General features: G+C 70.8%; 49 protein-coding genes and 1 tRNA gene (2 of these 50 running past the window's edge). 35 read left to right on the plus strand and 15 right to left on the minus strand.

The window, feature by feature from the left end:
* The 3 genes from ACFQUV_RS19640 to ACFQUV_RS19650 form a co-directional block, all read left to right on the plus strand.
* Positions 1–758 carry the 3' portion of a hypothetical protein gene (locus ACFQUV_RS19640; RefSeq protein ID WP_129610792.1) on the plus strand. Its footprint begins 370 nt before the window's first position, so the window shows 758 of its 1,128 coding nt (coding positions 371–1,128); its start codon lies beyond the left edge, outside the window; it ends in the stop codon at positions 756–758.
* A 4-nt stretch (positions 759–762) separates the two neighbouring features.
* On the plus strand, positions 763–1,194 hold the full coding sequence (locus tag ACFQUV_RS19645; RefSeq protein ID WP_111388046.1) for a DUF1489 family protein: 432 nt from the start codon (positions 763–765) through the stop codon (positions 1,192–1,194).
* Between the two features lie 349 nt (positions 1,195–1,543).
* Complete coding sequence (locus tag ACFQUV_RS19650; RefSeq protein ID WP_129610791.1) at positions 1,544–2,257, plus strand: PilZ domain-containing protein; 714 nt, start codon at positions 1,544–1,546, stop codon at positions 2,255–2,257.
* Positions 2,258–2,320: 63 nt separating this feature from the next.
* On the opposite strand, the gene panC is transcribed toward ACFQUV_RS19650, so the two are convergent.
* Positions 2,321–3,190 (minus strand): pantoate--beta-alanine ligase, encoded by an 870-nt coding sequence (gene panC / locus ACFQUV_RS19655; protein ID WP_129610790.1) that lies wholly within the window; start codon positions 3,188–3,190, stop codon positions 2,321–2,323.
* 172 nt (positions 3,191–3,362) lie between these two features.
* Here panC and ACFQUV_RS19660 point away from each other — a divergent pair, with 172 nt between their 5' ends.
* The 3 genes from ACFQUV_RS19660 to ACFQUV_RS19670 all read left to right on the plus strand — a co-directional run bounded on the left by ACFQUV_RS19660 (position 3,363) and on the right by ACFQUV_RS19670 (position 5,948).
* Complete coding sequence (locus tag ACFQUV_RS19660; RefSeq protein ID WP_165364115.1) at positions 3,363–4,343, plus strand: division plane positioning ATPase MipZ; 981 nt, start codon at positions 3,363–3,365, stop codon at positions 4,341–4,343.
* A gap of 157 nt (positions 4,344–4,500) precedes the next feature.
* Positions 4,501–5,250 (plus strand): VWA domain-containing protein, encoded by a 750-nt coding sequence (locus tag ACFQUV_RS19665; protein ID WP_129610788.1) that lies wholly within the window; start codon positions 4,501–4,503, stop codon positions 5,248–5,250.
* Entirely contained in the window at positions 5,247–5,948 is a 702-nt protein-coding gene (locus ACFQUV_RS19670) for a DnaJ domain-containing protein (protein WP_129610787.1), read from the plus strand. Before ACFQUV_RS19665 ends, ACFQUV_RS19670 begins: the two co-directional genes overlap by 4 nt.
* Before the next feature lie 153 nt (positions 5,949–6,101).
* Here the strand turns inward: ACFQUV_RS19670 and ACFQUV_RS19675 are convergent, their stop codons facing one another.
* On the minus strand, positions 6,102–7,943 hold the full coding sequence (locus ACFQUV_RS19675) for a D-alanyl-D-alanine carboxypeptidase (protein WP_129610786.1): 1,842 nt from the start codon (positions 7,941–7,943) through the stop codon (positions 6,102–6,104).
* 354 nt (positions 7,944–8,297) lie between these two features.
* Between ACFQUV_RS19675 and ACFQUV_RS19680 the strand changes: the two genes are divergently transcribed.
* Complete coding sequence (locus ACFQUV_RS19680) at positions 8,298–8,657, plus strand: phasin family protein (protein WP_129610785.1); 360 nt, start codon at positions 8,298–8,300, stop codon at positions 8,655–8,657.
* A 94-nt stretch (positions 8,658–8,751) separates the two neighbouring features.
* Here the strand turns inward: ACFQUV_RS19680 and ACFQUV_RS19685 are convergent, their stop codons facing one another.
* Both ACFQUV_RS19685 and ACFQUV_RS19690 read right to left on the minus strand, forming a co-directional pair.
* A complete protein-coding gene (locus ACFQUV_RS19685; protein ID WP_129610784.1) occupies positions 8,752–10,143 on the minus strand; it encodes a TadE/TadG family type IV pilus assembly protein in 1,392 nt (463 codons plus the stop codon).
* A 325-nt stretch (positions 10,144–10,468) separates the two neighbouring features.
* On the minus strand, positions 10,469–11,749 hold the full coding sequence (locus ACFQUV_RS19690) for a pilus assembly protein TadG-related protein (RefSeq protein ID WP_129610783.1): 1,281 nt from the start codon (positions 11,747–11,749) through the stop codon (positions 10,469–10,471).
* An 848-nt stretch (positions 11,750–12,597) separates the two neighbouring features.
* On the opposite strand from ACFQUV_RS19690, the gene clpS reads away from it, so the two are divergent.
* The 9 genes from clpS (at position 12,598) to ACFQUV_RS19735 (ending at position 21,409) form a co-directional block, all read left to right on the plus strand.
* On the plus strand, positions 12,598–12,960 hold the full coding sequence (gene clpS, locus ACFQUV_RS19695) for an ATP-dependent Clp protease adapter ClpS (protein WP_371851732.1): 363 nt from the start codon (positions 12,598–12,600) through the stop codon (positions 12,958–12,960).
* Between the two features lie 37 nt (positions 12,961–12,997).
* Positions 12,998–15,520 carry an ATP-dependent Clp protease ATP-binding subunit ClpA gene (gene clpA / locus ACFQUV_RS19700; RefSeq protein WP_129610782.1) on the plus strand — a complete coding sequence of 841 codons (2,523 nt, stop codon included), beginning with the start codon at positions 12,998–13,000 and terminating at the stop codon, positions 15,518–15,520.
* A 252-nt stretch (positions 15,521–15,772) separates the two neighbouring features.
* Positions 15,773–16,447, plus strand: coding sequence for a response regulator transcription factor (locus ACFQUV_RS19705; RefSeq protein ID WP_129610781.1), 675 nt, complete (start codon positions 15,773–15,775; stop codon positions 16,445–16,447).
* 2 nt (positions 16,448–16,449) lie between these two features.
* Entirely contained in the window at positions 16,450–17,862 is a 1,413-nt protein-coding gene (locus tag ACFQUV_RS19710) for a HAMP domain-containing sensor histidine kinase (RefSeq protein WP_129610803.1), read from the plus strand.
* A 92-nt stretch (positions 17,863–17,954) separates the two neighbouring features.
* Positions 17,955–18,539 carry a class I SAM-dependent methyltransferase gene (locus ACFQUV_RS19715; protein WP_129610780.1) on the plus strand — a complete coding sequence of 195 codons (585 nt, stop codon included), beginning with the start codon at positions 17,955–17,957 and terminating at the stop codon, positions 18,537–18,539.
* A 222-nt stretch (positions 18,540–18,761) separates the two neighbouring features.
* Positions 18,762–18,929 carry a hypothetical protein gene (locus tag ACFQUV_RS19720; protein WP_165364114.1) on the plus strand — a complete coding sequence of 56 codons (168 nt, stop codon included), beginning with the start codon at positions 18,762–18,764 and terminating at the stop codon, positions 18,927–18,929.
* Between the two features lie 223 nt (positions 18,930–19,152).
* Positions 19,153–19,890 (plus strand): AzlC family ABC transporter permease, encoded by a 738-nt coding sequence (locus ACFQUV_RS19725; RefSeq protein ID WP_129610779.1) that lies wholly within the window; start codon positions 19,153–19,155, stop codon positions 19,888–19,890.
* Positions 19,887–20,237, plus strand: coding sequence for an AzlD domain-containing protein (locus tag ACFQUV_RS19730; protein ID WP_244601697.1), 351 nt, complete (start codon positions 19,887–19,889; stop codon positions 20,235–20,237). The genes ACFQUV_RS19725 and ACFQUV_RS19730 overlap by 4 nt, the downstream gene beginning before the upstream one ends.
* Before the next feature lie 125 nt (positions 20,238–20,362).
* Entirely contained in the window at positions 20,363–21,409 is a 1,047-nt protein-coding gene (locus tag ACFQUV_RS19735; RefSeq protein WP_244601696.1) for a lytic transglycosylase domain-containing protein, read from the plus strand.
* Here ACFQUV_RS19735 and ACFQUV_RS19740 read toward each other — a convergent pair.
* The gene (locus ACFQUV_RS19740) at positions 21,393–22,460 is read right to left on the minus strand and encodes an AI-2E family transporter (RefSeq protein ID WP_378395531.1); all 1,068 of its coding nucleotides are present in this window, start codon (positions 22,458–22,460) and stop codon (positions 21,393–21,395) included. The two genes, ACFQUV_RS19735 and ACFQUV_RS19740, sit on opposite strands and share 17 nt — an antisense overlap.
* Before the next feature lie 98 nt (positions 22,461–22,558).
* Here ACFQUV_RS19740 and ACFQUV_RS19745 point away from each other — a divergent pair, with 98 nt between their 5' ends.
* Complete coding sequence (locus tag ACFQUV_RS19745) at positions 22,559–23,077, plus strand: YidB family protein (protein WP_155480096.1); 519 nt, start codon at positions 22,559–22,561, stop codon at positions 23,075–23,077.
* Positions 23,078–23,238: 161 nt separating this feature from the next.
* Here ACFQUV_RS19745 and ACFQUV_RS19750 read toward each other — a convergent pair whose 3' ends face one another.
* The 4 genes from ACFQUV_RS19750 to ACFQUV_RS19765 all read right to left on the minus strand — a co-directional run bounded on the left by ACFQUV_RS19750 (position 23,239) and on the right by ACFQUV_RS19765 (position 26,325).
* Positions 23,239–23,505: a hypothetical protein gene (locus ACFQUV_RS19750; RefSeq protein WP_170300801.1), complete on the minus strand. Its 267-nt coding sequence runs from the start codon at positions 23,503–23,505 to the stop codon at positions 23,239–23,241.
* Positions 23,506–23,756: 251 nt separating this feature from the next.
* Positions 23,757–24,731, minus strand: coding sequence for an FkbM family methyltransferase (locus ACFQUV_RS19755; protein WP_111383679.1), 975 nt, complete (start codon positions 24,729–24,731; stop codon positions 23,757–23,759).
* 254 nt (positions 24,732–24,985) lie between these two features.
* Positions 24,986–25,567 (minus strand): copper chaperone PCu(A)C, encoded by a 582-nt coding sequence (locus ACFQUV_RS19760; protein WP_129608532.1) that lies wholly within the window; start codon positions 25,565–25,567, stop codon positions 24,986–24,988.
* 131 nt (positions 25,568–25,698) lie between these two features.
* Complete coding sequence (locus tag ACFQUV_RS19765; RefSeq protein ID WP_129608533.1) at positions 25,699–26,325, minus strand: hypothetical protein; 627 nt, start codon at positions 26,323–26,325, stop codon at positions 25,699–25,701.
* 374 nt (positions 26,326–26,699) lie between these two features.
* On the opposite strand from ACFQUV_RS19765, the gene ACFQUV_RS19770 reads away from it, so the two are divergent.
* The 4 genes from ACFQUV_RS19770 (at position 26,700) to glgA (ending at position 33,314) form a co-directional block, all read left to right on the plus strand.
* A complete protein-coding gene (locus ACFQUV_RS19770; protein WP_155480099.1) occupies positions 26,700–28,124 on the plus strand; it encodes a bifunctional enoyl-CoA hydratase/phosphate acetyltransferase in 1,425 nt (474 codons plus the stop codon).
* A 17-nt stretch (positions 28,125–28,141) separates the two neighbouring features.
* Positions 28,142–29,347, plus strand: a complete 1,206-nt coding sequence (locus ACFQUV_RS19775) for an acetate/propionate family kinase (protein WP_129608534.1) — start codon at positions 28,142–28,144, stop codon at positions 29,345–29,347.
* Between the two features lie 526 nt (positions 29,348–29,873).
* A complete protein-coding gene (locus ACFQUV_RS19780) occupies positions 29,874–31,883 on the plus strand; it encodes an alpha-1,4-glucan--maltose-1-phosphate maltosyltransferase (RefSeq protein WP_207211426.1) in 2,010 nt (669 codons plus the stop codon).
* 186 nt (positions 31,884–32,069) lie between these two features.
* Entirely contained in the window at positions 32,070–33,314 is a 1,245-nt protein-coding gene (gene glgA, locus ACFQUV_RS19785; protein WP_129608536.1) for a glycogen synthase, read from the plus strand.
* A gap of 52 nt (positions 33,315–33,366) precedes the next feature.
* On the opposite strand, the gene ACFQUV_RS19790 is transcribed toward glgA, so the two are convergent.
* Positions 33,367–33,891, minus strand: coding sequence for a CBS domain-containing protein (locus ACFQUV_RS19790; RefSeq protein WP_165363837.1), 525 nt, complete (start codon positions 33,889–33,891; stop codon positions 33,367–33,369).
* A 133-nt stretch (positions 33,892–34,024) separates the two neighbouring features.
* On the minus strand, positions 34,025–35,347 hold the full coding sequence (locus ACFQUV_RS19795) for an alpha-glucosidase/alpha-galactosidase (RefSeq protein ID WP_129608538.1): 1,323 nt from the start codon (positions 35,345–35,347) through the stop codon (positions 34,025–34,027).
* A 334-nt stretch (positions 35,348–35,681) separates the two neighbouring features.
* Here ACFQUV_RS19795 and ACFQUV_RS19800 point away from each other — a divergent pair, with 334 nt between their 5' ends.
* Entirely contained in the window at positions 35,682–37,046 is a 1,365-nt protein-coding gene (locus ACFQUV_RS19800) for a GH1 family beta-glucosidase (RefSeq protein WP_129608539.1), read from the plus strand.
* A 64-nt stretch (positions 37,047–37,110) separates the two neighbouring features.
* Here ACFQUV_RS19800 and ACFQUV_RS19805 read toward each other — a convergent pair whose 3' ends face one another.
* Both ACFQUV_RS19805 and ACFQUV_RS19810 read right to left on the minus strand, forming a co-directional pair.
* Positions 37,111–38,280, minus strand: a complete 1,170-nt coding sequence (locus ACFQUV_RS19805; RefSeq protein ID WP_129608540.1) for an SbmA/BacA-like family transporter — start codon at positions 38,278–38,280, stop codon at positions 37,111–37,113.
* Positions 38,281–38,426: 146 nt separating this feature from the next.
* The gene (locus ACFQUV_RS19810) at positions 38,427–39,818 is read right to left on the minus strand and encodes an amidase (protein ID WP_129608541.1); all 1,392 of its coding nucleotides are present in this window, start codon (positions 39,816–39,818) and stop codon (positions 38,427–38,429) included.
* Positions 39,819–40,061: 243 nt separating this feature from the next.
* Between ACFQUV_RS19810 and ACFQUV_RS19815 the strand changes: the two genes are divergently transcribed.
* The 8 genes from ACFQUV_RS19815 to ACFQUV_RS19850 all read left to right on the plus strand — a co-directional run bounded on the left by ACFQUV_RS19815 (position 40,062) and on the right by ACFQUV_RS19850 (position 47,241).
* The gene (locus tag ACFQUV_RS19815; RefSeq protein WP_129608542.1) at positions 40,062–41,258 is read left to right on the plus strand and encodes an ABC transporter substrate-binding protein; all 1,197 of its coding nucleotides are present in this window, start codon (positions 40,062–40,064) and stop codon (positions 41,256–41,258) included.
* Between the two features lie 130 nt (positions 41,259–41,388).
* Entirely contained in the window at positions 41,389–42,273 is an 885-nt protein-coding gene (locus tag ACFQUV_RS19820) for a branched-chain amino acid ABC transporter permease (RefSeq protein WP_129608543.1), read from the plus strand.
* The gene (locus ACFQUV_RS19825; protein WP_111383655.1) at positions 42,270–43,220 is read left to right on the plus strand and encodes a branched-chain amino acid ABC transporter permease; all 951 of its coding nucleotides are present in this window, start codon (positions 42,270–42,272) and stop codon (positions 43,218–43,220) included. The genes ACFQUV_RS19820 and ACFQUV_RS19825 overlap by 4 nt, the downstream gene beginning before the upstream one ends.
* Complete coding sequence (locus ACFQUV_RS19830; protein ID WP_244601523.1) at positions 43,198–43,914, plus strand: ABC transporter ATP-binding protein; 717 nt, start codon at positions 43,198–43,200, stop codon at positions 43,912–43,914. The genes ACFQUV_RS19825 and ACFQUV_RS19830 overlap by 23 nt, the downstream gene beginning before the upstream one ends.
* Complete coding sequence (locus tag ACFQUV_RS19835; RefSeq protein WP_129608544.1) at positions 43,914–44,633, plus strand: ABC transporter ATP-binding protein; 720 nt, start codon at positions 43,914–43,916, stop codon at positions 44,631–44,633. The genes ACFQUV_RS19830 and ACFQUV_RS19835 overlap by 1 nt, the downstream gene beginning before the upstream one ends.
* A 299-nt stretch (positions 44,634–44,932) precedes the next feature.
* Positions 44,933–45,901, plus strand: a complete 969-nt coding sequence (locus tag ACFQUV_RS19840) for a tripartite tricarboxylate transporter substrate binding protein (RefSeq protein WP_165363838.1) — start codon at positions 44,933–44,935, stop codon at positions 45,899–45,901.
* A 153-nt stretch (positions 45,902–46,054) separates the two neighbouring features.
* Positions 46,055–46,131: transfer RNA gene (locus ACFQUV_RS19845), tRNA-Arg, on the plus strand.
* A gap of 612 nt (positions 46,132–46,743) precedes the next feature.
* Positions 46,744–47,241, plus strand: a complete 498-nt coding sequence (locus tag ACFQUV_RS19850; RefSeq protein WP_129608546.1) for a hypothetical protein — start codon at positions 46,744–46,746, stop codon at positions 47,239–47,241.
* 613 nt (positions 47,242–47,854) lie between these two features.
* On the opposite strand, the gene ACFQUV_RS19855 is transcribed toward ACFQUV_RS19850, so the two are convergent.
* Together ACFQUV_RS19855 and cobS are read right to left on the minus strand one after the other, a co-directional pair.
* On the minus strand, positions 47,855–48,430 hold the full coding sequence (locus ACFQUV_RS19855; RefSeq protein ID WP_129608547.1) for a histidine phosphatase family protein: 576 nt from the start codon (positions 48,428–48,430) through the stop codon (positions 47,855–47,857).
* A gap of 5 nt (positions 48,431–48,435) precedes the next feature.
* Complete coding sequence (cobS, locus tag ACFQUV_RS19860) at positions 48,436–49,218, minus strand: adenosylcobinamide-GDP ribazoletransferase (RefSeq protein WP_244601524.1); 783 nt, start codon at positions 49,216–49,218, stop codon at positions 48,436–48,438.
* Positions 49,219–49,233: 15 nt separating this feature from the next.
* Between cobS and cobT the strand changes: the two genes are divergently transcribed.
* From cobT to ACFQUV_RS19885, 5 genes are all read left to right on the plus strand, one after another.
* Entirely contained in the window at positions 49,234–50,250 is a 1,017-nt protein-coding gene (gene cobT / locus ACFQUV_RS19865) for a nicotinate-nucleotide--dimethylbenzimidazole phosphoribosyltransferase (RefSeq protein WP_129608548.1), read from the plus strand.
* A 114-nt stretch (positions 50,251–50,364) separates the two neighbouring features.
* Positions 50,365–51,807, plus strand: a complete 1,443-nt coding sequence (locus ACFQUV_RS19870) for an aldehyde dehydrogenase family protein (RefSeq protein WP_129608549.1) — start codon at positions 50,365–50,367, stop codon at positions 51,805–51,807.
* A 265-nt stretch (positions 51,808–52,072) separates the two neighbouring features.
* Entirely contained in the window at positions 52,073–52,390 is a 318-nt protein-coding gene (locus ACFQUV_RS19875) for a hypothetical protein (protein WP_129608550.1), read from the plus strand.
* A gap of 145 nt (positions 52,391–52,535) precedes the next feature.
* On the plus strand, positions 52,536–53,168 hold the full coding sequence (locus ACFQUV_RS19880) for a Uma2 family endonuclease (RefSeq protein WP_129608551.1): 633 nt from the start codon (positions 52,536–52,538) through the stop codon (positions 53,166–53,168).
* Positions 53,169–53,447: 279 nt separating this feature from the next.
* Positions 53,448–56,775 carry the 5' portion of an alpha-2-macroglobulin gene (locus ACFQUV_RS19885; RefSeq protein WP_129608552.1) on the plus strand. 1,934 nt of this gene lie beyond the right edge of the window, so the window shows 3,328 of its 5,262 coding nt (coding positions 1–3,328); its start codon is at positions 53,448–53,450; the stop codon falls past the right edge of the window.

Raw genomic sequence — 56,775 nt, forward strand, 5'->3', positions numbered from 1 at the left:
CCGCCGTGGCCTATGTGGCGACGCAACTCGCCTTGCTGGGCGAGGCGGCGCCGGCGGCCGACCGCGACCCGGCGCTGGCGGCCGTGCTGGCGCCCTTGCGGCGGACGCTGGCGGCCGATCGCTTCGGCGTCGTCGCCCACGTGCTGGCCCAGCGGGCCGGCTGCACCCCCGATTCGTGCGCCGCCCTGGCGCTGCTCGACGAGACCGAGCGGGTGCGGGCGAATATCCGGGACCACCGCTTCGAGCTGCTGCTGGCCCGCAATGTCGCCGCCTGGCCGGGCGGCTCCGGGCTCGCCGCGGGCGACGCCCTGACCGGCAGCGCCGCGGCCAGCCAGGGCTTTTCGCCGCCGCTGGGCCCAGCTCCGGCGCTCGCCGGGACCGGAAGCCCGGCACCCGGGGCAGCGGCACCCGCATCCGGGCCGGCCGCAGCCGGCGCGTCCGGCCGGCCGGCGTCCGCCCGCTACGATTTCCCCTCGGCGGCCTCGATCCCGCCGGTCAGCATCATGTCGCCGGAGCCCGCCGGCCCGGCTCCGCCGGTCGGCGCCCGCGATATCCCGGCCCCGACGCCCGGCACCGCCGGGGCGGCCCCGCCAGCCCGCAAGCCGGCCGCAGCAGCCCCATCCGCCGCCGCACCGGCGGCACCTCCGGCGCGTGCCGCGAGCCGGCCGGCCGCGTCGCCACCCGCAGCGGCACCGGGAGCGCCGTCGACCTCCCGGCCGGGGCCGACCGCCCCGCCGGCCGCAGCCGACGACGATTGATCCGATGGCCCTGCATCTCATCAAGCTCTGCGTCGGCTGCGACGGCATCGCGGACCTGGAGGCGTGGATCGCCGAGCGCCTGGCGGCGCGCCCGGCCGGCAGCCCGCGCGAGCATGCCCATGTCACCCGGATGACGCCCAAGCGTACCGGCGAGCTGCTGCCCGGCGGCTCTCTGTACTGGGTGATCCGCGGCGAGATCGCCTGCCGCCAGCAGCTTCTCGATATCCGCCCGTTCGTCGACGACGCGGGCGTCGGCCGCTGTCGCCTGGTGCTCGATCCGGCCGTGGTGCCGGTAGAGCCGCGCCCGTGCCGGCCGTTCCAGGGCTGGCGCTACCTCGCCGCCAAGGCGGTGCCGCCCGACCTGTCGTCGCGGGCCGCCGACGCCGCGATGCCCGAGACGTTGCGGCGCGAGCTGCGGGCGCTGGGGCTGCTGTAGTCCTTTGCGATGCGCGGCCGCGGTGCCGCGATGCGATACGAGATCCGGCTGATCAACTTGGTGGTCCTTCCGGAAGCCGCGAAGCGGCTGTCCGGAATCCAGCCGAGAGTCAAAAAGTTTGCCGCAGGATGACGTGTTTGGCTGGGTTCCGGGTTCGCGGCTTCGCCGCGACCCGGAAAGACGGCCGACCGATCACCCGGAAACACCATGAGATCAGTTTTCCGAAAGTTCACCGGATTTCTGTCGGACGATCTTTCCCGTGTCCGGTGACGGCTCCGGAACTACCGCCGGCCGGGGACCTTCTCATGACATAGGTAGAAGTTATTAGGTCCCCGACCGAGGAGCCCGCATGGCGCATCGCGAGCGGTCCTGCGCGCAGACGACGAGTGTTCCCGTGGAGCGGCGGCGCGACATCCGCGTCGTCGTCAACCTGCCGGGCCGGTACGTTCTGCCGCGGCGCCGCGCCGTCGACGGCAAGCCACCGGCTTTCGCGTGCCGCCTCGTCAACGCCTCGCCGCACGGCCTCATGGTGGCGGCTTCGGTGGTCGGCGCCGTCGGCGAGCCGGTGGCGGCGCAGTTCGAGGAGTTCGGGCGGCTCGACGGCGTCATCCTGCGGCGGCTCTACGGCGGCTTCGCCATGAGCATCGAGGTCACGGGCGAGCGGCTGGCCCAGCTGGAGGCGAAGCTCGTCTGGCTCGATCGGCTCCAGCGCAAGGCAGTGGCGAACGAGCGCCGGCACGATCGGATGGTGCCGCGCACGCCGCAGTCCATCGTGGTGCTGGCCGACGGCACCACGCTGCCGTGCCGGATCATCGACATGTCGGCCTCGGGCGCCGCGGTGACGGCGGCGCTGACACCGCCGCTCGGCATGCCGCTCGCGGTCGGCGCCGTGGTGGGCCGGGTGGTGCGGCGGTTCGCGGGTGGCTTCGCGGTCGAGTTCGTGGAGACCCAGGAGATCGCGACGCTCGAACGGTTGCTGATCAGATCGCCCGTCCGGGCGCGCGCGATGTCGGCGATGCCGCCGCCGGAAGATGGCGGCGAGATCGTGATCATCGACGCCTGAACGCGCCGCGACGCGCCGTCGTCGTCAGTGAGCAGACTGCGACGTGATCAGATCGTGACGTGATCAGACCGCGATGTTGTCGATCAGCCGCGTGGTGCCGAGACGGGCCGCGACCAGCAGGCGGATCGGCCCGTCCTTCACGGACCTCGCCGGCGCCAAGGTCTCGGCGTTGCGCGCCTCCAGATAATCGAGCACGAAGCCCGCGCGCGCGAGCGCCTTGGCGCCGCTCTCGAGCGTCGCCTTGATCGGCCTGCCGGCCGCGATCTTGTCGGCGCACTCCGCCAGCACCCGGTGCAGCACCGGGGCGCGCCCACGCTCCTCGGGCGACAGGTAGAGATTGCGCGACGACAGCGCGAGGCCGTCCTTCTCGCGCACCGTCGGCAGCCCGATGATCTTCACCCGCAGGTCGAGATCGGCGGCCAGCCGCGTCACCACCTTGAGCTGCTGATAGTCCTTCTGCCCGAACACCGCGATGTCGGGGCGTACCTGTCCGAACAGCTTGGCCACCACGGTGGCGACGCCGCCGAAGAAATGCGGACGATACTTGTCTTCGAGCCCGGCGAGTGCAGGCCCCTCCGGCGCCACCCGGGTGGCGAATCCGGCCGGATACATCACCTTGGCGTCGGGCGCCCAGACGAGATCGGCGCGCGCCTCGGCGAGGGCCGAGACATCGGCGGCGAGACGGCGCGGATAGCTGGCGAAGTCCTCGCTCGGCGCGAACTGCGCAGGATTGACGAAGATCGACACCACCACCCGGTCGGCGGCCCGGCGGGCGCGGCGCACCAGCGCCAGATGGCCGGCATGCAGCGCCCCCATGGTGGGCACCAGCGCGACGGTCTCGTGCTTGCGGCGGAAGCCCGCGATGGTGCGGTCGAGCGCCTTGAGGGTGCGGGCGACGGCGGGGCGTCGGAGCGGAGCAGGGCTTTTGGTCATGATGATCGATCACCGCCGGCCTGGTCCGGCACGGGCGGCGGGCGATTCATGCCCACGGCGATGTTCACGACTCCAGGCGGGCCGGAGAGATAGCTTGACCGTGCCGACGGATCAAAACAAAAATCGGCCCGGCCGGGAGGCGCCCATGTGGTCGGAGGTGGAAGGACGCGACATGCTGCGTCGAGGCTCGCTCTCGGCGCATGTGATCGTGCTCGGCAACGAGAAGGGTGGTTCCGGCAAGTCGACCACCGCGATTCATCTCGCCGTCGCGCTGATGAAGGCGGGCCAGCGCGTCGCCACCATCGATCTCGACTCGCGCCAGCAGACGCTCACCCATTACATCGATCGCCGCCGCCTGTGGGGCCGGCGCGTCAACAAGCCGCTCGAAATCCCGCTGCACTTCTGCATCGCGCGCAGCGAGGGGGCCCGCGTCGACGAGAACGAGAGTGCCGAGTTCGCGCGCTTCGCCGAGGCCATCACCGAGATCGAGCATCGCCACGACTTTCTGGTCATCGACACGCCGGGCGCCGACACTTTCCTGTCGCGGCTCGCCCATTCGATGGCCGACACCCTGGTGACGCCGCTCAACGACAGCTTCCTCGATTTCGACGTGCTCGCCGCCGTCGATCCGCAGACCTACGAGCTGACCGGCTCCAGCCATTATGCCGAGCTGGTGCGTGAGGCGCGGCGGCAGCGCCGCATCGTCGACGGCAAGGTCACCGACTGGGTGGTGGTGCGCAATCGCCTCTCCACCCTCGGCTCGCGCAACCGCAAGCTCGTCGGCGACGGCCTGACGGCGCTCGCCGGCCGGCTCGGCTTCCGCTTCGTCGAGGGCTTCGCCGAGCGGGTGATCTATCGCGAGTTCTATCCGCGCGGACTGACCGCAGTCGACGATCTCGACGACCAGGCCGCCCACAGCCGGCCGAGCCTGTCGCATGTCACGGCGCGGCTGGAGGTGCAGGGGCTGCTGTCGACCCTCGGGCTGCCGCTCGACGACCGCAGCCGCAAGCGCGCCGAGGCGCGGGCCGAGTGGTTCATGAGCGCATACCGGCCGCTCGACGTCGACGACATGCTGGACGGCGGCGGCGACGACGGGGACGGTCCGAGCACGCTGCCGCCGCTGCCGCCGTTCACCTCGCCGGTGTCGGGCTGACGCGGCGGTCTGCCGGCACCCGATCTCCGGCGCCCGGCGCGGCGGCGTGTCGCCGCGGTCCGTGATCGTCCCACCATTGCGTCGGCGGCCCGCCACGGCCACTTGAACGGCATGACTCGTCTGAGGATTCCCCGATCGAGCCGGTTCCGGAGGCCCCATGGCGAAGCCGCCTGACAGGTCCGCCCCGCGGCCGGCCGCGACGCCGCCGGCCGTGAGCGAGTCGCCGACCTCGTCGCGGGTCGACATCGACGCCTTCGTGGCGCAGGTGAGGGCGCTCGGCCCGGCCGGCGAGCCCGGCCACCGCGGCCGCCTGGTGTTCGCCCTCGACGCCACCATGAGCCGACAGCCGACCTGGGACACCGCCTGCCGGTTGCAGGCCGACATGTTCGCCGAGACGGCGGCGATCGGCGGGCTCGACGTGCAGCTCGTCTATTTCCGCGGCTTGACCGAATGCCGTGCCTCCCGCTTCGTCTCCGACCCGCGGGCGCTGTCCGGCCTGATGGAGCGGATCGACTGCCGCGGCGGCCACACCCAGATCGGCAAGGTGCTGGCCCATGTGCGGCGCGAGACCGAGGCCGCCCGCGTGCAGGCGCTCGTCTATGTGGGCGACGCCATGGAGGAGGCGGTCGACGATCTCTGCGCGCGAGCCGGCGAGCTGGGGCTCGCCGGGGTGCCGGCTTTCATGTTCCAGGAGGGGGGCGATCCGGTCGCCGAGCGTGCCTTCCGCGAGATCGCCCGCCTGTCGGGCGGCGCCTGGTGCCGGTTCAGCCCCGGCGCGGCCCATGAGCTCGGGGCGCTGTTGCGGGCGGTCGCCGCCTATGCGAGCGGTGGGCGGCGGGCGCTTCGGCGCCTGTCGGATCGCAACCCCGAGGCGCTGCGTCTCCTGGCGCAGCTCGGATCGCCATGACTCTGCTGCTCGGACTGGCCGTGCTCGTCGTCGTGCTGTGGGGGGTGGGACGGCTGTCCCGCGCCGACCCCAAGGGTGTCGCCAAGGGGGCCCGCATCGCCGGCGGGGTGGCGGCTCTCGGTGGCGCCGCCTTCCTGGTGGCGCGCGGCCAGATGGGCATCGGCATCCCGCTTGGCCTCACCGGGCTCGGGCTGCTCGGCTGGCTGCCGTTCGGTGGCGCGAGCTGGGGCCAGCGGACCAGCCGGACGCCCGGACAGGTGTCGCGGGTGCGCTCGGCCCTCGTCGAGATGGAGCTCGACCACGACACCGGCGCCATGCGAGGGCGCGTCGTCGCGGGCCGCTTCGCCGGCGCCGCGCTCGACGACCTCGATGCCGAGGGAATGTCGGCTCTCCTGGCCGAAGCCGACGAGGAGAGCCGCCGTCTACTTGAAGCGTATCTTGACCGCCGCAGTCCCGGCTGGCGTGAACACCCGGAGGGTGGTGCGAGCGCGGGGCAGAGCCGACCGGCGGGTTCCGCCAAAATGACGGAACAGGAGGCCTATCAGATCCTTGGCCTTGAGCCGGGAGCGTCCGCCGAGGACATCGGCAGAGCGCATCGGCTGCTCATGAAGAAACTCCATCCCGACCAGGGGGGGACGACGTACCTCGCGGCCCGTGTAAACGAGGCCAAGGAGGTCCTGCTTCGCGGACATCGATAACAACTCCGAACACTACGCAACTCATCTCGACGTTCACGCGCTCCTCGGCCGTTCTGGCCGCCGAGCAGGGGCCTCCGTTCGATCCCCGGGTTGATCCCGGTGGTTCGGTTATGGTCGTCGTCCGCTTTTCGTCCTCGTGTCTCGAGCGGCTCGTCAGTACTTGATGGTCAGGCAAGCGAAGTCGTTTCGCTTGAGATACTTGCAGGCGGCCTCGGCGGAGTCCTTCTCGAACCCGGCGAAGCGTGCGCGGTAGAAGGTCTTGTTGTCGCGGGTCACCGCCTCGGTGAAGGCGTCGGCTTGGCCGAGATACTGCTTGGCCTTGGCCTGGGCGGAGCTGAGGCGGTCCTTGGCCTCGGCCTCGGCCCCGAAGGCGCCGATCTGGATCACCCAGCCGCCGCGCACCGCCCGGCGGGCCGTGCTCTCGGGGCGGGCGGACGCGCTGGCGAGCGCGAAGGTGCTCTCCGGCTCGGCGCTGGCGACCGCCACCGGAGCCGGGGCGGGAGCAGGGGCCGGCGCCACGGCGACGGCCGGCTGGAGCTGGGCCGGGGCCTGAGCCTGAATCGGGGCCGGCGGCAGCGCCGCGGCGACGGCCGGGCGGGCCGGAACGGCAGCCACGGCGATCTGGACCGGGGCGGCGACCGGGTGCGCCGGCATGGCGGCCGCCGCAGCGGTGCGGACCGGCTGCGGGGCGGGCGCCGGAGCACCCACCGGAGCCGGAGCCACGGCGGCGCGGGCGGCGGGGCGTCCGGCCGGCTCGTCCTGATGGACCGGCATCACCGGGAGATGGGCGAGCGGCGGGGTCAGCGAGGCGGTCTGCACGCCGCCGAGCTTCACCTTGATAGTCTTGACCTGGATCGGCTTGATCGGGTCGACGGTCTTGGTCGCCTCGGATTTGGTCGACTCGGACCTGCTCGACTCGACCCGGGCCGTCTCGATCTTGCCGGGGGCCGGGCGCTCGATGCGGGCGGCGGCCGGCGGCATCGTCTTGGCCGGCATCGCGGCGGCGGCCGCCGCCGGGGTCGCCGGCGCGTAGGGCACGCTGCCGGCGGAGGCCAGCATCATCTGCGGCGCCGGTGCGTCGGCGTCGCGCGCCTCGGCGATCAGCGGCGCGGTGCGGCGGGTCGATGCCTCGGCGATGTGCTTCTCCAGCAGGCTGCGCATACGGGCGTCGCGGGCGCCGGCCGAGGCGCCGCCCAGCACCACCGCCACGAGATGGCGGTTGTTGCGCTTCATCGACGAGACGAGATTGAAGCCGGAGGCGCGGACATAGCCGGTCTTGATGCCGTCGACGCCCTGCACCGAGCCGAGCAGGCGGTTATGGTTGCGGATCGTGGTGCCGCGGAACGCGAAGGACGAGATCGAGAAGTAGCGGTACTGCGACGGGAAGCGCTCTTGGATCGCGCGGCCGAGGATCGCCTGGTCGCGGGCGGTGGTCACCTGGGCGCTGTTCGGCAGGCCCGAGGCGTTCATGTAGACGGTGCGGCTCATGCCGAGCGCCCGCGCCTTGCGGGTCATCAGCTTGGCGAAGTCGTCCTCGTCGCCGGCGAGCGCCTCGGCGATCACCACGGCGGCGTCGTTGGCCGAACGGGTGACCAGCCCGCGGATCGCCTCGTCGGCCGTGATCGTCTGGCCGGGCTTGAGGCCGAGCTTGGTGGGGGACTGCGAGGCCGCGTGGGCCGAAACCTTGAGGGGCGTGTCGGGCCTGATCTTACCGGCCTCCATCCGCTCGAACAGCAGATAGAGCGTCATGATCTTGGTGAGGGAGGCCGGGTGGCGGATGCCGTCGGCTTCCGCGGCGTGCAGAATCTGGCCCGAATTGGCGTCGACCACGATGGCCGCGTAGGGCGGATTGTAACCGCCGCCGCTCTTGGCGGCGCGATGCCGACGCCCGCGCGCATCGGCCGTGTCGAGGGTGAACGCGACCGCCGCGACGCCGGCGAGAAGCCCGACCGCGACCGAGCGGAATCCCCGCGTGTTCCCGAATGTCAGGAGCATTGTTTCCCCTCATCCATCGGTGGCGCTGGTCCGCGCCCGATGTCCCCGTGACGTTTCTCGAGCTGCCGTCCGTCTGCCAAACCCACGGCGGCTCACGAGAGCGTTACTGCCGAATTCTGGCGTCACCGAGACGATGCGCTCGATCACGGTAGGCGGGGGGCGTTTCGGAAAAGTTAACAGATCCTTTGATCGCACGGCAGAATTTGCCGTTCTTGTTGCGGTGCAAAAATTTTTCTTGCGAAATTGTGCAGTGCAGTATAGAGTTTTTCAGGGTCGCAACGAAGGCGGGCGGTCACATCGGGATCACGCCGCCGTGTGGGTTGGCGACCAGTGTCGCAACCGGGAGAGGCTCCCATGAACATCCCCCTCGACAACGTGCAGGCGTTCGGCAAGGACAGCATGGATGCGGCCATGAAGTCGTTCGGCGCCGTCTCCAAGAGCATGCAGGCGATCGCCGCCGAGACCGTCGACTACTCCAAGACGTCGTTCGAGCAGGGCACCGCGGTGCTGGAGAAGATGGTCGGCGCCAAGTCGCTGGACACGATCTTCGAGCTGCAATCGAACTATCTGAAGTCCAGCTACGAGAGCTTCATCGCCCAGTCGAACCGCATGAGCGAGCTGTACGCCGATCTCGCCAAGGACCTCTACAAGCCGTTCGAAGGCTTCGCCGGCAAGTTTTCGGTCCCGGGCTTCGGCAAGCCGGCCGGCGGCTGACACCTCGGCAGGTCGCAACCAGAAAACAAAAAGCCCGGCCGAACGGCCGGGCTTTTCGCATCTCGGGCACCGCTCAGGCACCGCGCGGCGGCGCCTACTTGGAGAGGCGCAGGCGCGACAGGCTGGTGCCGATCTCGTTGAACGCCGTGATGATCTGGGTCGACGAGGTGAGCAGGTAGAACTTGCTCGGATCGGAGGCGCATTTGCGTAGCAGGGTCGAGGTCGGGTCGCCGCCGGTGTTGACCTGGATGGTGTAGATGGTGATCCCGGCGTCCTTGATGTTGTTGCAGGTGCCCGTCTTGCAGCCGCCCGTCGTCTCGTCGCACATGCGCTTGTCGACCGCCTGGGACCAATCGGAGCCGTTGCCGTCCCAGCGGTTCTGGGTGTTGAGCCCGTCGCTGAGCAGGATGATGACCTCCTGGTAGTCGTAATTGGGGTCCTTGGTGGGCGCGGTCAGAGGCCCGCCGCCGATCAGCGACTGCCACGCCCACACCAGACCGATCGGCTGATTGGTGCTGCCGTTCGGGTACATGTTGTCGACCATGGTGGTCATGCCGCTCCAGTCGTAGCTCAGGCCCCTCATGGCGGCCGGGCAGTAGCCGTACTGGTGGGCCGGGTACATCGAGAACGTGTTGCCGTTGGGCGGATCGACGATCTGGTCGTAGCTCTTGCCGGCCGCCGCCGCATTGGGAGCGTCATACTTGCCGCGGTCGGTGATGCAGCCGTTCCAGCCGTTGCGGTTCGAGTACTGGGTCCACCAGCCTCCGTAATTTTCGCATTCCAGCTTGGTGTCATAGTTGGAATAGTTGCGCCGGGGATTGGAGCCGCTGCAATAGCCATACTCGGTCCAGTCGACCCAGCTCGCGCCCGCATAACCGGGCCCGACATTGACGTCGCGGCTGAACGGGATGATCGACACCAGCACGTCACCGTCGTTCTGGGCAGCCGCCCTGAGCTGGCCGAGCAGGTTCTTGGTCGCGGTCTTCAGCGCGCCGATCTTGTTGGCGCTCGACATCGAGCCGGTGTTGTCGAGCGCGAGCGCCACCCGCAGGCGGATGTTGCCCCAGGCGGTGGTCGACGACACCTTGATGTCCAACGTCGGGAAGCCGAGCACCTTCATGAAGCTCGTCTTCATGGTGCCGGTGGCGCCGACCACGACGTTCGACAACTGGGCCTTGCTGTAGGTCGCGGTGACCCCGGTGATGGTGGCGGCCGGATTGGTGATCTGGGCGCGGAACTGCCGGTCGGCGCTGGTCTGGATCTTGTCGGACGAGTCGGAGGCCGCGGTCTTCGAGACCGCCAGGGCGACCGAGTCGGCCGCCGCCTGCATGCTGGTGCGGATGGCGTTGGCGCGGCTGTAGTCGATGGCGGCGCCGACCAGGCCGATCACCGGCACCAGCGTGAGCGCGAACAGAATGGCGACGTTGCCGTCCTCGGAGCGGCGGAACGCGGCCCGGAGCGACGCATTCGCACGGCGCAGGCCCATGGACTCCTCCCGGTCGACTCGGATGGTCGAGCCCTCATCGTTACCGGGCGAGATCAAACCAATGCCTAACCGACGGTGAGAAAGCCCGGTCGATCTCGCCCATGTGGGCGATTGCGGGCCGTGACCCGCGATCACGGTGAACATCTGGTAACCACGACGGCCGACGGGGCATCGAACCCTCCCGCCGGGGGAGCGGGCGGCTCGGCCATGTCGGCCCGGAAGCTAGAGCGAAATCCGATCCAACTGGATCGGACCCCGCTCTAAAAGGCCCTTGCGTGATTGCATTTTCGACGGCGAACCGGCATCCACTTCGCCGGAAAATGCGCTAATGGGCGAGGCGCAGCTGCGATAGCTGGGTGCCGATGGTGTCGAAGGTGGCGATGATCTGATCGGCCGCCGTCAGGTAGAAGTAGCGGTTGGGGTCGCTCGCACAGGACTGGAGCAGGGAGGCGTTCCCCTCCATCACCAGCACTGTGTAGATGGTGATGCCGGCCGCCTTGACGTTCTGGCACGCCTTCTCGGTGCGGGCGTCGACCGCGGTCGAATGGTTGCGGCCGTCCCCGCTCCAGCGGTTCTGGGTGTTGAGGCCGTCGGTGAGCAGCACGACGACGTCCTGGTACTGGTAGTTGGGGTCCTTGGGCGGGGCCGAGAGCGGCGCGCCGGTGCTCAGCGCCTGCCAGCCCCACACCAGCCCGATGGTGTTGTTGGTGCTGCCGTTCGGCGCCATGGCGTCGATCTTGGCGGCCAGTGTGGTCCAGTCGTTGGTGAGCGGCATCAGCGCCGTGTTGCAGGAGCCGTACTGCTCGGCCGGGAAGAGCACGCTGGCGTCCGGCGCCGCGTTGCTCACGTCCCAGTTCTGGTCGCGGTCCATCAGGCAGCCGTTCCAGGTGCTGTGCGGCTTCGGTGTCCAGACGCCGGAGTTGGCCGTGCAGCTCGATTTCCTGGTGTAGCTGCTCTTGCTGCACGTCCCGTTGAGCGTGTCCCAGATGGAGAAGTCGACCCAGTCCGGAATGATCGTGCCGGCCTTGACGTTGACGTCCTTGTTGTAGGGCACGATGGCGACGTAGACGTCCTCCGGGTTCTGGGCCGCGGTCTTGAGCTGGTTGAGCAGATTCTTGGACGCGGTCTTGAGCGCCGTCATCTTGCCGGCGCTCGCCATCGAGCCGGTGTTGTCGAGCACCAGGGCGACGCGCAGCCGCGTGTTGCCCCACACCGCGGTGGCGCTCGCCCCGATGGTCAGCTCCGAGAATCCCATCAGGGTCATGAAGGTGGTCTTGATGGTGCCGGTGGCGCCGACGACGAGCTGCGAGCCGTTACCCGTGGTGTAGGCGGTGGTCACCGCGACGTTCTGGACCTCGGGGCGGGTGAAGACGGTGTTGAAGACCGTCTGGGCGCGCCCCTGGAGCGCCCCGGTGGCGAGGCTGCTCACATCCTTGGACACCGCCAGCACGGTGGAATCGAGGGCCGCCTGCATGGCCGAGCGGGCCGCCGCGGCGCGGGAGTAGTCGACGGCGGCGCCGACCAGGCCGGTCAACGGAACGAACGACAGCGCGAACAGCGGCACGACGCTCGCGCGCCGGTCACCAAGGAACCGCAAGATGGACATGGCGCACCACAACGCTCGGACTGGCCCGGCCCGATACTGGCGGTCCGCTCTTCACGTTCGGTTCAGCCGCCGCCGAACTTTCGCCGGTTTCCCTCAGTGTCCTGTTAACCTCCGTGTAGGTGGGGCCGCGGAGAGGCGCCGCGCGGGCTGGCGGCACCTGGCTTGCATACAGGGCGTGCGGCACGCGCCTGCTCGGCACGCCTGCTTGGCATGGGCCTGGCCGGGCGGTGCCGGTGTGGCTGCGGTGATCGGGTGGCCGCGGGGCGACGGGACCATCCGGGACGCGGGCAGCGGGTGACGGCCGGCGACGACTCGAGCGCCGCCGGAATAGGCGGTCCGAAAGGCGATCCTTGACGGCGATCCCGGACGCGAAGGGGTGCCGAGGACCGGAGTCGGGGGCGGTCGCGCTGTCGACAGGGGGCCCTCCGCGGCCGGGACGGTCCGCAACCTCCCGGTTGGCAGGCGACGCGCCACCGGCCGAGCCGGCAGCACCGGCTGGCTTCGGCGGGGCGGGGCGCTCCAGCAAAGGCCGGCCGATGCGGGCGGAATGGCGGCTCGGAGGGCGCTTCCCGGACGGTATGGGCGGCTGGTGGCGAACCCGGGTGTTGCTTATTATTTATGCTCCGGGGCCGCGCGGAGCTGCGGCATGCTCGTCGATACCCGTGCCGGATGCTTCGGTCTGGACGGGGCCGGCCCTTCCGTACCGATGCGAGACCATGACTGCCAGCTCGACCGACGCCACCGCCGCTTCCGTTCTCCGGCCCGCTACGCCCCGGTTCGCGTCCGCACGCCCCGGCGGGGTGCGGCGCGGCGAGACCCGGCATGACGAGACCACCCGATGCGACAAGATCCGCCCCGTTCCGCTCCCGCCGCGAGCCGCGAACGGGGACCGCAAGCGCCGCCAGGACCAGACCGGACCCGGCACCGCCGTCATCACAAAGACGAAACCACAGACCAAGCGGCCGAACCTCTACCGGGTTCTTCTGCTTAACGACGACTACACCCCGATGGAGTTCGTGGTTCACGTCCTGGAGCGTTTCTTCAACAAGGATCGGGAGGCGGCGACCCGCATCATGCTGCATGTTCATCATCACGGGATCGGGGAGTGCGGCATCTTCACCTACGAGGTGGCCGAGACCAAGGTGACCCAGGTGATGGACTTCGCTCGTAAACACCAGCATCCTTTGCAGTGCGTCATGGAGAAGAAGTGACCCGCGGCGGCTCTCACCAGGACAGGACGAAACGCTGATGCCGACCTTTTCGCGCAGCCTCGAGCAGTCACTCCACCGGGCGCTGGCGCTCGCCAACGAACATCGCCACGAATATGCGACGCTGGAGCACCTGCTGCTGGCCCTGGTCGACGATCAGGATGCGGCCGCCGTCATGCGCGCCTGCAACGTCGATCTCGACAAGCTCAAGCGCAACCTCGTCGCCTACATCGACTCCGAGCTGGAGAACCTGGTCACCGACGGCAGCGAGGATTCCAAGCCCACCGCCGGCTTCCAGCGGGTGATCCAACGTGCCGTCATCCACGTTCAGTCGTCGGGCCGCGAGGAGGTGACCGGCGCCAACGTGCTGGTGGCGATCTTCGCCGAGCGCGAGAGCCATGCCGCCTATTTCCTGCAAGAGCAGGAGATGACCCGCTACGACGCGGTCAACTACATCAGCCACGGGATCGCCAAGCGGCCGGGGCTCACCGAGGCGCGACCCGCCAGAGGCGCGCCGGAGGAGGATTCGGACGGCGCCAAGCCGAACGAGGACACCAAGAAGAAAGGTGATGCCTTGGAGGCTTATTGCGTCAACCTCAACAAGAAGGCCCGCGAGGGCAAGATCGACCCGCTGATCGGCCGTGACGGCGAGATCAGCCGCACCATCCAGGTGCTGTGCCGCCGCCAGAAGAACAACCCGCTGTTCGTCGGCGATCCCGGCGTCGGCAAGACGGCGATCGCCGAGGGTCTGGCGCGCCGCATCGTCCATGGCGAGGTGCCGGACGTGCTCAAGGGCGCGACCGTCTTTGCCCTCGACATGGGCACGCTGCTCGCCGGCACCCGCTACCGCGGCGACTTCGAGGAGCGCCTCAAGCAGGTCATCAAGGAGATCGAGGCGTATCCCAACGCCATCATGTTCATCGACGAGATCCACACGGTGATCGGTGCCGGCGCCACCTCGGGCGGCGCCATGGACGCCTCGAACCTGCTCAAGCCGGCACTGGCCGCCGGCACGGTGCGCTGCATCGGCTCGACCACCTACAAGGAGTACCGCCAGTACTTCGAGAAGGATCGCGCGCTCGTCCGTCGCTTCCAGAAGATCGACGTGAACGAGCCGACGGTCGCCGACTCCATCGAGATCCTCAAGGGCCTCAAGCCCTACTTCGAGGACTACCACAAGCTCAAATACACCAACGAGGCCATCAAGGCGGCGGTCGAGCTGTCGGCCCGCTACATCCACGACCGTAAGCTGCCCGACAAGGCCATCGACGTGATCGACGAGTCGGGTGCGGCCCAGATGCTGCTGCCCGAGCACCGGCGCAAGAAGACGATCGGCATCAAGGAGATCGAGACCACCATCGCGACCATGGCGCGGATTCCGCCGAAGACCGTGTCGAAGGACGATGCGGTGGTGCTGGCGAACCTCGAGGAGAACCTCAAGCGCGTGGTCTACGGCCAGGACAAGCCGATCGAGGCGCTGTCGGCCTCGATCAAGCTCGCCCGCGCCGGCCTGCGTGAACCCGAGAAGCCGATCGGCTGCTACCTGTTCTCCGGCCCGACCGGCGTCGGCAAGACCGAGGTGGCCAAGCAGCTCGCGGCGACGCTGGGCGTCGAGCTGATCCGCTTCGACATGTCGGAGTACATGGAGCGCCACACGGTGTCGCGCCTCATCGGCGCGCCGCCCGGCTATGTCGGCTTCGACCAGGGCGGCCTGCTGACCGACGGAGTCGACCAGCATCCGCACTGCGTGCTGCTGCTCGACGAGATCGAGAAGGCGCACCCGGATCTCTACAACGTGCTCCTCCAGATCATGGACCACGGCAAGCTGACCGATCACAACGGCAAGCAGGTCGACTTCCGCAACGTGATCCTGATCATGACCACGAATGCCGGCGCCGCCGATCTCGCCAAGGCGGCCTACGGGTTCCATCGCACCAAGCGCGAGGGTGACGACACCGAGGCGATCAACCGGCTGTTCGCGCCGGAGTTCCGCAACCGTCTCGACTCGATCATCGCGTTCGGCCACCTCGACGAGACCATCATCGCCAAGGTGGTGGAGAAGTTCGTGCTCCAGCTCGAGGCCCAGCTCGCCGACCGGGACGTCACCATCGAGCTGTCCGACGAGGCCACCAACTGGCTCATCGTCCGCGGCTACGACCAGCAGATGGGGGCGCGGCCGATGGCCCGCGTCATCCAGGAGTACATCAAGAAGCCGCTGGCCGACGAGGTGCTGTTCGGCAAGCTCAAGAGCGGCGGTCATGTCCGGGTCGTGGTCACCAAGGACGAGACGACCGGCGAGAAGCTCGGCTTCGAGTTCCTCGACGGCCCGGTGACGCCCAAGCCCGAGAAGCTGCCGACCGCGCCCAAGGCGCGCCGCCGACGCGGTGGTGGCGGCGGCGGGAGCGGCGGCAAGCGGCGAGCCAAGCCGCCGGGTCCGAAGGGCGAGGGGGGCGGCTCGCCGTCCTCCGGCTCGAACGGCTCGGGCTCCAACGGGTCCGGCCCCGGCGGCTCCGGTCCGGGCGGCAAGGGCTCGGTGCCGAAGGTCCCGCTGGTCAAGGCGTGACCCTGCAGCCCTGGTCGGCTGCCTGATCCGACAACCAAACGCCCCGGCTCGCCGGGGCGTTTTTCGTTACGCCGACTTCGTTACGCCGGCGGCGGGCGCTCGCATGCGGGCTCGCGTTCGACGTGGCGTCTCGATGCCACCCCTAGCCGAATCCGCGCCCCTGCGGCGTTGCGGCGACGTCATGTCGGCGCAATCCTCGGACCGATAATCGTTCGAGCCCGGCGTGCCGGGCGGGACCAGGTCGAGGTGATCATGCGGGTGCTGCTCGTCGAGGATGATCCGCGGATGGCGGATGCGCTGCGCGCCGCGCTGTCGGCTCGCGGCGTCCTGGTCGACCATGTGGCGACGCTGGCTCTGGCCGAGGACGCGGTGGCGGCCGGCGGGCACGATGCCGTGCTGCTCGACCGCCGGATGCCGGACGGTGACGGCCTCGACTTCCTGCGGACCCTGCGGGCGCGGCGCGCCGCCGTCCCGGTCATCGTGCTGACCGCGCAGGGTGAGCTGGAGGACCGCATCGCCGGGCTCGACGGCGGCGCCGACGACTATCTCGCCAAGCCGTTCGCGGTCGAGGAGCTGCTGGCGCGCCTGCGCTCGGTGCTGCGGCGCCCCGGCGGCCTGGCCGCCGATGTCGTCCGGATCGGCCGGCTCGCGTTCGATCACGGCCACCGGACCGCCACGGTCGGCGGCACCGATCTCGACCTGCCGCGGCGGGAGCTGCTGGTCCTCGAGGCATTGCTGCGGCGCAAGGGACGCACGGTGCCGCGCGCCCTTCTGGAGGATGCCGTCTACGGCTTCGACGACGAGATCCAGTCGAACGCTCTCGACACCCATGTGTCGCGACTGCGTCGCCGGCTCGCCGAAGCCGAGGCCGGACTCGAGATCCATGGCATTCGCGGCATCGGCTATCTGCTGAAGGCAGGGTCGTGAGCATGGCCGTGGCGTCGCCGCCGCCGTCGCTCGAGCGCATCCTGGTGCGGCGGCTGATCGCCGTCCAGATCGCCGTGCTGGTGTTGCTGGTGGCTCTGATGGTCGGGACGCTCGCGGTCACCGGCCACCTGGTGAACCTGGAGACCGAGGACGAGACCATCGAGGTGGTGCGCGAGGCCATCGATCGCGACGAGGCCGGGCGGCTGGTCCTGCGCGAGACCCCAGCTCTCGCCTCGCTGCGCGCCCGGGCTCCGGATCGCTGGTTCGTGCTGCGCGACCGGCGCGGCGGGCGGCTCGTCGAGGGCGAGCCGCCGCCCGTGATGGTCCGCATCGGCGACGCTCTCGACGAGATCGGTCAGGCCCGGCTCGGCTGGACGATGGGTCCTGGCGAGCCGGACGGCCCGCCCGGCCGGATGAAATGGATCGAGACCCGGGCCGGTCGCGTTCAGGTGCTCACCGGACCCGGACCGCGTGTGACGTTGCGCAAGGTCGTGATGGCGACCGCGATGGTGGTCGTCGTCGCCGTCGTTCCCGGCCTGGTGCCGCTGGTGCTCGCCGTCCTGCTGGTCACCCCGACGGTGGTGCGGCGGAGCATGGCGAGTCTCGGCACTGCGGCCGCGGCGGCCCGTGCCGTCGATCTCGATCGTCCCGACGTCCGATTGTCCACCGAGCGGGTGCCGGAGGAGGCGTTGCCGCTGGTCAGCGCCGTCAACGAGGCGCTCGATCGGGTCGGCCGGCAATATGCCGAGCAGCGCCGCTTCCTGGCCGACGCGGCGCACGAGCTGCGGACGCCGATCGCGGTGTTGCAGACCCGGCTGGACGCGCTGCCGGACGGCCCCTCGAAGGATCAGCTCGTCGAAGACGTGTCGCGGCTCGGCAATCTCGCCCAGCAGCTCCTCGACGTCCAACGCTTGTCCGCCGGCGGCTTCGACCCGCGGCCGGTCGATCTCGTCGCCATCGCCGAGAGTGTGGTGTCCGACCTCGCACCGCTCGCTATCGCGGCCGGCTACGCGCTGGCCTTCGAGGCCGAGGTGCCGCGGCTGCCGTTCCACGGCGACCGATTGGCGATCGAGCGGGCGCTCGGCAACGTCGTGCACAACGCGATCCGCCACGGCGGCCGGCGCGGCACCATCACGGTGGCGGCGGAGTGCACCGGCTGCATCTCGGTCACCGACGAGGGCGACGGCATCCCGCCGGCGGTCCGCGACGTCGTCTTCGAGCCGTTCAGCCGGATCGCCCGCGACGGCGGCGGCACCGGCCTCGGACTCCATCTCGTCCGCGGGATCGTCCGTCGGCACGGCGGCGAGGTGTCGGTCGACACGGCGCCGGGAGGCGGCGCCTGCTTTCGCCTGTGCTTTCCGGTCTCGGCGTCGGCCGCTTCGATGCTCGCCCCGGCGGGGACGCCTTCCACGTAATGTCGGCGCAACCGGCGGGGTCCATGGCTTCGTCACCGGGCTCGATCGCGGCGATTCCGTCGCGGCGGTGGCCCCTGACGAAGGGCGTGCGCATGACGGCTGCCGATGTCTTCCGCTTCATCTGGGCCTGGACCGGCGATCCGGTGCGGCTGGGGTCCATCGTTCCATCCGGCGCGGCGTTGAGCGACGCCATGACGGCGGAGATCGGAGCCGACACCGGGCCGGTGCTCGAGCTCGGTCCCGGCACCGGCGTGTTCACGGCGGCGCTGCTGCGGCGGGGTGTGCCGGAGCGGAACATCACGCTGATCGAGTACGGGTCGGACTTCGTGCGCCTGCTCCAGGTGAGGTTTCCGCGCGCCCGTGTGCTGTGGATGGACGCGGCCCATCTGGCCCGCCATCGCCTCTACGACGGAGCGCCGGTCGGCGCCGTGGTGAGCGGCCTTCCCATGCTCAACCTCACGCCGCGCAAGATGATCGCCATCCTGTCGGGCGCCTTCGGGTATCTGCGGCCCGACGGGGCGTTCTATCAGTTCACCTACGGGCCGACCTGTCCGGTCCCGCGGCCGGTCCTCGACCGCCTCGGCCTGAAGGCCGTGATGGCGACGCGGGTGCTCCCCAACGTGCCGCCCGCCGCGGTCTACCGGCTGACGCGGCGAGGGCCGCGACGGCCGATCTGACGGCGTGCTCTCCGGAACACCGCGGCCGGCGCCACTCTCGCGGGAGCGCCGGGCCGGCGCCGGCCGGGCGGTAGAATTCTCCCTTGTGCCGGTAAAATATTCCGTCTTTGGCGGCGCGTAACGCTCTGTTCACCAACCAAGTCCTTGAAGCCTCTCGGCAGGCGGCCTGGCACGGCGATTGCGATTCCTCTTCGCGACAGCCCCTCCCGAACGAGGCTCGCCATGTCCGCCGCCCCCATCGATTCCACCCTCGACGATCCGTCCATCGGCCCGACGCTCGTTCGCGTCACGCTTCTCGTCGCCATCGTGCTGGTCGCCGCGCTGCCCGAGATCGCGCTGGCCGCCGCCGCGCTGGGCACCTGGCTGGCGCGCATCGGCATCGGCTTCTGACCACGCGGCGCCGCCCGACCCACCTGGTCGAGGCGCGCCGTATCGTACAGCCGGGCAAAGTCTGAGCGCCCGGCGACAGGCCTCGGTCGACCCGAACCCACGCCGGCTCGGCCGGGGCCTGTCTCGTCTCGCCGTGTCCTCGCGGCCCGGGCCGGCGCGGCTGCGGTCCAGGCTTCCCGCGAACGCGATTGCGCGTCGCGGGAGCCTGTGGGACAGAACCGGCATGACGGACAATGAACGCGGAAGCGGCGGCTCGGCGGCGCTCGCGGGCTATCTGGCGGGGTGCCGGGCCGGCGCCACCTCGGTGTTCCAGATCGTGCTGGTCGGCACCTATATCAGCATCGGGGCGCTCGCTCATGATCTCGGTTTCTCGGCGCTCTGGGTGGTGCTGTCGACCCTGATCGTATGGGCGGCGCCCGCCCAGGTGATCCTGATGACGGCCATCGGGGCGGGCGCGGCGCCGCTCGAGGTGGCGGTCGCGGTGTCGCTCAGCGGCGTGCGGCTGCTGCCGATGGTGGTGGCGCTGCTGCCGATGCTGCGCGCCCGCGGCTCGCGCTGGCCGGGCGTGCTGCTCGCCGCCCATTTCACCGCGGTCAGCATGTGGATGGAGGCGCTGCGGCTGGCGCCACGGCGCCCGCCGGAGCAGCGCATCGCCTTCGCCAACGGCATCGGCTCCATGCTGATCGGCAGCGCCACGGTCGCCTGCTTCGTCGGCTTCTACTTCGCCCGGGTGCTGCCGGAGCCGCTGGTGGCGGGCCTCCTGTTCCTCACGCCGATGTCGTTCCTGGTGTCGGTCACCCGCGCCAGCAAGATGATCTCGGATCGGGTGGCGGCCGCCGCCGGGCTGGTGCTCAGCCCCCTGCTGGTGTGGCTCGGGGTGGGGCTCGACCTGATGTGGACCGGGCTCGTCGGCGGCACCGGCGCCTATCTGATCCATCGCTGGCGGAGGGCACGGCGATGACGGCCGGCATGACGGCGGAGCTGTGGCCCTACCTGATCCTGGTGCTGGTCGGGTTTCTGCCGAACGAGGTGTGGCGCTGGCTCGGCGTGGTGTTCTCGCGCGGCCTCGACGAGACCTCGGAGACGCTGGTCTGGGTGCGGGCGGTGGCGACCGCGATCCTGACCGGCGTGGTCGCCAAGATCATCGTGTTCGCGCCGGGGGCGCTCGGCGGCGTGCCGCTGTGGATTCGGCTCGGCGCCACCGCGATCGGCCTGGCGGCGTTCCTGCTGATGCGGCAGTCGGTGTTCGCCGGCGTGGTGGCGGGGACGCTCGCCGTGATGGCCGGCGATATTTTTCTGGCCCGCTGATCCGGCCCGCCGGCGCGACCGTTGTCGGGACAGGGACGCCGTCCGGGTGTGGTTTTGGGATTGTTCGCATTCCGGTCGCTTTCCGGCGGCACACAAGGCGGGGTCGTCGCGTTCCGCGGAGGCGCATGAGCACGGTCGCCCGCCTCGTCCTGATGATGCTGCTGCTCGCCGCCGCGCCGGTGGCCGGGGCGGTCGCGTCCGCTGCCGAGCCGACCGTCCCTGAGTCGGCCGTCCCCGAGCAGCCCGCACCCGAGCCGTCGGCTTCCGAGCCCGCAAAGGCCGCCGCCGATCCGCCGGCCGAGGCCCCGAAGGCCGAGGCCCCGAAGGCCGACATCCCGGCCGCGCCGCCGCGGCCGAACGGCACCATGGAGTCGATCTGCCTCATCCTCGAATCGGCGGCCGCCGCCAACGGTCTGCCGCTCTCCTTCTTCGCCCGGGTGATCTGGCAGGAGAGCCGCTTCCGGCCCGACGCGATCGGCCCGATGACGCGCCGCGGCCACCGCGCCCAGGGCATCGCCCAGTTCATGCCCTACACGGCCGAGGAGCGCGGCCTGCTCGATCCCTTCGATCCCGTCGCGGCGCTGCCGAAATCCGCCGAGTTCCTCGCGGAATTGCGCGAGAGCTTCGGCAATCTCGGGCTCGCGGCGGCGGCCTACAACGCCGGCCCGGGGCGGGTGCGCGACTGGATGGCCGGGCGCTCCGGCCTGCCGGCCGAGACGCGGCGCTATGTCCGCGCCATCACCGGGCTCTCGGCCGAGGAGTGGGTCGAGATCGGCCGCTCCGGCCGGGACGGCATCGCCGAGAAGACCTCGTGCACCACGCTGGCGGCATTGCTGAAGCAGCAGCCCAGCATGTTCATCGGCGAGCTGGAGCGCCGGGTGCGCGAGGGCGCCGCGCAGCCCTGGGGCGTGCAGCTCGCCGCCGGCTTCTCGCGCGCTCGCGTGCTGGCGAGCTACGCCGCCATCGAGCGGCGGCACCGGGCCATGCTGGATGGCCGCGACCCGGTGATCATCCGCGCCCTCTTGCGCAGCCGCGGGTCGAGCGCCTTCTACCAGGTGCGGGTCGGGGCCGAGACCCGCACGGCGGCGGCGGCGCTGTGTGCCGACCTGTCGCGGCGCGGCGCCGCCTGCATGGTGCTGAAGAACAGCCGCGGCGTCATCGAGACTCCGTGACCGACCGCGGCTCGGCTGCCGTCGCGGTCGCGGTGGTCGCGGTCGTGTCGGCGTGGCGCTCCAGCGGGGCCACGTAGAGGTCCTGGGCCGCCACATAGGCGACCACCGTCAGGGGGGCTGCGAGCAGCACGCCGAGGCCGCCGAACAGCACCCCGAAGCCGACGACGGCGAACAGCAGGAGCGCCGGCGGCACCTCGACGATCTCGCGCTGGATCAGCGGCTGGAGCACGTTGCCCTCGATCTGCTGGATGAGCAGGAACAGGCCGACCACCCAAAGGGCGAGCGTCGGATCGACCGACAGGGCGATGACGACGGCCGGGATCGCCGCCGCCACCGGCCCGACGATCGGCACGAACTCGGCGAGCCCGGCGAACAGCCCGAGCGCCAGGAAGGAGGGGACGCCGAGCGCCCACAGCCCGACCGTGGTGACGACCCCGACTCCCACCATGGCGATGACCTGGCCGAGCAGCCAGCCGCGCAGCGCCTCGCCGCAGCGGCACAGGGTGCGGTCGGCGCGGTCCCGATGGCGGGGCGGCACCAGCCGCAGCAGCCCGGCCCGGTAGAGCGCCGGCTGGGCCGCGATGTAGAGGGCACCGAAGATCACCAGAAGGAGGTTGGTGATGGCGCCCGCCACCAGCCCGAGGGCACCGCCGATGCGGCTGACCACGCCGCCCGACAGCATCGCATCGGTGCCGCGGTCGACGGCCGCCTGAACCCAGCCGACGCTGTCGATCCGGTCGCGCACGGCACGCCAGGCGCCGGGCAGCCGCTCCACCAGGGTCTCGATGTTCTGGAGGATCGCAGCCCCGAAGAACACGACGACGAGAGCCAGCACGAGCGCGATCAGCACGACGGCGAGCACGAGCGACCAGCCCGAGGCGAGGCCGGTCGGCCGGGCCAAGAGGTCGGCGAGCGCCCGCAGCAGGATCGCCCCGAGCACGGCGGCGAAGACGAGCAGAAGCAGGTCGGCGAGCTGCCAGGCGGCGAGCAGGACGAGCACCGTGCCGGTGACGAGGACGAGCTTGGCGGAGAAGGCGGGGGAGGCGTGCATGACGGGTCCGAGGTAGGGGGCGGGATGCGGGCGGGCATCGGGACAACGCACAAAGCGGCGCAACGCCCCACGACGGTCATGAAGTTGCGGCTTCATGGATGTACTCGGAAACCGTCCCGCCGGCCGCCCCAAGGCCATCCCTCACGCCCACCCCGGAGACCCTCATGGGCCTGCTCGACTCCCTGATCGCCGGCGCCGTGCGCGGCGCCTTCGAGAAGTTCGACACGGCGGGGCTGCCCGCCATTCTCGCCCAGGTTCTCGGCCGCACCGATCTCGGCGGCCTCGGCGGGCTCGTCGACGCGCTGCGTCGCGGCGGCCTCGACCGCCAGGTCGGCTCCTGGCTCGGCCAGGGCTCCAACATGCCGGTGTCGCCCGACGAGCTGCGCGGCGCCATCGGGGATCGTGGCCTCTCGCAGATGGCGGGTGGGCTCGGGATCTCCATCGAGGACCTTCTGGCGATGCTGTCGCAGCACCTGCCGCAGACCATCGACACGCTCAGCCCGAACGGCCGGCTGGAGGAGGACCGTGCGGTGACGGGTGGCGGTGAGGACGCGGAGGGCAGCGGCGGCTCGTTGTCGGATCAGGCCGGGCTCGACGATATCGACCGCCTCCGCTGAGGCGGTTGTTTCTGGTCAGAGAGTTGCGTCGATTTCCTCGAGTTTTGTGCGAGGTGTCGTTCGGGCACCAGCGTCGGTGACCGTCGGACCGGAGCGCACGAAAAAGCCGCGTCGGCGGGGGCCGGCGCGGCGGGTGCGCTCGCCTGGACGATGCGCGCCGGTCAGTGGCCGACCGCGTCGCCCACGCACTTCTTCGTGAAGCTGGTCTTGGCGGCGCCCGCCAGCTTCTTCTCGGCCGCGGCGGCGTCGCACGACGCCTGGGCGTCCGTCTCGCATTTCTTCATGAAGCTGTTGAGGGCGGCGCCGGCGAGCTTCTTCTCGGCCGCGTGCGCCTTGCAGGAGGTCGCGGGGGCCTGGGCGGGAGCTTGGGCGGCGGCGGGCAGGGCGATCAGGCAGAGGACGGCGGTGGCGGCGGCGAGGGCTCTCACGAGCGTGTCTCCATCCTTGGCGATGAACCGGCCGGAGCCGGATGGCGAGCGTGTCGGGGAGGCGGGTCCGATCCAGTCTGGAACGGCCGGGTCATGCGGGCGCGTGACCCGGCGAGCGGATCGAGGGACCGAGACGGTCCCGAATCGGGTGCGATCTCGACCGGCGATGCTCGCAAGGAGAGGTATTCTTCGATGATGGCGTGATCGCGACCGGGCCGCGGCGGCCGGGCGGCACCCGCGCCACGTGACGCTCAGCGGACGACCGGCGGGGCGCTGCGCAGCCGCTCGATCCAGAACGGGCTCTTGGTCACGAACACGTTGTAGCCGTAGGCCGGATTGGTCTTGACGTGGTCCAGGAAGCCCGGCTCCGGCACTTCCTCGAAGCGGCCGGTCGTCGGATCGAGCACGAATTCGCGGCAGCCGGGCAGCGACAGAGCGTAGCGTGTCACCGCATGGGTGCGATCGGCGCCGTGCTCCTCGCAGAGAAGGACGCTGTCGGCATCGAGCATCCGCCGGCCGCCCTTCAGGGCGTCGACCTCGACGCCCTCGACATCGAGCTTGACGACGAAGCGGCCGTCCGGGCGTAGCGTGCCGTCGTCGAACAGGCTGTCCAGCGACATCACCGGCACCTCCTCGGTGACGGTGGCGTCGGTGCCGCCCGCGATGGTGAACGCCTCGTGCTTGCGGCCGCTCAGCCGGGCGATGCCGCCGGCGGTGGCGCCGATCGCCTGGTGGCGCACCGCGAACCGGCCGCCGTTGATCTCGGCGTTGCGGCGCAGCTTGGCGGCGTTGCGCGAGGACGCCTCGATGGCGATCGCCGGATGGCTGCCGAACCGCCGGCTGCTCACCAGCACGGACCACAGGCCGTAGTTCGCGCCGCCGTCCACGAAGGTGTAGTCGACATCGACCACGTTCATCAGGAAGCGCTCGAGCTCCGGCTCGTAGACATAGCGGGGGTCGAACAGGACGCTCCAGTAGCCGTCGCCGAGCGGGAAGGCGTAGCGGGTGTCGTCGTCGATCCGCACCATCGCCTCGCGCTCGGTGAGCGCCACCGAGAGAATGCGGCAGCCGAGCGAGAAGCCGCGATGCTCCCACGGCTCGGTCAGCCGGGCGCCGGCCCGCATGGCCAGCACGGCGAGCCGCTCGACCGCGGAGGCGCCGTCGAGCCGGCCGGTGCGGCGATCGTAGAGGAGGGCGCCTTCGGGAGCGGGGGCCGGGACCGACATCGGGCGGCGATCTTCCTGATGGTCCCGCGTGATCGAGGCCGACGCGGACGACGGGCCGTGGAGGGTGGCCGGCGCCGGCATCCGATCTCCGGGAGTTGGCGGCGTCCGGCCGCGGCGGCGACGCGAGGCGTCGGCCGTCACCCTGCCGCGGGCGGCTTAAATTCCCGTAAAATGCCGCCGGCCGAGTCCCGGCCGAGCTGTGGAGCCCGACCGCGGGCAGGCGGTGCCGCGGCCGGGATCGTTCATGAGGGCGATCAGTGGCCGTGGTGGCCGCCGCCGCTCTTGCTGCCCGACTCCTTGCCGCTCGCGCCGCCTCCGCCCGGCGTGGTGGCGCCGATCGGCTGCACCGCATAGCGCACCGTCACGGTGCCGGCCTTCTCGAAGCGCAGCTCGCCCTCGATGGTCTCGCCGTCCTTGAGCGGCTCCTTCAGGTCCATGAACATCACATGGTAGCTGCCGGGCTTGAGCGTCACGGTGGCGCCGGGCGGAATGACGAGACCGTCGGCGAGCGGCCGCATGGTCATGATGCCGTTCTCGGTCTTCATCTCGTGCACCTCGAAGCGGCCGGCCCGCGGCATGGCGCCGCCGATCAGCCGGTCCGGCTCGCTGCCGGTGTTGGTGATGGACATGAAGCCGCCCGCCACCTTGGCGCCGCCCGGCGTGGCGCGGCTCCAGGGCGTCTCGATGCGCAGGGCTCCGGCCTTGATCGCCTCCTTGCTCTCCTGGGCGGGTGCGCCGTGGTGGCCGGAACCCTGGGCGAGAGCGGGCGCCGACGCGGCGGCGAGGCCGGCGGCGAGCGCCAGCGTGGACACGAGGGTGGTGGTGAAGCGGGTCATCGACAGTCTCCGAACGTCTGGCCGCCGGGTGAGGCGCGCCTCGCGGCGGCCCACGCGATCCGTCCGGCTTCGCGCACTCGTGCGCCGGGCGGCCGATGATGGCTGGTTGGTGAGGATGGTGCGTCGGCCGATCAGGCCACGGGCGGTGCGCGCGGCCTGATCGGGTTTCGCTCGACCGCCGCCACCAGGGGACCGCGGAACCGGACCGAGGCGACCGCAGCGATGCGCGACCACGCCGGGCCATGCACGGCCGGCCGCGCGGGCGCGGCCGCTAGGCCCGGGCTCGTGCAGAGAACGCAGCAGGTGTGACGGATGGTCGCCGGGGCGGGCGGCGGTGCCTCGGGCGATTCGGATGCTGCCGGCGACCCACCGGCCGGGCTTCCGATGCACAGGGTGTCGCCGAACAGGGTCGCTGCCGCGGCATCCCGGGAAGCCGGGCTGGCCAGGGCCGGCAGCACGACCTGAAGGAGCAGCGCCAGCGCCACCACCAGGGCAGGCATGCGCGACGCTGCCGCGCGGTGCGGCTGTGCTCGTGGCGTGTCGTGGGGGTGTCGGCTCGTCACGCGCCCTGATAGCACGCCGGCGTGGCGGGCGACACCCGGTCGGGTGAGGTGTGAAGCAGCTTGCGCAGTGTGCAGTGCAATATGCTGCGCGCCGGGCATCGCGCCGACCGACGGTCTGGCGAGATCGACGGCCGGCGCCACCGTCGCGACTAAGTCTTTTTCCTGATGGTGGTCGCCCTCATCGGGGCCGCTCACGTCCGTAGCACGGGACGACCCCGGGGGACGTCGCCGTGACGCAGGACGGTGCCGCCGCGTCTCCACATACGTGGTTTATCCCGGTCGTCGGCAGTTTATGTGTTCCTTATAAGTTCACTGCTACAGTGACGATGTGGATCGCGGATCGTGTCGCGCGATCCGCCGAGTCGTTCGGTCCGGCGTGTGCCGTCGATGCCGGTTCCCAGTCCCGCTGCGGAGGCCATGCGCGTTTGCTCACACAGCCAGACGCCGATATCGATTGACCGCGACGGGGGACTGGATGTTCCTCGTGCCGCGTTTGTGGAATGAGACTTGCTCCCGACCCCATCGAGAACGGTCGGTGCAGCGACGCACCACCGGAGGTGGATGAGACAATGGCAGACGTGATCAAGAACACGACGTTCGACGAGCTGAAGGCCGGCGACAGCGCCGCCATCGAGCGCATCTGCTCGATGCAGGACCTCTATCTGTTCGCCCACGTCTCCGGAAACACCAACCCGGTGGTGATGCCGAGCGGCAGCGCGCCGGATGACCGCAAGGCGACGGCTCCGTTCATGTGGGCGGGCTCGCTGATCTCGGCGGTGCTCGGCAATCTGCTGCCGGGACCCGGCACGCTCTATCGCTCGCAGGATCTGCGCTTCGTCACCGGCGTGCATGTCGGCGACAAGGTGTCGGTCAGCGTTCGCTGCGTCGAGAAGCGCGAGTGTCCGATCGCGGTGTTCGAGACGCGCATCGCCAAGACCGACGGCACCGTGGTGGCGGTGGGCTCCGCGGTCGTCGAGGTGCCGACCGAGCGCATCACCGTGGCGGCGCGCGAGCTGCCGACCCTGATCCTCGACAAGGGCGATCATTTCACGCCGCTGATCGAGCGCGCCAAGAGCCTCGGCCCGATGGCCACCGCGGTGGTCTGCCCGGACGACAAGAACTCGCTCGGGGGCGCCGTGCTGGCGGCCCGGGAGGGGCTGATCGAGCCGATCCTGATCGGCTCGCAGGCGGCGATCCTCAAGGCCGCCGAGGCGAGCGGCCTCGACATCTCGTCCTACAAGCTGATCGACTCGCCGAGCCATCGCGACGCCGCGGCGCGTGCGGTCGAGCTGGTTCGTCGCGGCGAGGCCGCCTCGGTGATGAAGGGCAACCTGCACACCGACGATCTCCTCGCCCAAGTGGTCAAGAAGGACGGCGGGCTGCGCGCCGGCCGCCGCATCAGCCACGTCTTCGTGATGGACGTGCCGACCCTCGACCATCTGCTGTTCATCTCCGACGCCGCCATCAACATCGCGCCGGATCTGATCACCAAGGTCGACATCACCCAGAACGCCATCGACCTCGCGATCGCGTGCGGCATCGACAAGCCGCGCGTCGGCGTGCTGTCGGCGGTCGAGACGGTCAATCCGAACATCCCGTCGACGCTCGACGCGGCGGCGCTGTCCAAGATGGCCGATCGCGGCCAGATCAAGGGCGGCATCGTCGACGGCCCGCTCGCCATGGACAACGCCATGGACGTGGCGGCGGCGCGCACCAAGGGCATCACCTCGGTGGTGGCGGGGCATGCCGACGTGCTGATCGTTCCGAATCTCGAATCCGGCAACATGCTGGCCAAGGAGCTGACCTTCGTGGCCCGCGCCGAGGCGGCCGGGCTGGTGGTCGGCGCCGCCGCACCCGTGATGTTGACCAGCCGCGCCGACAACGATCGTGCGCGCCTCGTCTCGGCGGCGCTCGCCCAGCTCTACGAGCATCGCCGCCGTACCGGCCGCGCCGTGCCGGTCGCGGGCGAGAACGTCAAGGTCGCGGCCGAGTAGGACAGGACATCGACATCATGGGCGACCATATCGTCACGCTGAACGCGGGGTCCTCCTCAATCAAGTTCGCGCTGTTCGCGCTCGACGGCGGCCCGTGGCCCCGTCAGGTCGCGATCGGGCAGGTCGAGGGGATCGGCGTCGCGCCGGAGTTCGAGGCCAAGGTCGCGACCGGCGACAAGGTCAAGCGACGCTTCGAGGGCGCCGCGGCGCCGAAGACTCACGACGCCGCGCTGGAGATCATCATCGGCTGGCTCGCCGAGACCTTTCCGGGTGCCAAGATCGTCGCGGTCGGCCATCGCGTCGTCCACGGCGGTCCGCTCTACTCGGCGCCGATCCTGCTCGAGCCCGCCGTGCTGAAGGTGCTGGAGACGTTCGGGCCGCTGGCGCCGCTGCACCAGCCCCACAATCTCGCCGGCATCGCGGCGGCCGGCAAGGCGTTCCCGGGCATTCCGCAGGTGGGCTGCTTCGACACCGCCTTTCATCGCACCCAGCCGTTCGTGCAGGACACCTTCGGGCTGCCGCCGCAGTATTACGAGGAGGGCGTTCGCCGCTACGGCTTCCACGGCCTCTCCTACGAGTACATCGCGGGCCGGCTGGCGGAGCGCGATCCGGCGGCGGTGCGCCGCTGCGTGGTCCTGCATCTCGGCAACGGCGCCTCGATGTGCGCGCTGCGCGACGGCCAGTCGGTCGCCTCGACCATGGGGTTCTCGCCGCTCGACGGCCTCGCCATGGGCACCCGCTGCGGCCAGATCGATCCCGGCGTGCTGCTCTACATGATGCAGCAGAAGGGGATGACGGCAGCCGAGATCTCCGACCTCCTGTACAAGAAGTCGGGCCTCAAGGGCATGTCGGGCGTGTCGAGCGACATGCGCGACCTCGAAGCCTCCGACGCACCGGCCGCCAAGCAGGCGATCGACTACTTCGTCGCCCGCATCCGCCGCGAGCTGGGTGCGCTGATGGCGGTGACCGGCGGCGTCGACGCGCTGGTGTTCACCGGCGGCATCGGGTCGAACTCCAAGACCATCCGGGCCAGGACCCTGGAGGGGATGGAGTGGGCCGGCATCGTGCTGGATCGCGCCGCCAACGAGGCCCGGGCCGAGGTGATCTCGGCGCCCGGCACTCCGGTCACGGTCTATGTGATGCAGACCGACGAGGAGGCGATGATCGCCCGCCACACCGTCCGGGTGGCGAAGCTCGTCACTCCGGCGCTGGCCGACGCCTGACCGCTTCCGTCGGGCTCCACGGGGCGGTGCGGTTCGCCGTCCCGGTTTTCGTTTCGATCGAGGCCGCTCCGGGCAACGGGGCGGCCTTCGACCGTTCGGGCGGACGGACGGGCGAGGCCGCGGTTTCGGGCCGCCTCGGGCCAGCTCCGGACCATGAGGGCGTTGTCCTTGCCCGGACCGGCTATGACGGATTATTCCGCACCGCAATACGGCCTTGCCGGGCGCGCCGAAAAGAAACATTGTAGGGTGACGCCGCTCCCCGCCCGGGGTCGTCGGGCCGTTGCGCGCGCCGGGAGGCGCTCGACGCGAGGCGATGCCGGATCGTGCCGGAACCCTGCCACGCGCCAGGGTGTTGCCGCATGTCCGTCCGGTCCGCTCTGCGCGAGATCCGATCGGACGCGCGCGACCCGTATTCACGGGAGGGAGACGGCTCACCCGTATTTTTCGGGCTCGCGCACTTCGTGTTCCCGTTCCCGTGCCTCGCGCTCCGGCGCGCCGCACTTCGTGTTCTCGCACAAGGCCGACGATGAATTTCCCACGCGCCCCCCGCTCGACCGTGACCTACGAGCCGCATCTGCCCACCGCGCCGGATGCGACGCCCCTCGAGTCCGAGGTGTTCCAGCGCCGGTTCTTCATCGAGGACGTCTTTCCGACCATCGACGCCGGCCGCTTCCCGGTGAAGCGGATCGTCGGCGAGCCGGTCGACGTCTGGGTCGACGTGTTCCGCGACGGCCACGAGGTGTCGGCCGCGGCCCTGCGCTGGCGGCGCGACGGCGAGCGAGGCTGGCGCACGGCGCCGCTGGTGCCGGTCGACAACGATCGCTGGCACGGCACCTTCGTGCCGATCGAGCTCGGCCGCCATGTCTTCGCCATCGAGGCGTGGACGGCCGGCTTCGCGACCTGGCGTCGCGACACGCTGGCCAAGCAGAAGGCCGGGGTCGACATCGCGCTCGATCTCAAGGAGGGGCGGGCGCTGGTCGCCGCCGCGCTGCCGCGGGCGGGCGATGCCGCCGGGCGCCTGCAAGCGGCCCTCAACATGTTCGACGCCGCCGGCGATCCGCGGCCGCTGCTCGCCGAGGATCTCGCCGCCGCCATGGCGGCCGTCGAGCCGCGCCCGGATCTCACCTGGAGCCAGGCGTTCCCGCTGATGATCGAGCGGCCGCGGGCACGCGCCGGGGCCTGGTACGAGCTGTTCCCGCGGAGCCAGACCGACAGCCCAGACCGCCACGGCACCTTCGACGACGTCATCGCCCGGCTGCCGGACATCTCCGGCATGGGCTTCGACGTGCTCTACTTCCCGCCGATACATCCGATCGGCACCAAGAACCGCAAGGGCAAGAACAACTCGCTCAAGGCGCAGCCGAGCGATCCGGGCAGCCCTTACGCGATCGGCGCTCCCGAGGGCGGCCACGACGCCGTGCATCCGCAGCTCGGCACGCTGGCGGATTTCCGCCGGCTGGTGGTGGCGGCGCGCGGGCATGGGCTCGACATCGCGCTCGACTTCGCCACCCAGTGCTCGCCCGACCATCCGTGGCTCAAGGAGCATCCCGACTGGTTCAAGTGGCGGCCGGACGGCTCGATGCGCTACGCCGAGAACCCGCCCAAGAAGTACGAGGACATCGTCAACCCGGACTTCTACTGCGCCGACCGCCCGGCGCTGTGGCAGGCGCTGCGCGACGTGGTGCTGTTCTGGGCCGAGCAGGGGGTGCGCATCTTCCGGGTCGACAACCCGCACACCAAGCCGTTCCCGTTCTGGGAGTGGATGATCCGCGAGGTGCAGGCCAAGTTTCCCGACACCATCTTCCTGTCGGAGGCGTTCACCCGCCCCAAGGTGATGAAGGCGCTGGCCAAGCTCGGCTTCAGCCAGTCCTACACCTACTTCACGTGGCGCACCGGCAAGGACGAGCTGTCCGCCTACATGGCGGAGCTGACCCGCCATCCGGAGCGCGAGTATTTCCGCCCGAACTTCTTCGTCAACACGCCGGACATCCTCCCGGTCCACCTGCAATCGGGCGAGCCGTGGATGTTCAAGTCGCGGGTGGCGCTCGCCGCCACGCTGGCCGGCAGCTACGGCGTCTACAACGGCTTCGAGCTGATCGAGCATGTGCCGGTGCCGGGCAAGGAGGAGTATCTCGACTCCGAGAAGTACGAGATCAAGCCGCGGGACTGGAACGCGCCCGGCAACATCAAGGACTACATCACGCGGCTGAACGCCATCCGCAACGCCAACCCGGCGCTGCTGCAAACCTCCAACTTCGCCTTCGCGCAGGTGGACAGCGGGTCGGTGCTCGGCTTCGTCAAGGAGTCGGTGGCGCACGACAACGTGGTGGCGGTGGCGATCGCGCTGCATCCCGGCGCCCACGACGTCTGGTTCCATTTCGGTGACATGCGCATCGGCCCGGAGGGGGCACGGCGCCCGGTGCGGGCGGTCGAGAATCTGGTCACCGGCGAATGGCGGCTGGTCGAGTGGGGCGGCGTGCGCCTCGCCATCGACACGCAGCGCGATCCGGCGGTGCTGCTGCGCTGCGTCGCCTGACGGCCGCGCAGGCGCGGCGAGGCGGCCGCATGGCCCACCCCCGGGGCGATGCGCGCTCGTCCGTGCGGAGCGAACCTGTCGTGCGCGGGGCACGGAGCCTCGCCACGACATCGACCATCACGGCGCCGTCGGGCGCCCGAAAGCCGCTGTCATTCGTGTCGCCGCAAGCGACGGGGGTCCTTCGCAATGCGTGTCCTGCTCACCACCAACGAATATCCGCCCTATGTGTACGGGGGCGCCGGCGTCCACGTCGAATACCTGTCGCGGGAGCTCGCCAAGCTCACGCCCGTGGAGGTGCGCACCTTCCACGACCAGACCCTCGACGACGGCCAGCTCCATGTCCGCGGCATCAAGGTCGACACCACGCTGTTCGCCGGCTGCCCGCAGACCTATGTGTCGCCCCTGAAGGCGCTGTCCACCTGCCTCGCCTTCATGGGGCAGGGGATCGGCAACGAGCTGGAAGGCAGCGTCGAGATCATCCACTGCCACACCTGGTATACCCACTTCTCCGGGCTGCTCGCCAAGATCCTCTACAACATCCCGATGGTGATCACGGTCCACTCGCTGGAGCCGCTGCGGCCGTGGAAGCGCGATCAGCTCGGGCACGGCTACGACCTGTCGCGGTGGATCGAGAAGAACGCGCTGGAGACCGCCGACGCGGTGATCGCGGTGTCGAAGAGCACCCGTGACGACATCCTGCGCCTGTTCGACGTGCCGGCCGAGCGCGTCCACATCATTCCGAACGGCATCGACACCGACGAGTACCGCAAGATCCACGCCCCCGAGGTGCTGACCCGGCTCGGTGTCGATCCCGAGCGGCCGTTCGTGCTGTTCGTCGGCCGCATCACCCGCCAGAAAGGGCTGTATTATCTGCTCCAGGCGATCCCCCATCTCGATCCGAGCCTCCAGGTGGTGCTGTGCGCCGGCGACGCCGACACGCTGGCACTCCAGCGCGAGACCGAGGAGATCGTGGGCGAGCTTCAGAAGCGGCGAGAGGGCGTGATCTGGCTGTCCAAGATGCTGCCGCGCGCCGACACCATCGCGCTCTACTCGCACGCCACCGTGTTCTGCTGCCCGTCGATCTACGAGCCGTTCGGCATCATCAACCTGGAGGCGATGGCGTGCGGCACCCCGGTGGTCGGCAGCGCCGTCGGCGGCATCAAGGAGGTGGTGGTCGACGACGTCACCGGCATCCTGGTCGAGCCGCATCTGTCGGCGGAGCCGCCGCACGATCCGATGTCGCCGGCCCGCTTCGAGCGCGGCCTCGCCGACGGCATCAACCGCATCGCCCGCGATCCGGAGCTGCGCGCCCGCATGGCGGCGGCCGGCCGCGAGCGCGTCGAGCAGAACTATTCGTGGCACAGCGTGGCGCGGAAGACCTTCGCGCTCTACCAGGAGCTGCGCGCCGCCCGCAAGGCGACGAGCGTGTAGGCGGTGCACCGCGGATCGGTCGCCCCCGGCACGCCGTCCCGGGGGCGGTTCCTCACTTCAGCGAGCGGGTCCGCTGCATCCAGTACTGCCGCTCCAGCTCGACCAGCCGCTCGTCGGTCATCGGGGCGTCGTGGCGGGCGGCCTCCTCGGCCTTGCCGATCGCCCGCGGCAGCGCCCGCAACAGGTCGGACCGCGAGATCACCCCGACGACGGCGTTGCCACGCATCACCGGCAGCCGCTTGAAGCGGCGCTGCTCCAGCAGGCGTCCGGCCTCCTCGATCAGGGTCGACTCCGTCACCGTGACCGGCGACGGAGTCATCACGTTACCGACCGTCAGGGTGTGGAAGCGCTCCGGCTCGCCCGCCAGGGCGTTCTTCTGGGTCATGAGCTGGAGCCAGTGCGGCCGCCGGGGCGGACCGCCATTGTGTCGCCGCAGCAGGTCGCGCTCGCTGACGATGCCGACCAGGCGACCGTCGTGATCGACGACCGGCAGCCCGCTGATGCGGTTGGTGATCATCAGATCGGCGGCGTCGGCGATCGACTGATCGGGGCCGATCGTCAACGCGGGGCTGGTCATGAAGCTCTTGACGCGCACCGGACCTCTCCGATCCTTGTGCCGGCGGCTGGACGCGGACGATGCCCGCCGCCGCGCTTCGCCGTCTCGACCCTTATTCCAAGCCGAGGCTGCCGTCGAGACATTGTGGCCCGCCTCAGACGCAGGGCCGGATATACGGCCGATTGATCTCCCATAACTCGTCGAGCACCGCCTCGGCGGCGCTCATGGAATCGACCACGGGGTCGATCAGCAGGGCCTCGCGGGCGAGGCTCCGCGAGGCATGGACGGCGGCCTCCACGGCGAGCTGCTGGACGCCGGCCTGCACGGCGAGCAGCTTGGCGATCGGATCGGGCAGGGGGCCGAGCGAGACCGGATGGACGCCGGCCGCGTCGGCCACGATCGGCACCTCGACGGCGAGCTCCGCCGGCAGGTTGGGGATGGTGCCGCGGTTGAGCACCACGCCGGATTCGATGAACCGCTTCTCGTTGTGGGTGCAGGCGGCGATGACGGCGGCACCGCGCTCGCCGCACGGGGTCAGCCACCAGTCCGGCACCGCCATGCGGCCGGCCAGCACGTCGTCGACCTCGCCGCGGAACACGGCGCGCCGCTGCGCGTCGCCGTCGAAGTCGTAACCCGGCTCGTCGATCTCCCAGCCATAGGGCAGAAACTCGCCGGTATGGCCGTCGCCGCAGGTCGGCCACAGGCCGAAGGCGCGGAACAGCCGGCGAGTCAGCGGCGCTTGCGCGGGATCGAAGGTCTTTTCGGCCTCGCGCAGCGCCGGGTAGAGGTCGCGGCCGGTGGCGTGGTCGCGGATGTGGACGAGCCACTGGAAGTGGTTGAGCCCGGCCGCCCAGACGTCGACCTCGTCGTCGCGCCGGCCGAGCACGCGGGCCACCTGGGCGCGGCTGCCGAACACGCCCTCGCACAGCCCGACCACGCGGATGCGGCTATACTTGCCGACCGCCAGCACGATGCGGCTCTCCGGATTGGAGAAGTTGACGAGCAGCGCGTCCGGGCACAGCGCCTCCATGTCGCGGACGATGTCGAACACCAGCGGCAGCGTGCGCAGCGTGAAGAACAATCCGCCCGGCCCGCCATTCTCGCCCAGCGTCTGCCGCAGCCCGTGCTTGCGCGGCACCTCGTGGTCGTGCCGCCACAGACGCATGCGATCGATCGCGGTGGCGTTGAGGACGAATTGCGCACCCGGCAGCGCGGCGCGCTGGTCCGTGGTCGTCTCGATCACCAGCCCGGCGCCGGAGCGCTCGTTCAGCAGCCGCGCCAGCGCGGCCGAGCGGGCGAGGGCATCGGCATCGGTGTCGACCAGCACGACGGTCGAGCCGGCGAGATGCTCCGAGAAGCACAGGTCGCGGAACATGCCGAGACCGAACGACGCGCTGCCGGCGCCGACGAAGACGATGCGGGCGGTGTTTCTGCTACCGAGGATGCTGCTGGGGATGGTGCTGACGATGCTCGACATGGCGGCCTCGACGCCGGACCGGCGCTCCCCGCGCGATCCGCCACCGACGGCACTGCACGTCCGCGCCAGCAGAGCTACGCGCGGCTTTCCATGTCGGGTCCGCGCCGCCGGGGCGGCGGTCCTTGCATCGACTCTCCTCCTGGGCGCCGCGACGAGAAACTCCGATCTATTGCGTAAGGATGTTTGCGCTTGCGCCACCGCCATGCGCGCCGCGCGCCGAGATCGTGGCCTCACTGTCGGACGCTGCGACCGTCGTGCTTGATCACGGTCAACACTCCGGCAAGCCGTCGCCCGTTAAGCTCGCCTGTCGACGTGACTGCGAGGAAGGAAAGCCATGAGTACGCGCGCGCCCACGACGGCCGCCGCCGCCACCACCACCCCGTTCCTGTGGGGGGTCTCCACCTCGAGCTATCAGATCGAAGGCGCCGCCAGCGAGGACGGCAAGGGGCCGAGCATCTGGGACAGCTATTGCCGCCAGGCCGGCCGCATCACCAACGGCGACACCGGCGAGGTCGCCTGCGACCACTATCATCGCTACGCCGAGGACGTGGCGCTGATGAAGACCCTCGGGGTCGGCGCCTACCGCTTCTCGGTGTCGTGGCCGCGGGTGCTGCCGAAGGGCCGCGGTGCCGTGAACGAGCCGGGTCTCGCCTTCTACGACCGGCTGGTCGACGCGCTGCTCGAGGCCGGCATCGAGCCGTGGATGTGCCTCTACCACTGGGATCTGCCGCAGGCGCTCGGTGATCTCGGCGGCTGGGCGGCGCGCGACTGCGCCTTCTGGTTCGCCGATTACGCCGCGCTGATCGCGCGGCGCTACGGCGACCGGGTGAAACGCTTCGCGACCTTCAACGAGTCTTCGGTGTTCACCCTGTTCGGCTTCGTGATGACCGGGCAGGCGCCCGGCATCGTCGACCGCGCCATGCTGCACCGGGCGATCCACCATGTGAATCTCGGCCACGGCGGCGCCATCGACGTGCTGCGCGCGCAGGTGAAGGACGCCTCGCTCGGCATCGTCCACAACATCCAGCCGTGCCGGTCGGCGACGCCGGCGCCCGAGGACGTGAAAGCGGCGGCGCTGTTCGACGCCTACTGGAACGGCGCCTTCGCGGACCCGCAGCTTCTCGGCCATTATCCGGCGCTGCTCGCCGACCTGATCGAGCCCTATGCGCAGGCCGGCGACATCGCCCGCATCTGCCGACCGATCGACTGGTTCGGCCTCAACCACTACTCGCCGCACTACATGAAGGCGTGGGACGGCAATCCGCTCGGGGTCGGCTGGGGTCCGGCACCGGACGGCATCCGGCGCACCAGCATGGGCTGGCCGATCGAGGCCGACGCCTTCCGCGACACGCTGATCTTCCTGTCCGAGCGCTACAAGCTGCCGGTCTATGTGCTGGAGAACGGCACCGCCAACCAGGACGTCGTCGACGACAAGGGCGAGGTCGACGATCCCTCGCGCATCGACTACCTGAAGTCCTACATCGATGCCCTCGGTGAAGCGCGGGCGAAGGGCGCGGATGTGCGCGGCTACTTCGTCTGGTCGCTGCTCGACAACTTCGAGTGGGGCTCCGGCTACAGCCAGCGGTTCGGCCTCGTCTACGTCGACTACGCCACCCAGCGGCGCATCCCCAAGACGTCGTTCCGCTGGTATGCGGATCTCATCCGGTCCTCTGCGGGAGGGGGACCCGCGATCGCCTGACGGCGGCGGCGTCCGCCAGCCCCCGCGGCGGACGCCCTCTCGATCGCTCCGTCGGGCGCGCCGGTCAGGCGTCGCCCGGCAGGGCGTCGGCATCGGCCCGGCGGCCCGGGTCGCGGGCGCCCGATGACGCGGCTGCGGCCGCGTCGTCGTCCGGCGGCGCCTGGTCGGCGTCGTCGAGTGCGTGCAGCAGCGTCGCCACCCGGTTGACCGACGAGCGCCACTCGGCGACGCGGTGGTAGTTGTCGACGAACCAGTTGAAGGCGACCTGCACCGACACGAAGGCGGCCGACGCCTGGGTCAGCTCGCCGAGCGTCATCTCGCCGGCCAGGAATTTCGGCGCACACAGCATCCAAGCGGTCACCGGGGCCAGTAGGATGTCGGTTTGCGACACTCCGGTGGTGCCCATCAACTGGAAGCAGAGCTGGCGCCAGCGCCGCAGCACCTGGGCGAGCGCGTCGCGCACCCCGACCAGCTCCTCCAGCTCCACCGAGGCCGGCGGCGTGCGTTCGCCCAGTTCGCGGATCGCATTGGTGGCGGCGCGCAGCTCGGCTTCCGCCTGGTTCTCCGCCTGGATCACCGCCGTGAGGTTGCGACCCACGAACGCCATGCCGCCGGTGAACAGCAGCGTGTAGGCGATCACGGCGAACACCAGATAGCCCGGGATCGTGACGGCGTGGCCGGCCAGCGTGAGGGTGTAGCTGCCGCCGACGCTGCCCAGCACGTTGATGAACACGATCGCCGTCATGAAGGCGTTGAACAGGCCGATGCCCATGTCGACGGGCGCGTCGGTGGCGATGCGCGCATCGAACGAGATGCGGTACTCGGCATTCTGGTGGCTGCCGTCGACGGAGCCGAGGCGCTGGTAGCGGTCCTTGTCGAGCCAGCGGCCGAGCAGGTGCTGGGTCAGCCACTCGCGCCATTTGCGCTGGGTGGTCATGCGGCCCCACACCGAGGTGACCGACAGCGACACGCTGAGCGCCGCCAGCGGCAGGAACAGGGCGAGCTGGTGCCACAGGGCGACGGCGTCGCGCCGCTCCAGCGCGTTGAAGAAGTCGCGGTTCCAGTAGTTGAGCAGATACTGGACGGTGAGCTGCGCCGACGCGATGGCGACGAGGCCCAGCGTCAACGGCCAGCTCACCCGGGCCGAGCGGCCCTTCCAGAAGCCGGATGCGCTGGCCCAGTAGCGCCTGAACAGGCGTCTGCCGCGGTCGGCGGCTCCGTTCGGCTCGAACATGCGATAGCGTCCCGCGTCACGCCGCCGACGGGCCGAGGCCCGACGTCGCCCGACGCACCCGCAAGGCTTACCCCGGTGCGGGCGGAGATCAAGTTGGGTCGATCCGGGATGTGCGACATGTCGCAGCCCCCGTCCTCGGCTCGCAGTCAGCCCACGAAGCCCGACAGATCGGGCGAGCCGCCGGTGCCGAGGATCGCCTCCAGGGCCAGCGCGATCGCCAGGACGTCGGCGTCGCCGTGCTCGTAGCCGACCACCTGGACGCCGACCGGCAGGGCGCCGGCCGGGCGCGGCAGCGGCAGGGTGACGGCGGGCACGCCGAAATAGTTGGCCGGCTGGGTGTTGCGCGTCATCCCGAGGGCGAGCGCGAGGGCGCGGTCCGGATCGTCGAGCGCGGCGACCGGCGGCGCCGGCACTGTGGTGGTCGGCGACACCCAGCCGTCGAGCCCGGCGAGGGCGGTGGCGGCCTGCCGGCGCGTGCGGGTGCGCCGCGCCTCCAGGGCCATCACGGCGGCGGCCGTCACCTCCAGCCCGTGGGCGGCGCGGCGGGCGACGATCGGGTCCATGCGATCGCGACCCGCCAGGAAGCGCTCGCGTCCGAGGGTGGCGATCAGGCAGGCCGGCAGCACGGCCGGGAAGTACTCCTCGCGTTCGCGCAGCCCCGGCAGGCTGACCGGGACGAGGCCGATGCCGGCCGCCGTGGCCGCCTCCAGGGCCGCCGTCACGGCCGCCGCGACCGCCGGATCGAGATCGTCGAACACGTAGTCGTCGGGCACGCCGAGGCGCAGCCGACTGGCCGGCCGCGGCTGTGGCGCTGGCGTGCTGGTGAGGGCCGCGAAGGCGATCGCGGCGTCGGCGGCCGTGCGAGTCAGGAGGCCCGGGGTGTCGAGATGGGGGGCGAGCGGTACCGCGCCCTCGGTCGCGAACACGCCGGGCGTCGTCTTCAGCCCGAACACGCCGCAGAACGCCGCTGGCGCCCGCACCGAGCCGCCGGTGTCGGAGCCGATCGCCAGCCCGCACAGGCCGGCGGCGACCGCGACGCCGGCGCCCGAGCTCGATCCGCCCGGCAGGCGGCGGGTGGCCGCGTCCCACGGGTTCACGGGTGTGCCGCGCGGCGTCGAGACGCCGGTGATGCCGAGCGCGAACTCGACCGTCCTGGTCTTGCCGAGGATCACGCAGCCGGCCCGCCGCAGGCTCCTGACCAGCGGACCTTCGGGGCCGGCGATGTCGTCGACCGCCATGTGGGAGCCCGCCGTGATCGGCATGCCGTCCACCGCGAACAGATCCTTGACCGACACCGGCAGGCCCATCAGCGGCCCGAGATCGGTGCCGGCGCGGTGCAGCGCATCGATGGCGCAGGCGGTGGCCAGCGCCGACTCGGCGGCGACGTGCTGGAAGGCGCCGAGCTGCCCGTCGAGCGCCGAGATCCGCGCCAGATAGGCGCGTGTCGCCTGCTCGGACGTGATGGTGCCGGCGCGGAACGCGCGGGCGAAATCGGCAATGCCTCCCTCGGCGAGCGGATCGGCATCCAGCACAGGCATGATGGTGGTCTCGGAGCTGCGGACGAGAATTTTGATCTGGTGACGGGGGCGCGCGAGGGCGGTCAGAGGATAGTGCAGGGTCGTCGCATGTCGATAAAAATCGATTGGCAACGCGCGCGGCGGCACATTACGCTTCCACCACGAGACCCGACGGAGCGATGCGCCGCGCGCTGCGACGCTCGATCCGATCCTCCAAAGATCTGCACAAGATCCGCACAAGAACCGTATCGGTGAGGTAACGCAATGAGGAGTTCGTTCGCGGCCGTCGTGGCGGCCGCCGTGATGGCGCTCGCGGCTCCGGCTCCGGCGACGGCCCAGATCGAGGTGGGCGTCATCAACAGCCTGTCGGGCAACTTCGCGGCATTCGGCGAGCGCTACCGCACCGGCCTTCAGGTCGCGCTCGACGAGATCAACGCCAAGGGCGGCGTCAAGGGCCAGCCGCTCACCCTCAGCATCCAGGACGATCGCTCCGACGCGCAGAGCGCGCTCGCCGCCGCCGAGGCGTTCGCCGGCAAAGGCGTGCCGGTGGTGATCGGCTCCTATGCCTCGTCGATCACCGGGCCGCTCGCCCAGTTCCTCACCCGCCGCAAGGTGCCGCTGATCGTGCTCGGCAGCGCCGACGACAGCATCACCAAGCCGGGCTCGCCCTGGGTGTTCCGCGCCAAGCACACCTCCACCATCGTGGCGACCGCTTATTTCGACTACTTCGACCACCTCAAGGCGACCAACACGAATGTGCCGCTGGAGAGCGTGGCGATGATCTACGGCAACGGCGCCTGGCCGTCGTCGCTCGGCAAGGTCGGCAAGCAGCTCGCTGCCGCGCGCGGCTACAAGATCGTCGGCGATCAGGCGTACGATCAGGGCGTCACCGACTTCCGCCCGATCCTCAACCGCTTCCGCGCCGCCAACCCGGACATTCTCTACATCGTCTCCTATGCCGAGGACGGCGTCGCCATTACCCGCCAGATGCGCGAGGTCGGCCTCGGTGCCAAGGTGATCGCCATCGACACCTCGGCGGCGCTGCCGAGCTTCGTCCAGCAGGTCGGCCCGTCGGCCGAGTATGTCGCCACCGCGGTGAGCTGGAGCCGCGACGTCAAGTATCCGGGCGCCGGCGATCTCCACGAGCGCCTGAAGGCGAAGGCGGGCGGCGAGCCGTCGTTCTACGAGGCGGAAGGGTATCTGGCCCTGATGGTGGCGGCGGATGCGCTGGGGCGGGCCGATCCGAAGTCGCGCGAGTCGGTGCGCGACGCGCTCGCCGCCACCGACATGACCACGCCGGTGACGACCGTCAACTTCAAGAGCGCCGACGGCGTCCAGGGCCAGAACCCGATCCGCAGCCTGATCCTCCAGATCCAGGACGGCCGCCACGTCACCGTGTTCCCGGCCGATCTGGCGGCGCAGCCGCCCCGCCATCCGACTCCGGCGTGGTCGGCGCGCTGATCGGGCTCAGGCGGGCGAACAGCAGAGCGTAGGTGGCAGGGCGTTCCCGGCCGGCGGTGCCGTTGCCGGGAACGGTGGTGTCGCGGCGAGCGTTGCGAGGAGCACGCCCCCGCGCCGAGCGGACCATGGCATGACCGACTGGGTGATCCTTCTCCAGAATCTCGCCAACGGCGTCCTGATGGGCGGCGTCTACGCGCTCGTCGGCGTCGGGCTGACGCTGGTGTTCGGCGTGATGCGGACCATCAACTTCGCGCATGGCGATTTCGTCGTGCTCGGCATGTATGCGGCCGTGCTGTTCAACGCGCTGCTCGGCTTCGATCCGTACCTGTCGCTGGTGATCGCCGTGCCGGTCGGCTTCCTGACCGGGATGCTGGTCGAGCGCCTGGTGCTCGCCCGCATCGTCGACGCGCCGCCCGAGTCGGCCTTGCTCGCCACGCTCGGGATCTCGCTGATCATCGGCAACGCCATCCTGCTCACGGTCGGCGGCGAGCCGCGCTCGGTGCAGGTCGCGTACGCATCGACCACGATCTCGATCGGCGGCGTCCACGTGTCGATGGTGCTGCTCGTGGCCGGCGCCGCCACCGTCGCGGCGATCGCCGGTCTCTATGCGCTGCTGCACCGGACCGAGATCGGCCGCGCCATCCGCGCCACTGCCGAGAACCGGCTCGGCGCCGAGCTGGTCGGTATCGACACGCGCACCATCCACGCCATCGTGTTCGGGCTCGGCACCATGCTGGCGGTGGTGGCCGGCGTCACGCTGATCCCGCTCCTGTTCGCGACCCCGACCAACATGGGGGCGGTGTTCACCCTCAAGGCGTTCGTGGTGACGGTGCTGGGCGGCCTCGGCAGTGTCGGGGCGGCGATCGCCGGCGGCATCGTGCTCGGCGTCGTCGAGGTGCTCGGCGCCTCCTATCTCGCCTCGGAGTATCGCGAGGCGTATGGGCTCGCCGCCTTCCTGCTGATCCTGCTGTTTCGCCCCGAGGGCCTGTTCGGCCGCACGGTGAAGCGCGTATGACGACGCATCTCGTCGGCCTCGGTGTCCTGGTCGTGGTCGGGGCCGTGTATCCGCTGGTCTTCCCCGGCGCTCTCACCATCGCCATCACGGTGCTGCTGTTCGCCGGCTGGGCCACCGCCTGGGACGTGCTGGGCGGGTGGAACGGGCAAGTGAGCCTCGGCCACGCCTCGTTCGTCGGGCTCGGCGCCTATGTGGTGGCGATCGGCGCCTCGCACGGCATCGCGCCGTGGTGGGCGCTGCCGCTCGCGGCCGTCGCGGCCGCCGTGCTGGCCTATGGCTGGGGCTGGACGACGTTCCGGCTGCGCGGGCCGTACTTCTCGCTGTCGACCATCGCGGTGGCGGAGATCCTGCGGCTAATCGCCATCAACGAAGGCTGGCTGACCGGCGGTGCCACCGGGGTGTTCATCGCCACGCTGCCGGAGCCGTTCGGCATCGACCTGTTCTCGCGCACCGCGCAGTTCTACCTGGCGCTCGCCTTCGCGGCCGGGGTGATCGCCACCGTCATCGTCGTGTCGCGCATCCGCTTCGGCTATCAGCTCCGCGCGGTGCGCGAGGACGAGGAGGCCGCGATGGCGGCGGGCCTCGATCCGACCGGCGTCAAGCTGCGCGCCTTCATGCTGTCGGCGGCGCTCACTGCGGTCGGCGGCGGCCTCTACGGCATGGTGCTCGCCTTCATCGAGCCGCACGTCATCTTCTCGCTGCTGCTCTCGGTGCAGATCGCGCTGACTGCCATCATCGGCGGCCGCGGCACCGTGTGGGGGCCGGCCGTCGGGGCGCTGATCCTGGTCGGGGCCGGGGAGGCGTTCCGCACCACCTTCGCCCAGGCCAACCTGCTGATCTACGGGGTGCTGATCCTCGCCGTGGTGCTGTTCGTGCCACGCGGCATCGTCGGCGAGCTGGTCCGCCGGCATGTGCGGAGGCGCTATGCGCGACGTGCTCAGAGCTGAGCAGATCACGGTCCGGTTCGGCGGCGTCACCGCCGTCAAGGCGGTGTCGCTGGCGCTTGGCGCCGGCGAGATTCTCGGGCTGATCGGCCCCAACGGGGCCGGCAAGACGACGCTGTTCAACGCCATCACCGGCTTCGCGCCGATGCAGGCGGGGCGCGTGACGCTGGAAGGCCGCGATGTCGGCACGCTGCCGGCCTTCGCCCGCACCCGGCTCGGCTTCGGCCGCACGTTCCAGACGGAGCGGCCGTTCGAGGAGCTGACGGTGCTGGAGAACGTGCTGGTGCCGGCCTTCCTGACGGAGCCGCGGCGGCGCGAGGCCGAGCGCCTCGCCCTGGCGGTGCTCGGCGAGGTCGGGCTCGCCGATCGTCACGACCAGCCGGCTGCCGATCTCAATCTGGCGCGCCGCCGCCGGCTGGAGCTGGCCAAGGCGCTCGCCGTGACGCCCAAGGTGCTGTTCCTCGACGAGATCATGGCGGGCCTCAACCCGCCGGCGCTGCGCGAGATGATCGCGCTGGTCCGCCGGCTCGCCGAGCGTGGGCTGGCGGTGCTGATGGTCGAGCACATCATGCAGGCGGTGGTCGAATTGTCGGACCACGTCGTCGTGCTGGCCAGCGGCGAGACGATCGCCGAGGGGGCGCCGTGCGACGTGATGGCGAACGAGCGGGTGATCGAAGCCTATCTGGGAACCGACTGATGACGGCGGACCCGATCCTCAGCGTCGAGGACGTCGTCCTCGGCTATGGCAGCCTCGAGGTGGTGTCGGGGGTGTCGCTCGCGGTCGGCCGCGCCGAGCTGGTCGGGCTGGTCGGCGGCAATGGCAGCGGCAAGTCCACCATCCTGCGGGCGGTATCCGGGATGATCGCACCGTGGCGCGGCCGCATCGTGTTCGACGGCGAGCCGATGACGGCGGCGCGGCCGCACCAAATGGCGCGCCGGGGCCTCGCGCACGTGCCGATGGGCCGGCAGCTCTTCCCCAACCTGACGGTGCGCGAGAACCTGCTGCTCGGCGCCTGGCTGCCGGCCGCCCGCGCGGCCCGCGACGCGGCGCTTGGGCGGGTCGAGGCGCTGTTCCCGGAGCTCGCCCGGCGGGCGGGAGCGCGCGCCGGCACGCTCTCGGGCGGCCAGCAGCAGATGGTGGCGATCGCCCGCGCCCTGATGCTGGGGCCGAAGCTGATGATCATGGACGAGCCGAGCCTCGGCCTGTCGCCCCTGCTGGTGAAGGAGGTGATGGCGGCGATCCGCCGCGTCGCCGAGACCGGCATGCCGATCCTGCTGGTCGAGCAGAACGTCAAGCAGGTGCTCGCCGTCAGCCACCGCACCTATGTGCTGGAGAACGGCCGGCTGGTGCTCGACGGCCCGTCGCAGGAGCTCGCGGGCCACCCGATGATCCGCAAGGCGTATCTCGGCCTGTGAGGCGAGGGCGCTCCGCGGCGCGACGCGGCCGAGGGTCGGCCTGCGCCGCCCGGCATGCGCGCCTTCGCGTGGGGCCGCACGCGAGGGGCCGCACGCGAGGGGCGGCCTCTGTCCGGCCATCGAACCAGACCCGCGGAATTGTCGGCCGTTTTGTCAGAAGGATTGTTGACAATTGTCCGGGCGACCACGACGCTCGTCCGACCCGCTCCTTCGAGCGGGCCGTGGACGGCCACCCGGGCTCGCCGATGTTCGGCCGCCACGCACGGCTGGATTCATCCCCCAGAGCGATGGAGCCGACGATGCGACGACGAGAGTTTCTCCTGGCGGCCGCGGCCGTGGTGGCCACCGGCGCGAGCACCCACGGGGAGGAGGCGTGGCCCTCCCGCAACGTCTCGGTCATCGTGCCCTTCTCGGCCGGCGGCACCACCGACATGTTCGCGCGCCTGTTCGCGCAGGGCATGCAGGAGAAGTACAAGCCGCCCTTCGTGGTCGAGAACAAGGCGGGAGCGGGCGGCACCCTCGGCGCCGCCTGGGTGGCGCGCGCGCGGCCCGACGGCTACACGCTGCTGGTCGGCACCGCCAGCACCCAGGCGATCGCGCCCTTCGTCTACAAGGACCCGCGCTACGACGCCGACAAGGACTTCGTCGCCATCAGCCTGTTCGCCAAGGTGCCGAACCTGCTGACGGTGACTCCCAAGCTGCCGGTCAGCACCGTGGCCGAGCTGATCGCCCATGCCAAGGCGCGCAAGGAGCCGCTCGCCTACGGCTCGTCCGGGGTCGGCAGCGCCACCCATCTGCCGGCCGAGCTGTTCCGGATGATGGCGGGCATCGAGCTGGTCCATGTGCCCTACAAGAGCTCGAACGACGTCGCTGCGGCGCTCGTCGGCGGCCATGTCGACCTCGCCTTCGACAACATCACCTTCGCCTGGCCGCTGGCCAAGTCCGGTTCCGTGCGGGCGATCGCCGTGACCAGCACCGAGCGCAGCCCGACCGTCCCCGACCTGCCGACCATCGCCGAGACCCTGCCGGGCTTCGACGCGCCGTCCTGGCACGGGCTGTTCGCCCCGGCCGGCACGCCGCGCGTCGTGGTCGACCGGATCGCCGCCGACGTGAAGCGCATCTTCGGAACCCCCGAGATGGCCGCCAAGCTGAAGGAGATCGGCGCCGTGGCGGCGCCGCTCTCGCCGGAGGAGTTCTACGCCTTCACGGCGGCCGAGCGGACCCGCTACCGCGACATCGTCGTCCGCGCCGGCCTGGAGCCTCGGTGAGGTCCTGCGGGCCTCCCCGTCCGGGGAGGCCGAGAGGAACCGTGGGTCCTGCGGCCGTGACGGGGATGCGCGGCGCGTCCCGATGCGCTATACGGGCGACCGGCCAGGAGCCCGATCCAGCCCCCGCGGGCGGGCTCGCCGGCAGCATCCAACGGCCCCGTAGCTCAGTCGGATAGAGCAGCAGCCTTCTAAGCTGAAGGTCCCTGGTTCGAGTCCAGGCGGGGTCGCCAAAAACGCTTAAAAATCAATTTTCTCTACGCGGAGGCTTGGCGGTTGGAGTTGCAACCAGCTGCTTGAGTTGCAACTTTTCGACCCGGCTTGTTCCGCCGGAGCGCATCGGCGCCACAGGTTGCGCGTCGTGGCATCGAGCGTGGCGGCGCAGTCGGGCCGCCCGGATGGCGGCGTCGCAGCGCGCTGGCGAAATCACCGAGGATGAGGCAGGCGTCGGCCAGCGCCTCGGGCAGCGCGATGGCCGGCGTGCCGAGGCGACCCGTCATTATGGCGGCCTGGAGGATGGCATTCGGGCTGCTGTGGTGGTCAGTCATGCCGGAATTTCCGGGCTTTGGGCGCGGGACGGGGAGGCGAGGGGGCGCGGCTGCAGTAATGCCGTCAGGCGTGACACAACCCACGCGCGGGGTTAGCCGCTAGCCTTGCCCGCGTTCTGGGTGGGCGGTAGCTTAGGGCCGCGGAGAAGGGGGACGGGGGACGCGATGCGTGGTGTCGTAACGACAGTGACGGCGATAGCTCTGGCTGGGTGCGCGGCGCCTCACCAGATCAGGGACCGCAGCGATTTTCTCGCGGAGGCGACCCGGACATACCCGGGGGAGACGCGCGAGCGGCTCGTGACGGCAGCCGAACGGGTGCTCAAGCAATCGGATCCGGCCGATTTCGAGTTTCGCCACACGATGAATGGTTTCGTTGGGCTCCGCCGCTACGTGATTTATGTCGTCCTGGCGTCCAGCCAGGGGCGCGAAAAATGGGAATTTGCTGTGGAGGCCGAGGCGTCTGGCGCACTCCGCGCGTCGATCTCCGTATCCGAGGCGGGCACCTCCTACGGCGGCTCCAGCGCCACCCCCTATGAGGGGCAAATGGCGAGCGTGCCGCTTTATCGGCTGTTCTGGGCGCGGGTCGAATATGTGCTCGCGCGCCGCGCCGATTGGGTCACCTGCGACGAGGCCGCGCGAGAGGCCGAGGCGACCAACACCAATGTCGCCGTGGCACTCGGTGGCCTGTGCGGCCCCACCAGCGACGGGCGCTTGGCGCCACCACCCCCGCGGCTCGATCCGTTGCCTCCATCGGCCGCGCCATCCGCAGTGCACCGTCGTCGGCCCGGAGCCTGACGGGCCGATCAGCGAGCACCAGTCGGCCAAGTCGTCGACCGGCCTCCGAGCCAGGACGTTCACCCCGGGGCCGTGCGTCCACAGGGCGCGCGCCAGCGTGCATTTCCGGAAGCGCCTGTCCCGTGGGATGTGCCGGCAGGAGCCGCAGATCTCGCCGGACGGGCCGGTGCCGGGCGCGGCCGCATAGTCGCGGGGCTCGGTCGGACGGCGCTCGCCGCGCGGCCCGGTGACGCGGCCGACACGGCCCGAATGCGGGGTGTCGTTGAGGCAGCCCATTATGCAAGCCCCAGCGATGCAACAATCGCAGCCGAGATCAGCGCGAGGAATCGGGTGCATCTCAAGACTCGATCTGCGGCGCAGGGTAGCGCGCCGCGAGCTGATCGAGCGTGAGGCCCTCGTCGGCCGGGCCGAGCGGGTGCACGGCAGCGGCCGAGACCTCCTGGGGCTTGCGGCTTATGCGCTCACGGCGCAGTGGCGCAATGACTGGCTCGCGAGACGGGCCGTTCATGCCGAGCGGCCTGAATCGGTGGACGGTCCGGACCGTCGATCGTGACATGCCCCGAGGCCAGGAGACGCCGAGAGACGCCGCCTCCGCGCGCTCTTGCGAGGCGCTTCACTGCCGCCGGTTGACGTAGCGGATGCGCCAGCCGCCGGCGACGCGGTCGATGCGGGTCAGCGACAGCGGCGAAATCACGAACCGCAGCGCGCTTTCCGGCGGCACCTCCAGGGCGATGGCCAGCGCCGCCCGCACCGTGCCGGAATGCACCACCAGCACGGCGTCGCCCGCCGGCAGGGCCGCGAGGCCGCGCCGCACCCGCTCGATCTGGTCGATGAAGCTCTCGCCGCCCGGTGGCCGGTGGCGAGCCGGCTGGTCCCAGAACGCCCGGTAGGCGTCGCCGAGCTCGACCGCGAGGTCGTCGTGGCGGCGGCCCGTCCAGGCACCGAAGCCCTGCTCGCGGAAGTCCGGCTGCGGAACCGGCGCGAGGCCGAGCGCCTCGGCGGTGGCGAGCGTCCGGCGCGCCGGGCTCGCATAGACGGCGGCCTGGCTCGGCAGCAAGGCCCGCAGGGCCGCAAAGGCGGCATCGTCACCGACGTCGGCGGGCGCATCCGGCGGATGGATGACCTCGCGCGGCCCCGCCACCGGGGCGTGGCGGATGAGCCAGAGGCGCAGTTCGTCCGCGTCGACCATCGGGCTCATCCGAAGCGGGCTGCGCACATCACCAGGACGGCGATCTCGACGGTCTGCTCGGCGGCGCCGAAGACGTCGCCGGTGTGGCCGCCGATCTGCCGCAGCGCCAGGGCCGCCATGGCGGCGGCCGCCGCCACCGCCACCGCCACCGCGAACACCGCCTCGCGGATCGGCAGCATGATCAAGGTCAGCACCACGGCGATCACCGCCGCCGTCACGGCGACCGCCTGGGTCGGGGTTCCGGCCGCGTGGCCGAGCCCATCCTTGCGGGCCGGCGGCAGCCGTAGGGCGAGCAGCGGAATGGCGGCGCGGCCGAGCGCATAGGCGGTGACCAGCACCGGCAGAACCGCCACCCGGGGCAGTGCCGCGAGCGCCGCCATCTTGGCCGCGAAGGCCACCATCAGGGTCAGCGCCCCATAGGTGCCGAGGCGGCTGTCACGCATGATCTCGAGCTTCTTGGCCTTGTCCCGCCCGCCGCCGAAGCCGTCGCCGACATCGGCCAGGCCGTCCTCGTGCAGCGCGCCGGTGAGCAGGGCGCTGAAGCCGAGCGCCAGCGCGGCCGCCGCCAGCGGCGGCACGTCGATGAGAAGGAGGCCCAGATAGGCCACCCCGACGGCGCCGCCGATCACCCCCCCGACGAGCGGGAAGACACGAAGCGCGCGGGCGAGGTATGAGGGCGCCGGCCCGTCCGGATGCGCGACGGGAATGCGGGTCAGCAGGCTGATCGCGACGCGCAGATCGTCCTGCCACTCGCGCATGCCGTTTCCATTGCCAATATCGCTGGTCATCGAAAAGGACTCACCTTGATCTTCTCCACTCTAGACGAGCTTCGCGCCGCCTGTCGCGACCTGCCGGCCGGCGACGAGGCCGCCGCCGCCGAAGCCATCGCCCGCCAGGGCCAGCTCACCAAGCCGCCCGGCAGCCTGGGGCGGCTGGAGGATCTGGCGATCTGGCTCGCCCGCTGGCAGGGGCGGGCGATTCCCCGGCTGGACCGGATCGGGATCGTCGTGTTCGCCGGCAATCACGGCATCGCGGCCCGCGGCGTCTCGGCCTTCCCGATCGAGGTGACGGCCCAGATGGTCGCCAACTATGCGGCCGGCGGCGCTGCGATCAACCGTCTCGCCGAAGCCGCCGGCGCGGCCCTCTCGGTGGTGTCGCTCGACCTGGACGTGCCGACGGCCGACTTTACCCGCGCCCCCGCCATGGACGACGCGGCGTTCCTGGCCGCCGTCTCGGCCGGCTATGGGGCCGTCGCTCCCGATCTCGATCTGTTCGCGGTCGGCGAGATGGGCATCGGCAACACCACGGCGGCGGCGGCGCTGTGCGCGGCGCTGCTGGGCGGTGGCGGCTCGCGCTGGGTCGGCCGCGGCACCGGGGTGGACGATGCCGGCCTCGTCCGCAAGCGCGAGGCGGTGGACGCGGGCCTCGCCCGCCACGCCGGCCGGGTCGCCGATCCGCTCGCCGTCGCGGCGGCGCTGGGCGGGCGCGAGCTCGGCGCCATGCTGGGCGCCACGCTGGCGGCGCGGCGCCATCGTATCCCGATGCTGCTCGACGGCTTCGTCGCCACCGCGGCGGTGCTGCCGCTCGCCCGCCTCGCCGCTGATGGGCTCGCGCACTGCCGGGCCGCCCACGTGTCGGCGGAGCCGGGCCACAAGGCCGTGCTCTCGGCCCTCGGCCTGACGCCGCTGCTCGATCTGGGCATGCGGCTCGGGGAGGGCACCGGCGCCGCCACCGCCATGCTGCTCGCCCGCGCCGCGATCGCGTGCCACGCCGGCATGGCGACCTTCGCGGAAGCCGGGGTGGCCGAGAAGACGGTGTGACGTGGCCGCCGGGCGGCCGCGAGCGATCCGCCGGGGCGGCCGCATTGCGCCGCCGCCCCGAGCCTCTATGATCCCGGGCCGAACCCCCGGACCCATTCGGAAGACTTGGCCTTCATGACGGTGCATCAGAACTTCATCGGCGGCGCGTGGACGCCCGCCGGCAATGCCGCGCCCAACATCAACCCGTCGGACGTCGCCGACGTGGTCGGCGAGTATGCGCGGGCGAGCCGCGCCGACGCGCAGGCCGCCATCGCGGCCGCCAAGGCGGCGTTCCCGGCCTGGGCGCGCTCCAGCCCGCACGAGCGCTACGAGATCCTCAAGCGCATCTCCGACGAGATCCTGGCGCGCCGCGAGGAGCTGGGCCGGCTGCTCTCCCGCGAGGAGGGCAAGACGCTCGCCGACGGCATCGGCGAGGTGACGCGGGCCGGCCAGGTGTTCGGCTACTTCGCCGGCGAGGCGGTGCGCGTGGCCGGCGAGAAGTTCGCCTCGACACGGCCCGGCATCGAGGTGGACGTCACGCGCGAGCCGGTCGGCGTCGTCGCGTTGATCACGCCATGGAACTTCCCGATCGCGATTCCCGCCTGGAAGATCGCGCCGGCACTCGCCTACGGCAACTGCGTGGTGATCAAGCCGGCCGATCTGGTGCCGGGCTCGGCCTGGGCGCTCGCCGACATCATCGCTCGCTCGGGCGTGCCGGCCGGCGTGTTCAATCTGGTGATGGGGCGCGGTTCCGAGGTCGGCGAGGTGCTGCTGTCGCACGACGACGTGGCGGCGATCTCGTTCACCGGCTCGGTGGCGACCGGACGCAAGATCGCCCAGGCCGCCGTGACGGCGCCGGTGATGAAGAAGGTGCAGATGGAGATGGGCGGCAAGAGCCCGCTCGTCGTGCTCGACGATGCCGATCTGGCGGTTGCGGTCGAGTGCGCCGCCAACGGCGCGTTCTACCAGACCGGCCAGCGCTGCACAGCCTCGACGCGGCTCGTCGTCACCGAGGGCATCCACGACCGCTTCGTCGCCGGCCTCACCGAGCGGCTGAAGGCGCTGGTGGTGGACGATGCGCTCAAGCCCGGCACCAACATCGGCCCGGTGGTCGATCAGGCGCAGCTCGATCAGGATCTGCGCTACATCGAGATCGGTAAGCGCGAGGGTGCTCGGCTGCACTGGGGCGGCGAGCGGCTGAACCGCGACAAGCAGGGCTTCTATTTGCAGCCGGCGCTGTTCGTCGACTGCCGCAACGACATGCAGATCGCCCGCGAGGAGATCTTCGGGCCGGTCGCCGCCGTCATCCGGGTGAAGGACTACGAGGAGGCGCTGAGCGTCGCCAACGACACCACCTTCGGCCTGTCGTCCGGCATCTGCACCACGAGCCTGAAATACGCGACGCACTTCAAGCGCAACTCCGACGCCGGCATGGTCAACGTCAACCTGCCGACCGCGGGCGTCGACTATCACGTCCCGTTCGGCGGCCGGAAGGGATCGAGCTACGGCCCGCGCGAGCAGGGCCACTACGCCATCGAGTTCTTCACCACGGTGAAGACCAGCTACACCCTGGCGTGAGGTAGGCCGGCGAGGATGAGCAGGAGCCGTGGTGTGGGCCGCGGCCCGCTCCGGCCGACCAGAGCCGAACCACAGGATGAAGCGCGGATCGGTCGCGGCGCCGTCAGGCGCCGTCATCCCGATGCCGACGTGGCATTTGCTCTTCTACATTCGGAACGACGACTCCATCGGCCCGTTCTCCCGGCAGCGCGGACGCAGGCCGGCCGACGAGGCCGTCTGGTCACCCGACCGTCTGCGGTCGGCGCTCTGACACCATGGAGGACCCATGACATCCAAGCTCGCCATCGTCGCCACCGCATCGCTGCTCGCCGCGTCGTCCGCCTGGGCGCAGAGTTCCGGCTCCGGCAGCTCGACCTCCTCGCCGGGAGCCTCCGGCAGCGCACCGGGGCAACAGATGCAGGACCGCGGCACCACCGGCTCGGGGGCATCGGGCTACAGCCCCGGTCAGCAGATGCAGGACAAGGGGTCCAAGCCGGGTCAGCCCGGCGCCTCCGGCTACGCGCCGGGCCACACCTCGGGCCAGAGCACCGGCGGCTCCGGTACGGGCGGTTCGCGGACGGGCAGCGGCTCAGGCTCGCGCTGACGCATCGCGCGCCGCAACAGCCATATCGATCTGACATCGAACGGGAGTGTCCGGCCGTAGGCCGGGCGCTCCCGTCGTGTTTCGAGGCCCGCCCGTACGCGACCCGTTTCGACGCCGTGGAGTAGGGCGGGGCGATATTCCGCCCGTGGCCGATCCACGCTACGATTGCGACACGCGACGAGAGGCCGCCATGAACGTACCGCAATTGCGCATGGACAAGGCGACGTTCCTCGACTGGGCGGGTGCTCGGGAGGAGCGCTACGAGCTCGTCGGGGGGCGGGTCGTGATGATGATACGGCCATTGGTGGGGCACGCCCGAATCGTCCGGAACCTGATCCGGGCGTTGGACAGCAGGATCGATCACCAGAGCCTCGAGGTTCTGGCCGATGTGGCGACCGATACTGGGCCTTACACGATCAGGGCGCCGGATGTGCTGGTGGTCCCCCTGGGCACCGATTCAAAATCCAAGATGACCTCAACGCCGGTCCTGATCGCCGAGGTGCTGTCGGAGTCGTCGGGCACCATCGATCTCGGCGACAAGGTCGCCGAGTATCTCCGGCTGCCGAGCCTGCTCGCCTATCTGGTGGTGGCCCAGGACGAGCCGAAGGCATGGCTGTGGGTCCGTGCCGGCGAGAGCTTCGCGGCCGGCCCGCAGGTGATCGAGGGGCTGGAGGCCGTGGCCCCGGTCGGGCCGCTCGGCTTCGATCTGCCAATGGCCGAGATTTTCGCCGGCGTCCATGACGGCGGCCGCCGTGACGAGGCGCCATCCGCATCGTAGCCGGCCGTCGTCGAGACGCGGCAGGGGCCGCGCTCTGAAGTCCGGCTTCGAACCGCGCCTCTATCCCGCGACACCAAGCCCAGGACGGCTTGCATGCCGCTCCCGGGACGGCGCGGCACTCGCCCTCACGCGATCATCCAGACTGCGCGACCGTCACGACTGCGCTACTGTCACGACTCCATCATGCTGCTGCCGGAGTCGTGGCGGTCTCGAATCCGGCGCGTCGGTGCCGGCATAGGCCCGGGCCGCCGCCATGTCCCGGGGCAGGGGAGGTTGTCGATGTTCGCCCGTCTTCGCACCGCCGTCTCGGCCGCGCTGGTCGCTTTGCCGCTCGTCGTCGTCGGCCTCGCTTGTGCCGGCCTCGCCGCGGCCGGCGTCGCCCACGCCGCCGACAAGGCATTTCAGCGCGACGACCTCGCCGATGCGGTGATCCGCCTGGAGGCGCAGATCCGCAAGGACGCCGGAAGCGTCACCCGATCGGCCGACCAGCTCCGCCGCGACGCCGACGCGGCGCTCGCCCGCAACGACACCCGCACCGCGCTCAATGCGCTCGGCCAGCTCGTCACCGTGGCGCCGAACGCCGCCGCCAACTGGCTGCGGCTGTCGCGCGCCGTGCTCCAGGCCCGCGCCACCGACGACCGCGAGCGCGCGACGCTGCTCGAACGCGGCACCACCGCGGCCTATATCGCCTATCAGCGCGCCACCACCCCGGCCGACGAGGCCGAGGCGCTGGTGCTGATCGGCCGCGCCTATGCGGACCGCAAGATCTGGCGGCCGGCGCTGGACGCGCTGCGGCTGTCGCTGGAGTTGCGCGAGGCCGCCGATGTCCGGGCCCGCTACGAATCCTTGCGCGGCGAGCACGGCTTCCGGCTGCTCGACTATTCCGTGGACGCCGACACGGCGTCGCCGCGCGCCTGCTTCCAGTTCTCCGAGCCGCTGCCCGGCCCGCGCACCGATCTCTCGCCGTTCGTCGCGGTCGCCGGAATCGACAAGCCGGCGATCCGGGCCGACGACCGCCAGCTCTGCGTCGAAGGGCTCAAGCACGGCGAGCGCTACACCGTCACGCTGCGGCCGGGGCTGCCGTCGAGCGTCAAGGAGAGCCTCCAGAAGGTGGCCGAGTACAATCTCTATGTCCGCGACCGCAAGCCGTTCGTCCGCTTCTCGGGCAAGGCCTATGTGCTGCCACGCAACGGCCAGCAGGGCATCCCGGTGGTCAGCGTCAACACCGGCACCGTCGCGGTCCAGGTCTACCGGATCGGCGACCGCAACCTGATCGACCCGGTGGCCGGGGAGGACCTCGAACGCAATCTCGACCGCTACGAGCTGGAGCGCATCGCCGAGAGCCGCGGCGTCAAGGTGTGGTCCGGCGATCTCCAGGTGCCGGCCTGGCCGCTCAATGCCGAGGTGACCACCGCGTTTCCGGTCGCCCAGGCGATCAAGACCCTGGAGCCCGGCGTCTACGTGATGTCGGCGGAGCCCAAGGGGCCGACCGACACCGATTACGCCGCGTTGGCGACCCAATGGTTCGTGGTCTCCGATCTCGGCCTGTCGGCGCTGTCGGGCGGGGACGGCATCCATGTCTTCGTCAATTCGCTGGCGAGCGCCGCCCCGCGCGCTGGCGTCGAGGTTCGTCTGGTCGCTCGCAACAACGAGGTGCTGGCGGTGCGCCGCACCGACCAGGATGGCCACGCCGTGTTCGAGACCGGGCTTGCCCGCGGCGAGGGCGGGCTCGCCCCCGCGATGCTGGTCGGCTCGGCCGACAACGGCCGCGACTACGGCTTCCTCAGCCTCAAGGCGCCGGCCTTCGATCTCTCCGACCGCGGCGTCAAGGGCCGCGCCGCGCCGGCCGGGCTCGACGCCTTCGTGGTGACCGAGCGCGGCGTCTACCGCACCGGCGAGACCGTCCACGCCACCGCGCTGCTGCGCGACGGGCTCGGCGCCGCCGCCGCGGGGGTGCCGCTGACGCTGGTGTTCGAGCGCCCGGACGGAGTCGAGCACCGCCGCGCCGTCGTGGCCGATCAGGGGTTGGGCGGCCGCACCTACGACCTGCCGATCGTCGCCACCGCGCCGACCGGCACCTGGCGGCTGAAAGCCTACACCGATCCCAAGCGTCCGCCGGTCGGCGAGACCACCTTCCTGGTCGAGGACTACGTCCCCGACCGCATCGAGTTCGACCTGTCCACCAAGGCGACCGCGATCGCCAAGGGCGTGCCGGTCGAGCTGACCGTCGACGGCCGCTTCCTGTACGGGGCCCCGGCCGCCAACTTGGAGCTGGAGGGCGAGGTCACCGTCAAGGTCGCCAAGGAGCGGCCCGGCTTCCCGGGCTACACGTTCGGCGTCGCCGACGACGAGGCCGAGCACGACGCCGACGCGGCGCGCACCACCCTCGACGACCTGCCGGCGACCGACGACAAGGGCCGCGCCACCGTGCCGGTGACGCTCGACAAGCTACCGGAGGGCAGCCGGCCGCTGGAGGCGCTGATCGTCGTCCGCATGGCGGAGACCGGCGGCCGCGCGGTCGAGCGCAAGCTGACCCTGCCGGTCGCTCCGGCCGGTCCGATGATCGGCGTCAGGCCGCTGTTCTCCGGCCGCTCGCTCGGCGAGGGCGAGACCGCGGCGTTCGACGTCGTCGTGGTCGGGCCGGACGGCAAGCCGCTGGCGCGCCGCGGGCTGAAGTACGAGCTCCTGAGAATCGATACCCGCTACCAGTGGTATCGCCAGGACGGAACGTGGCAGTTCGAGCCGATCAAGACCTCCCGGCGGGTCGCCGACGGTACCCTGGACGTCGCGCCCGATCAGCCGGCCCGCATCGCGGCGCCGGTCGCCTGGGGCCGCTACCGGCTCGACGTCTCGTCGGCCGATGCGGACGGGCCGGTGACCTCGCTGTCGTTCGACGCCGGCTTCTTCGCCGAGGCGTCGGCCGACACGCCCGACCTCCTGGAGATCGCCGTCGACAAGCCGGAGGTAAAGGCCGGCGACACCCTCGCGGTGTCGGTCACGGCCCGCACGGCCGGCCGCGTCCGCCTGTCGGTGGTGGGCGATCGGCTGATCACCACGGTGAGCGAGGAGGTACCGCAAGGCACGAGCCAGATCCGTCTGCCGGTCGGCAGCGACTGGGGCACCGGCGCCTATGTGGTGGCGACCCTGCTGCGGCCGCTCGACACCGAGGCCAAGCGGATGCCCGGCCGCGCCATCGGGGTGCAGTGGGTGGCGGTCGACCGCGCCGGGCGGACTCTCCAGGTGGGCTTGGCACCGCCGCCCTTGATGCGGCCCGGCACGAGCCTGCGGGTGCCCGTCACGGTCGGCGGCCTGTCGGGCGGCGAGGCCCGCATCGTCGTCGCCGCCGTCGATGTCGGCATCCTCAACCTCACCGGCTACAAGCCGCCGGCGCCCGACGAGCACTATCTCGGCCAGCGCCGCCTGTCGGCCGATCTCCGCGACCTCTATGGCCACCTGATCGACGGCATGCAGGGCACGGTGGGCGCCATCCGCACCGGCGGCGACGCCGCCGCGGCCGAGCTGCAAGGCTCGCCGCCGACCCAGCCGCCAGTGGCGTTGTTCTCCGGCGTCGTGCCGGTCGGGCCGGACGGCAAGGCCGAGGTGACGT

Origin of the sequence: Rhodoplanes sp. P11, assembly GCF_964266735.1 — a bacterium.
Classification (GTDB): Bacteria; Pseudomonadota; Alphaproteobacteria; order Rhizobiales; family Xanthobacteraceae; genus Rhodoplanes; species Rhodoplanes serenus.

Coding starts and splice junctions, on each gene's coding strand:
- ACFQUV_RS19830 (WP_244601523.1), top strand. CDS start 43,198: ATGCGCGACGTGCTCAGAGCTGAGCAGATCACGGTCCGGTTCGGCGGC.
- panC (WP_129610790.1), bottom strand. CDS start 3,190: ATGACCAAAAGCCCTGCTCCGCTCCGACGCCCCGCCGTCGCCCGCACC.
- ACFQUV_RS19780 (WP_207211426.1), top strand. CDS start 29,874: ATGAATTTCCCACGCGCCCCCCGCTCGACCGTGACCTACGAGCCGCAT.
- ACFQUV_RS19675 (WP_129610786.1), bottom strand. CDS start 7,943: ATGCTCCTGACATTCGGGAACACGCGGGGATTCCGCTCGGTCGCGGTC.
- ACFQUV_RS19870 (WP_129608549.1), top strand. CDS start 50,365: ATGACGGTGCATCAGAACTTCATCGGCGGCGCGTGGACGCCCGCCGGC.
- ACFQUV_RS19735 (WP_244601696.1), top strand. CDS start 20,363: ATGAGCACGGTCGCCCGCCTCGTCCTGATGATGCTGCTGCTCGCCGCC.
- ACFQUV_RS19740 (WP_378395531.1), bottom strand. CDS start 22,460: ATGCACGCCTCCCCCGCCTTCTCCGCCAAGCTCGTCCTCGTCACCGGC.
- ACFQUV_RS19755 (WP_111383679.1), bottom strand. CDS start 24,731: ATGTCGGTCCCGGCCCCCGCTCCCGAAGGCGCCCTCCTCTACGATCGC.
- ACFQUV_RS19795 (WP_129608538.1), bottom strand. CDS start 35,347: ATGTCGAGCATCGTCAGCACCATCCCCAGCAGCATCCTCGGTAGCAGA.
- cobS (WP_244601524.1), bottom strand. CDS start 49,218: ATGACCAGCGATATTGGCAATGGAAACGGCATGCGCGAGTGGCAGGAC.
- ACFQUV_RS19820 (WP_129608543.1), top strand. CDS start 41,389: ATGACCGACTGGGTGATCCTTCTCCAGAATCTCGCCAACGGCGTCCTG.
- ACFQUV_RS19790 (WP_165363837.1), bottom strand. CDS start 33,891: ATGACCAGCCCCGCGTTGACGATCGGCCCCGATCAGTCGATCGCCGAC.
- ACFQUV_RS19715 (WP_129610780.1), top strand. CDS start 17,955: ATGACGGCTGCCGATGTCTTCCGCTTCATCTGGGCCTGGACCGGCGAT.
- ACFQUV_RS19875 (WP_129608550.1), top strand. CDS start 52,073: ATGACATCCAAGCTCGCCATCGTCGCCACCGCATCGCTGCTCGCCGCG.
- ACFQUV_RS19725 (WP_129610779.1), top strand. CDS start 19,153: ATGACGGACAATGAACGCGGAAGCGGCGGCTCGGCGGCGCTCGCGGGC.
- ACFQUV_RS19800 (WP_129608539.1), top strand. CDS start 35,682: ATGAGTACGCGCGCGCCCACGACGGCCGCCGCCGCCACCACCACCCCG.
- ACFQUV_RS19670 (WP_129610787.1), top strand. CDS start 5,247: ATGACTCTGCTGCTCGGACTGGCCGTGCTCGTCGTCGTGCTGTGGGGG.
- ACFQUV_RS19745 (WP_155480096.1), top strand. CDS start 22,559: ATGTACTCGGAAACCGTCCCGCCGGCCGCCCCAAGGCCATCCCTCACG.
- ACFQUV_RS19775 (WP_129608534.1), top strand. CDS start 28,142: ATGGGCGACCATATCGTCACGCTGAACGCGGGGTCCTCCTCAATCAAG.
- ACFQUV_RS19770 (WP_155480099.1), top strand. CDS start 26,700: ATGGCAGACGTGATCAAGAACACGACGTTCGACGAGCTGAAGGCCGGC.
- ACFQUV_RS19665 (WP_129610788.1), top strand. CDS start 4,501: ATGGCGAAGCCGCCTGACAGGTCCGCCCCGCGGCCGGCCGCGACGCCG.
- ACFQUV_RS19645 (WP_111388046.1), top strand. CDS start 763: ATGGCCCTGCATCTCATCAAGCTCTGCGTCGGCTGCGACGGCATCGCG.
- ACFQUV_RS19720 (WP_165364114.1), top strand. CDS start 18,762: ATGTCCGCCGCCCCCATCGATTCCACCCTCGACGATCCGTCCATCGGC.
- ACFQUV_RS19650 (WP_129610791.1), top strand. CDS start 1,544: ATGGCGCATCGCGAGCGGTCCTGCGCGCAGACGACGAGTGTTCCCGTG.
- ACFQUV_RS19815 (WP_129608542.1), top strand. CDS start 40,062: ATGAGGAGTTCGTTCGCGGCCGTCGTGGCGGCCGCCGTGATGGCGCTC.
- ACFQUV_RS19710 (WP_129610803.1), top strand. CDS start 16,450: ATGGCCGTGGCGTCGCCGCCGCCGTCGCTCGAGCGCATCCTGGTGCGG.
- ACFQUV_RS19835 (WP_129608544.1), top strand. CDS start 43,914: ATGACGGCGGACCCGATCCTCAGCGTCGAGGACGTCGTCCTCGGCTAT.
- ACFQUV_RS19855 (WP_129608547.1), bottom strand. CDS start 48,430: ATGGTCGACGCGGACGAACTGCGCCTCTGGCTCATCCGCCACGCCCCG.
- ACFQUV_RS19760 (WP_129608532.1), bottom strand. CDS start 25,567: ATGACCCGCTTCACCACCACCCTCGTGTCCACGCTGGCGCTCGCCGCC.
- ACFQUV_RS19805 (WP_129608540.1), bottom strand. CDS start 38,280: ATGTTCGAGCCGAACGGAGCCGCCGACCGCGGCAGACGCCTGTTCAGG.
- ACFQUV_RS19680 (WP_129610785.1), top strand. CDS start 8,298: ATGAACATCCCCCTCGACAACGTGCAGGCGTTCGGCAAGGACAGCATG.
- ACFQUV_RS19685 (WP_129610784.1), bottom strand. CDS start 10,143: ATGGGCCTGCGCCGTGCGAATGCGTCGCTCCGGGCCGCGTTCCGCCGC.
- clpA (WP_129610782.1), top strand. CDS start 12,998: ATGCCGACCTTTTCGCGCAGCCTCGAGCAGTCACTCCACCGGGCGCTG.
- ACFQUV_RS19810 (WP_129608541.1), bottom strand. CDS start 39,818: ATGCCTGTGCTGGATGCCGATCCGCTCGCCGAGGGAGGCATTGCCGAT.
- ACFQUV_RS19660 (WP_165364115.1), top strand. CDS start 3,363: ATGCTGCGTCGAGGCTCGCTCTCGGCGCATGTGATCGTGCTCGGCAAC.
- ACFQUV_RS19825 (WP_111383655.1), top strand. CDS start 42,270: ATGACGACGCATCTCGTCGGCCTCGGTGTCCTGGTCGTGGTCGGGGCC.
- ACFQUV_RS19705 (WP_129610781.1), top strand. CDS start 15,773: ATGCGGGTGCTGCTCGTCGAGGATGATCCGCGGATGGCGGATGCGCTG.
- ACFQUV_RS19690 (WP_129610783.1), bottom strand. CDS start 11,749: ATGTCCATCTTGCGGTTCCTTGGTGACCGGCGCGCGAGCGTCGTGCCG.
- ACFQUV_RS19840 (WP_165363838.1), top strand. CDS start 44,933: ATGCGACGACGAGAGTTTCTCCTGGCGGCCGCGGCCGTGGTGGCCACC.
- glgA (WP_129608536.1), top strand. CDS start 32,070: ATGCGTGTCCTGCTCACCACCAACGAATATCCGCCCTATGTGTACGGG.
- ACFQUV_RS19730 (WP_244601697.1), top strand. CDS start 19,887: ATGACGGCCGGCATGACGGCGGAGCTGTGGCCCTACCTGATCCTGGTG.